At 75.1% G+C, this 49083-nt stretch carries 46 protein-coding genes, 1 rRNA gene and 1 riboswitch; of the genes, 15 read left to right on the top strand and 32 right to left on the bottom strand.

The window, feature by feature from the left end:
* Window positions 1-68: 68 nt before the first annotated feature.
* Window positions 69-1250 (bottom strand): PucR family transcriptional regulator, encoded by a 1182-nt coding sequence (locus ACYVO2_RS32220; RefSeq protein WP_461011619.1) that lies wholly within the window; start codon window positions 1248-1250, stop codon window positions 69-71.
* A 256-nt stretch (window positions 1251-1506) separates the two neighbouring features.
* On the opposite strand from ACYVO2_RS32220, the gene ACYVO2_RS32215 reads away from it, so the two are divergent.
* Entirely contained in the window at window positions 1507-4047 is a 2541-nt protein-coding gene (locus ACYVO2_RS32215; protein ID WP_461011618.1) for an ATP-dependent Clp protease ATP-binding subunit, read from the top strand.
* Window positions 4048-4143: 96 nt separating this feature from the next.
* Window positions 4144-5661 (top strand): apolipoprotein N-acyltransferase, encoded by a 1518-nt coding sequence (gene lnt / locus ACYVO2_RS32210; RefSeq protein WP_461011617.1) that lies wholly within the window; start codon window positions 4144-4146, stop codon window positions 5659-5661.
* On the opposite strand, the gene ACYVO2_RS32205 is transcribed toward lnt, so the two are convergent.
* Window positions 5633-6547 carry a Gfo/Idh/MocA family protein gene (locus ACYVO2_RS32205; protein ID WP_461011616.1) on the bottom strand — a complete coding sequence of 305 codons (915 nt, stop codon included), beginning with the start codon at window positions 6545-6547 and terminating at the stop codon, window positions 5633-5635. The genes lnt and ACYVO2_RS32205 overlap by 29 nt on opposite strands.
* 502 nt (window positions 6548-7049) lie before the next feature.
* On the opposite strand from ACYVO2_RS32205, the gene ACYVO2_RS32200 reads away from it, so the two are divergent.
* Both ACYVO2_RS32200 and ACYVO2_RS32195 read left to right on the top strand, forming a co-directional pair.
* Complete coding sequence (locus ACYVO2_RS32200) at window positions 7050-7664, top strand: TetR/AcrR family transcriptional regulator (RefSeq protein WP_461011615.1); 615 nt, start codon at window positions 7050-7052, stop codon at window positions 7662-7664.
* A 54-nt stretch (window positions 7665-7718) separates the two neighbouring features.
* Window positions 7719-8222, top strand: coding sequence for a DinB family protein (locus ACYVO2_RS32195; RefSeq protein ID WP_461011614.1), 504 nt, complete (start codon window positions 7719-7721; stop codon window positions 8220-8222).
* A gap of 81 nt (window positions 8223-8303) precedes the next feature.
* Here the strand turns inward: ACYVO2_RS32195 and ung are convergent, their stop codons facing one another.
* From ung to ACYVO2_RS32165, 6 genes are all read right to left on the bottom strand, one after another.
* A complete protein-coding gene (ung, locus tag ACYVO2_RS32190) occupies window positions 8304-8981 on the bottom strand; it encodes a uracil-DNA glycosylase (RefSeq protein ID WP_461011613.1) in 678 nt (225 codons plus the stop codon).
* A gap of 99 nt (window positions 8982-9080) precedes the next feature.
* A complete protein-coding gene (locus tag ACYVO2_RS32185; RefSeq protein WP_461011612.1) occupies window positions 9081-9851 on the bottom strand; it encodes an SDR family oxidoreductase in 771 nt (256 codons plus the stop codon).
* The gene (locus ACYVO2_RS32180; RefSeq protein ID WP_461011611.1) at window positions 9848-10615 is read right to left on the bottom strand and encodes an SDR family oxidoreductase; all 768 of its coding nucleotides are present in this window, start codon (window positions 10613-10615) and stop codon (window positions 9848-9850) included. Before ACYVO2_RS32180 ends, ACYVO2_RS32185 begins: the two co-directional genes overlap by 4 nt.
* 239 nt (window positions 10616-10854) lie before the next feature.
* Window positions 10855-11616 (bottom strand): 3-oxoacyl-ACP reductase FabG, encoded by a 762-nt coding sequence (gene fabG / locus ACYVO2_RS32175; protein ID WP_461011610.1) that lies wholly within the window; start codon window positions 11614-11616, stop codon window positions 10855-10857.
* Between the two features lie 43 nt (window positions 11617-11659).
* Complete coding sequence (locus ACYVO2_RS32170) at window positions 11660-12880, bottom strand: acyl-CoA dehydrogenase family protein (RefSeq protein ID WP_461011609.1); 1221 nt, start codon at window positions 12878-12880, stop codon at window positions 11660-11662.
* Window positions 12881-12998: 118 nt separating this feature from the next.
* Complete coding sequence (locus ACYVO2_RS32165; RefSeq protein WP_461011608.1) at window positions 12999-14051, bottom strand: phosphotransferase family protein; 1053 nt, start codon at window positions 14049-14051, stop codon at window positions 12999-13001.
* A 331-nt stretch (window positions 14052-14382) separates the two neighbouring features.
* Between ACYVO2_RS32165 and ACYVO2_RS32160 the strand changes: the two genes are divergently transcribed.
* Complete coding sequence (locus ACYVO2_RS32160; protein ID WP_461011607.1) at window positions 14383-14979, top strand: TetR/AcrR family transcriptional regulator; 597 nt, start codon at window positions 14383-14385, stop codon at window positions 14977-14979.
* 81 nt (window positions 14980-15060) lie between these two features.
* On the opposite strand, the gene ACYVO2_RS32155 is transcribed toward ACYVO2_RS32160, so the two are convergent.
* Window positions 15061-15450 carry a DUF3037 domain-containing protein gene (locus tag ACYVO2_RS32155; RefSeq protein ID WP_461011606.1) on the bottom strand — a complete coding sequence of 130 codons (390 nt, stop codon included), beginning with the start codon at window positions 15448-15450 and terminating at the stop codon, window positions 15061-15063.
* Window positions 15447-16271, bottom strand: a complete 825-nt coding sequence (locus tag ACYVO2_RS32150; RefSeq protein ID WP_461011605.1) for a HipA family kinase — start codon at window positions 16269-16271, stop codon at window positions 15447-15449. The genes ACYVO2_RS32155 and ACYVO2_RS32150 overlap by 4 nt, the downstream gene beginning before the upstream one ends.
* A gap of 196 nt (window positions 16272-16467) precedes the next feature.
* On the opposite strand from ACYVO2_RS32150, the gene ACYVO2_RS32145 reads away from it, so the two are divergent.
* Window positions 16468-16935 carry a Rieske (2Fe-2S) protein gene (locus ACYVO2_RS32145; protein WP_461011604.1) on the top strand — a complete coding sequence of 156 codons (468 nt, stop codon included), beginning with the start codon at window positions 16468-16470 and terminating at the stop codon, window positions 16933-16935.
* Here the strand turns inward: ACYVO2_RS32145 and ACYVO2_RS32140 are convergent.
* Window positions 16930-17562, bottom strand: a complete 633-nt coding sequence (locus ACYVO2_RS32140; RefSeq protein WP_461011603.1) for an isochorismatase family protein — start codon at window positions 17560-17562, stop codon at window positions 16930-16932. The two genes, ACYVO2_RS32145 and ACYVO2_RS32140, sit on opposite strands and share 6 nt — an antisense overlap.
* A gap of 49 nt (window positions 17563-17611) precedes the next feature.
* Here ACYVO2_RS32140 and ACYVO2_RS32135 point away from each other — a divergent pair, with 49 nt between their 5' ends.
* A complete protein-coding gene (locus ACYVO2_RS32135; protein WP_461011602.1) occupies window positions 17612-18073 on the top strand; it encodes a pyridoxamine 5'-phosphate oxidase family protein in 462 nt (153 codons plus the stop codon).
* Window positions 18074-18100: 27 nt separating this feature from the next.
* On the opposite strand, the gene ACYVO2_RS32130 is transcribed toward ACYVO2_RS32135, so the two are convergent.
* Entirely contained in the window at window positions 18101-19036 is a 936-nt protein-coding gene (locus tag ACYVO2_RS32130; protein ID WP_461011601.1) for a LysR family transcriptional regulator, read from the bottom strand.
* 73 nt (window positions 19037-19109) lie between these two features.
* On the opposite strand from ACYVO2_RS32130, the gene ACYVO2_RS32125 reads away from it, so the two are divergent.
* Complete coding sequence (locus ACYVO2_RS32125) at window positions 19110-20075, top strand: DMT family transporter (RefSeq protein ID WP_461011600.1); 966 nt, start codon at window positions 19110-19112, stop codon at window positions 20073-20075.
* A 64-nt stretch (window positions 20076-20139) separates the two neighbouring features.
* On the opposite strand, the gene ACYVO2_RS32120 is transcribed toward ACYVO2_RS32125, so the two are convergent.
* Complete coding sequence (locus ACYVO2_RS32120; RefSeq protein WP_461011599.1) at window positions 20140-21486, bottom strand: aminotransferase class I/II-fold pyridoxal phosphate-dependent enzyme; 1347 nt, start codon at window positions 21484-21486, stop codon at window positions 20140-20142.
* 38 nt (window positions 21487-21524) lie between these two features.
* Here ACYVO2_RS32120 and ACYVO2_RS32115 point away from each other — a divergent pair, with 38 nt between their 5' ends.
* Window positions 21525-22214 carry a pyridoxamine 5'-phosphate oxidase family protein gene (locus tag ACYVO2_RS32115; protein WP_461011598.1) on the top strand — a complete coding sequence of 230 codons (690 nt, stop codon included), beginning with the start codon at window positions 21525-21527 and terminating at the stop codon, window positions 22212-22214.
* 69 nt (window positions 22215-22283) lie between these two features.
* The gene (locus ACYVO2_RS32110; RefSeq protein ID WP_461011597.1) at window positions 22284-22928 is read left to right on the top strand and encodes an FMN-binding negative transcriptional regulator; all 645 of its coding nucleotides are present in this window, start codon (window positions 22284-22286) and stop codon (window positions 22926-22928) included.
* Window positions 22929-22988: 60 nt separating this feature from the next.
* On the opposite strand, the gene ACYVO2_RS32105 is transcribed toward ACYVO2_RS32110, so the two are convergent.
* The 4 genes from ACYVO2_RS32105 to ACYVO2_RS32090 form a co-directional block, all read right to left on the bottom strand.
* Window positions 22989-23999, bottom strand: coding sequence for an EamA family transporter (locus ACYVO2_RS32105; RefSeq protein WP_461011596.1), 1011 nt, complete (start codon window positions 23997-23999; stop codon window positions 22989-22991).
* A gap of 196 nt (window positions 24000-24195) precedes the next feature.
* Window positions 24196-24822 (bottom strand): Clp protease N-terminal domain-containing protein, encoded by a 627-nt coding sequence (locus tag ACYVO2_RS32100; protein ID WP_461011595.1) that lies wholly within the window; start codon window positions 24820-24822, stop codon window positions 24196-24198.
* A gap of 219 nt (window positions 24823-25041) precedes the next feature.
* Window positions 25042-25698: a pyridoxine/pyridoxamine 5'-phosphate oxidase gene (locus ACYVO2_RS32095; protein WP_461011594.1), complete on the bottom strand. Its 657-nt coding sequence runs from the start codon at window positions 25696-25698 to the stop codon at window positions 25042-25044.
* Between the two features lie 153 nt (window positions 25699-25851).
* Window positions 25852-26283, bottom strand: coding sequence for an SSI family serine proteinase inhibitor (locus ACYVO2_RS32090; RefSeq protein WP_461011593.1), 432 nt, complete (start codon window positions 26281-26283; stop codon window positions 25852-25854).
* A 294-nt stretch (window positions 26284-26577) separates the two neighbouring features.
* On the opposite strand from ACYVO2_RS32090, the gene ACYVO2_RS32085 reads away from it, so the two are divergent.
* Window positions 26578-27297, top strand: a complete 720-nt coding sequence (locus tag ACYVO2_RS32085) for a DUF4232 domain-containing protein (protein ID WP_461011592.1) — start codon at window positions 26578-26580, stop codon at window positions 27295-27297.
* A gap of 39 nt (window positions 27298-27336) precedes the next feature.
* Here ACYVO2_RS32085 and ACYVO2_RS32080 read toward each other — a convergent pair whose 3' ends face one another.
* The gene (locus ACYVO2_RS32080) at window positions 27337-27939 is read right to left on the bottom strand and encodes a PadR family transcriptional regulator (RefSeq protein WP_461011591.1); all 603 of its coding nucleotides are present in this window, start codon (window positions 27937-27939) and stop codon (window positions 27337-27339) included.
* 448 nt (window positions 27940-28387) lie between these two features.
* Between ACYVO2_RS32080 and ACYVO2_RS32075 the strand changes: the two genes are divergently transcribed.
* Window positions 28388-29218: a PhzF family phenazine biosynthesis protein gene (locus tag ACYVO2_RS32075; protein ID WP_461011590.1), complete on the top strand. Its 831-nt coding sequence runs from the start codon at window positions 28388-28390 to the stop codon at window positions 29216-29218.
* A gap of 48 nt (window positions 29219-29266) precedes the next feature.
* Here the strand turns inward: ACYVO2_RS32075 and ACYVO2_RS32070 are convergent, their stop codons facing one another.
* Window positions 29267-30049, bottom strand: a complete 783-nt coding sequence (locus ACYVO2_RS32070; RefSeq protein ID WP_461011589.1) for a CPBP family intramembrane glutamic endopeptidase — start codon at window positions 30047-30049, stop codon at window positions 29267-29269.
* 80 nt (window positions 30050-30129) lie between these two features.
* The gene (locus tag ACYVO2_RS32065; RefSeq protein ID WP_461011588.1) at window positions 30130-31623 is read right to left on the bottom strand and encodes a glutamate--cysteine ligase; all 1494 of its coding nucleotides are present in this window, start codon (window positions 31621-31623) and stop codon (window positions 30130-30132) included.
* Between the two features lie 591 nt (window positions 31624-32214).
* Here ACYVO2_RS32065 and ACYVO2_RS32060 point away from each other — a divergent pair.
* Window positions 32215-32784: a hypothetical protein gene (locus ACYVO2_RS32060; RefSeq protein WP_461011587.1), complete on the top strand. Its 570-nt coding sequence runs from the start codon at window positions 32215-32217 to the stop codon at window positions 32782-32784.
* Window positions 32785-33246: 462 nt separating this feature from the next.
* Entirely contained in the window at window positions 33247-33444 is a 198-nt protein-coding gene (locus ACYVO2_RS32055) for a DUF5999 family protein (protein ID WP_461011586.1), read from the top strand.
* Window positions 33445-33735: 291 nt separating this feature from the next.
* On the opposite strand, the gene gcvP is transcribed toward ACYVO2_RS32055, so the two are convergent.
* Window positions 33736-36672, bottom strand: a complete 2937-nt coding sequence (gene gcvP, locus ACYVO2_RS32050) for an aminomethyl-transferring glycine dehydrogenase (RefSeq protein WP_461011585.1) — start codon at window positions 36670-36672, stop codon at window positions 33736-33738.
* Between the two features lie 200 nt (window positions 36673-36872).
* A riboswitch (glycine riboswitch) is annotated at window positions 36873-36983 on the bottom strand.
* A gap of 135 nt (window positions 36984-37118) precedes the next feature.
* Between gcvP and ACYVO2_RS32045 the strand changes: the two genes are divergently transcribed.
* The gene (locus ACYVO2_RS32045; protein WP_461011584.1) at window positions 37119-37484 is read left to right on the top strand and encodes a PRC-barrel domain-containing protein; all 366 of its coding nucleotides are present in this window, start codon (window positions 37119-37121) and stop codon (window positions 37482-37484) included.
* Window positions 37485-37497: 13 nt separating this feature from the next.
* On the opposite strand, the gene ACYVO2_RS32040 is transcribed toward ACYVO2_RS32045, so the two are convergent.
* The 11 genes from ACYVO2_RS32040 to rrf form a co-directional block, all read right to left on the bottom strand.
* Window positions 37498-38961 carry a DNA polymerase IV gene (locus tag ACYVO2_RS32040; RefSeq protein ID WP_461011583.1) on the bottom strand — a complete coding sequence of 488 codons (1464 nt, stop codon included), beginning with the start codon at window positions 38959-38961 and terminating at the stop codon, window positions 37498-37500.
* Between the two features lie 93 nt (window positions 38962-39054).
* The gene (locus ACYVO2_RS32035; protein WP_461011582.1) at window positions 39055-39672 is read right to left on the bottom strand and encodes a MerR family transcriptional regulator; all 618 of its coding nucleotides are present in this window, start codon (window positions 39670-39672) and stop codon (window positions 39055-39057) included.
* Window positions 39673-40011: 339 nt separating this feature from the next.
* Complete coding sequence (locus tag ACYVO2_RS32030; RefSeq protein ID WP_461011581.1) at window positions 40012-40485, bottom strand: bifunctional nuclease family protein; 474 nt, start codon at window positions 40483-40485, stop codon at window positions 40012-40014.
* Window positions 40486-40565: 80 nt separating this feature from the next.
* Complete coding sequence (ftsR, locus tag ACYVO2_RS32025; protein ID WP_461011580.1) at window positions 40566-41327, bottom strand: transcriptional regulator FtsR; 762 nt, start codon at window positions 41325-41327, stop codon at window positions 40566-40568.
* A gap of 145 nt (window positions 41328-41472) precedes the next feature.
* Window positions 41473-42429, bottom strand: a complete 957-nt coding sequence (locus tag ACYVO2_RS32020) for an FHA domain-containing protein (protein WP_461011579.1) — start codon at window positions 42427-42429, stop codon at window positions 41473-41475.
* Between the two features lie 55 nt (window positions 42430-42484).
* The gene (locus tag ACYVO2_RS32015) at window positions 42485-43447 is read right to left on the bottom strand and encodes a DUF881 domain-containing protein (RefSeq protein ID WP_461011620.1); all 963 of its coding nucleotides are present in this window, start codon (window positions 43445-43447) and stop codon (window positions 42485-42487) included.
* A 722-nt stretch (window positions 43448-44169) separates the two neighbouring features.
* Complete coding sequence (locus ACYVO2_RS32010; protein ID WP_461011578.1) at window positions 44170-44502, bottom strand: small basic family protein; 333 nt, start codon at window positions 44500-44502, stop codon at window positions 44170-44172.
* Entirely contained in the window at window positions 44499-45446 is a 948-nt protein-coding gene (locus ACYVO2_RS32005; protein ID WP_461011577.1) for a DUF881 domain-containing protein, read from the bottom strand. The genes ACYVO2_RS32010 and ACYVO2_RS32005 overlap by 4 nt, the downstream gene beginning before the upstream one ends.
* 219 nt (window positions 45447-45665) lie before the next feature.
* Entirely contained in the window at window positions 45666-48161 is a 2496-nt protein-coding gene (locus ACYVO2_RS32000; RefSeq protein ID WP_461011576.1) for a sugar phosphate nucleotidyltransferase, read from the bottom strand.
* A 122-nt stretch (window positions 48162-48283) separates the two neighbouring features.
* On the bottom strand, window positions 48284-48892 hold the full coding sequence (locus tag ACYVO2_RS31995; protein ID WP_461011575.1) for a CDP-alcohol phosphatidyltransferase family protein: 609 nt from the start codon (window positions 48890-48892) through the stop codon (window positions 48284-48286).
* A 116-nt stretch (window positions 48893-49008) separates the two neighbouring features.
* A 5S ribosomal RNA gene (rrf, locus tag ACYVO2_RS31990) occupies window positions 49009-49083 on the bottom strand; the annotation flags it as partial.

Here is a 49083-nt window from a genome sequence, read left to right as displayed (position 1 = left end):
TGCCCCGGCCGCGGCGGCGCTCCGCCCCGGGCCCGGTCGCCGTGCGCGGCCGGGCCCGCCGGGCGCCCCTACCGCGCGGTGGGCGGCTCCGGTTCCCAGGCGCCCGCCAGGACCCGGGTCACCGCGGCGCCGAGGACGCGCACCCCCTGGGCGGAGCCGGGGTCGGTGCCGCTGAGGTCGCGGGCGCGCCGCAGGCGGTAGTCCAGGGTGCGCGGGTGGATGCCGAGCTCGGTGGCGGTGCGCAGCCGGTTCATGTCGTTGCGGTAGTAGGCGTCCAGGGTGGCCAGCAGGTCGGGGCCGCGCGACAGGCGCCGGGCCACGTCGCGCAGCCACGCGTCCACGTCGGGCTGCCCGGCGCAGCAGAGCTCGACGAACACGTCGGGCAGGGTGTGCAGGCGGCTGGGCACGGCTTCGAGCGGCGCGACGCGGCTGATGCGGCGGGCCAGGTGGAACGCCTCGGCGAGCGCGAACGTGCGCCCGGCGCTGATCCCGGCCGCGCAGGGCCGCCCGACCAGGGTCGCGAAGGCGTGGACGAGCGCGAGGGCGCGCTCCCGCACGCCGGGGCCGCGCGCGGTGAGCGCCCCAGCGTCGCAGGGCAGCAGGGCGACGAACTCGGCCGGATCGTGCCAGGTGACCGGCGTCCCGCCGCCGCGGGCCAGGGCGGTGAGCACCCGGTCGCGCCGCTCGGCGCCGCCGGGGAGGGGCCCGCGGTTCAGGCGGACCACCGTCACCGCGTACCACGGGCCGAGCGGAGCGCCGAGACCGCCGGCCAGCCGGGCCGCCGCGGGGTCGTCGGCGAGCAGGGCGCGGGCCAGCAACTGCACCCGGGCCGGCACCGGCAGGGGGCGCGCCTCGTCGAGGGCGCGCGGGCCCTGGGGCGCGCGCCGGGTGGCCAGTCGGGCGGGCCGCTCCGCCTCGTCGTCGGCCGCCCGGAGGGCCCCGGGCGGGGCGACGGCTCTGGGACGGCCGGCCGGGGGCGCCGCCTCCGGTTCCCCGCCCGCCGAGGCGGCGCGGAACGGGCCGTACGCCGCGGGCGGCAGGCCGAACCGGGCCGGTTCCGGCGCCTCGGGGGCGGGGGCGGGCGCCCCGCCCGGGGTGTCCTGGCCGCGCCGCGGGCCGCCGATCCCGGGCAGGGCGCGGGGCCGCGCGGGGGGCGTGCGCCGGACGCCGGCGGCCGCGGGCACGCCGAGCCGGGTGAAGGCCGAGGTGGCGGGGGTGACGGGGGTGACGGGGAGGAAGGGGCCGCCCATGGCAGGGCTCCGTTTCGGCGTCGGGATCCGGTGTCGGGTGAGGAGGCTGCCGTATCCGGGATGCGCCGGACAGGCTCCGGTTCGGCCATCTCACCCGGTGGTCTCCGTCACGCTGCGCGACCGGTCTCCACGGGCCCAGTGAAGGGGCGGCCGTCAGGTGTTGGCGCCGCCCGCGGTGGGAACCCGCGCCCGTGTCGAAAAGTGCACGATCACCACAGCATGGCCCGGTTTGGCCGGGTCAGCGGGACGGATGCCTATGACCAGCGGGTACAGGGGTCCCGAGGAGCATGGACGGGACCCGCTCGGCGATTTCCTCGCGCACTTCTTCGGTGCCTCGCCCACCGGAGCGCGCCCCGACCCCCGGTACATGGACTTCGGGCGGCTGATGAGCGGCCCGGCCCGGCAGTTGGTCTCCGCCGCCGCGTCGTACGCCGCCGAGCACGGCAGCACCGACCTGGACACCGAGCACCTGCTGCGCGCGGCGCTGACCACCGAGCCGACCCGGGCCATGGTCTCCCGCGCCGGCGCCGACCCGGACGCGCTCGCCGCGGAGATCGACCAGCAGGCCGGGGACGGCCCGCCGCGCAGCACCGTCGCCGTGACGCCCGCCGTCAAGCGGGCACTGCTGGACGCGCACGAGATCGCCCGCTCCACCGGAGCGTCGTACATCGGGCCCGAGCACGTGCTGGTGGCGCTCGCCGCGAACCGCGACTCCACGGCCGGCCAGATACTCAACGCCGCCCACTTCGAGCCCCGGCTCTCGGGCGGCAACGGCGCGGCGCACGGCGGCGAGCAGCGCCCGGCGCAGCCGCGCGAGAGCACCACCCCGAACCTGGACCGGTTCGGCCGGGACCTGACCGCGATGGCCCGGGAGGGCAGGATCGACCCGGTGATCGGCCGGGAGGAGCAGATCGAGCAGACCATCGAGGTGCTGGCCCGCCGGGGCAAGAACAACCCGGTGCTGATCGGCGAGGCCGGGGTCGGCAAGACCGCCGTGGTGGAGGGGCTGGCGCAGCGCATCGCCGACGGCGACGTGCCGGAGATCCTGCTGGGCCGCCGGGTGGTGCAGCTCGACCTGTCGGGCGTCGTCGCGGGCACCCGCTACCGCGGCGACTTCGAGGAGCGGATGAAGGGCATCATCGACGAGATCCGCGCCCACTCCGAGGAAGTGGTCATCTTCATCGACGAGCTGCACACGGTGGTCGGCGCGGGCGGTGGCTCCGAGGGCGGGCCGATGGACGCGTCCAACATGCTCAAGCCGGCCCTGGCCCGCGGCGAGCTGCACGTCATCGGCGCCAGCACCCTGGAGGAGCACCGCCGCTACATCGAGAAGGACGCGGCGCTGGCCCGCCGGTTCCAGCCGATCCTGGTGCCCGAGCCGACCCTGGCGGACGCCACCGAGATCCTGCGCGGGCTGCGCGACCGGTACGAGGCCCACCACCAGGTCCGCTACACCGACGAGGCGCTGCTCGCCGCCGTCGAGCTGTCCGACCGCTACCTCACCGAGCGGCACCTGCCGGACAAGGCGATCGACCTGATGGACCAGGCCGGCGCCCGGGTCAGGCTGCGCTCCCGCACCCGGGCCACGGACGTGCGCGCGCTGGAGCGGGAGGCCGAGCAGCTCGGCCTGGACAAGGCGCAGGCCGTGGCCGCTGAGGACTACGAGCGGGCGCAGGCGCTCCGCGACCGCATCGCGGACCTGGAGCGGCGGATCGACGAGGGCCGCCGCAAGCCGCACGCGGGCCACGGGCGGATCCCCGAGGTCACCGTGGAGGACATCGCCGACATCGTCTCCCGGCAGACCGGCATCCCCGTCAGCAGCCTCACCCAGGAGGAGCGGGAGCGGCTGCTCGGGCTGGAGGAGCACCTGCGCAAGCGGGTGATCGGCCAGGAGGAGGCGGTGACCGCCGTCGCCGAGGCGGTGCTGCGCTCCCGGGCCGGGCTGGCCAGCCCGAACCGGCCCATCGGCAGCTTCCTGTTCCTCGGGCCCACCGGGGTCGGCAAGACGGAGCTGGCCAGGGCGCTGGCCGAGGCGCTGTTCGGCAGCGAGGAGCGCATGGTGCGCCTGGACATGAGCGAGTACCAGGAGCGGCACACCGTCAGCCGTCTGGTCGGCGCTCCCCCGGGCTACGTCGGGCACGAGGAGGCCGGGCAGTTCACCGAGGCGGTGCGCCGCCACCCGTACTCGCTGCTGCTGCTGGACGAGGTGGAGAAGGCGCACCCGGACGTGTTCAACATCCTGCTCCAGGTGCTGGACGACGGTCGGCTCACCGACTCCCAGGGCCGCACGGTCAACTTCAGCAACACGGTGGTGGTGATGACCAGCAACCTGGGCTCCGAGGTGATCACCGGCCGCGGCTCCGCGGTCGGCTTCGGGCCCGGCGACGAGGAGACGGACGAGGCGGCGCGCCGCGAGCGGGTGCTGCGCCCGCTGCGGGAGCACTTCCGCCCCGAGTTCCTCAACCGCATCGACGAGATCGTGATCTTCCGCAGGCTCTCCGACGCCCAACTGCGGCAGATCACCGACATGCTGCTGGAGGAGACCAGGCGTCGGCTGCGCGCGCAGGACGTGGCGATCGACTTCACCCCGACGGCGGTGGACTGGCTGGCCCACCGCGGGTTCCAGCCGGAGTACGGCGCCCGGCCGCTGCGCCGCACCATCCAGCGCGAGGTGGACAACCGCCTGTCCCGCATGCTGCTCGGCGGCGACCTGAGCGCCCACAGCCGGGTGGAGGTGGACACGGAGGAGGGGAGGCTGGTCTTCCGGACGACCTCGCCGTCGACCGCGTCCCCGTGAGACGGCACGCCCCCGCGGCTCCCCCGCCGGCGCCCGCCCCGTGGCCCCTGCCCCGTCCCGGGGTGACACTGGCAGAAGGGACGAGGAGGCGCGGGCATGGCGGTGCGGCGGGCCCTTCCTGTGGCGGTGGTGGCGGCCGGGGCGCTGCCCGCGCCGGCGTTCCCCGAGCCGTCGCTGTGGTGGCTGGCGTACGGGGCGCTGGTGCCGTGGATGCTGCTGAACCGCCTGGCGGACGGCGGGCGGAGCGCGGCCCTGCTCGGCTGGCTCGGCGGGACCGGGTTCGTGCTGGCCGTGCACCACTGGCTGCTGCCCGACCTGCACGTGTTCACCCCGCTGGTGGCGGCGCTGCTCGGCCTGCTGTGGGCGCCGTGGGGATGGCTGGTGTGGCGGCTGCTGCGCGGGGAGCCGGGGCCGGGGCGGGCCGCCGCGGCGGTGGCGCTGCTGCCCTGCGGCTGGCTGATGGCGGAGCTGGTCCGCTCCTGGGAGTACCTGGGCGGGCCGTGGGGTCTGCTGGGGGCCAGCCAGTGGCAGGTGGGGCCGGCGCTGTCGCTGGTGTCGGTGGGCGGGGTGTGGCTGGTCGGCTGGCTGGTGGTGGCGGTGAACGCCGCGCTGGCGGTGGCGCTGGTCTCCCCGGCGGGGCGGCGCGCCGGGGCGGCGGGCCTGGTGCTGCTCGCGGTGGGCTGCGGCGCGGTGTGGGCGTGGGCGCCCCGGCCGGGCGGGCCGGGCCCGGGGCAGGACGCGGCGGTGCGGGTCGCGGTGGTGCAGCCGGGGGTGGTGCACCGGCCGGGTGAGCGGTTCGCCCGCGCGGAGGAGCTGACGCGGCAGCTCGCCGGGAAGCGGGCGGACCTGGTGGTGTGGGGCGAGAGCAGCGTGGGCTTCGACGCCTACACGCGGCCCGACCTGGTGCGGCGGCTGGCCGCGCTGTCCCGGGCGGTGGACGCGGAGCTGCTGGTGAACGTGGACGCGCGGCGCTCGCCCGGGCCCGGCGGCCCCGGCGGCGGCATCCTCAAGAGCGCGGTGCTGGTGGACGGCGAGGGCATCGCCGGGCCCCGGTACGACAAGCGGCGGCTGGTGCCGTTCGGCGAGTACGTGCCGCTGCGGCGGGCGCTGGGCTGGGTGACGGGGCTCAGCGAGGCCGCGGCGGAGGACCGCAGGCGCGGGACCGGCCCCGTGCTGCTGGCCACGGGGGCGGGCCGGGTCGGCCCGCTGGTGTGCTTCGAGTCGGCGTTCCCCGACCTGAGCCGGGAGCTGGCCGGACGGGGCGCCGACCTGGTGGTGGTGCAGTCGTCCACCTCCACCTTCCAGGGGAGCTGGGCGCCGGAGCAGCACGCCTCGCTCGCGGCGGTGCGCGCCGCCGAGACCTGGCGGCCGGTGGTGCACGCCACGCTGAGCGGGGTGAGCGCGGTGTACGACGCGCGGGGCGCCCGGGTCGGCCCCGCCCTGGGCACGGGGCAGCGCACCGCCGCGGTGTACGAGGTGCCGCTCGCCTCCGGCACCTCCCCGTACACCCGGCTGGGGCCGTGGGTGCCGTGGCTGGCGTTCGCCTCGCTCGCCGCGGCGGCCGCGGGCGCGAGCGCCGCCCGGTTCAGGCGCCGGGTCCCTCCAGGGCCGTGACCACGCGTTCGCACAGCTCGTGGGTGTGCAGGGCGTCCTCGGCGCCGAGGACCCGGCCGGAGCGCACCGCGTCGAGGAACGCGCGGGCGGCCTGCTCGATGCCGCGCTGGCGGGCCACGGGCACCCAGTCGCCGCGGCGCCGCACGGTCGGCTGGCCGCGGTGGTCCACGATCTCGGCGAGGTTGAGGACCTCCCGCTTGTTGCCCTGCCCGCTGGTCTCCAGCCGCTCCTCGGTGGAGCCGCTCATCCGGTTCATCAGGCCGAGCGCGGTGAACCCGGGCCCGGACAGGTGCAGCGCCACATGGTGCAGCAGGCCGTCCTGGACGCGGCCCCGCACATCGACGCGGTCCACGGTGCCCGGCGCCAGGAATCGCAGGGTGTCCACCACGTGGATGAAGTCGTCGAAGACCACCCGGCGGGCCGGGGCGGCCAGGCCCACGCGGTTCTTCTGCATGACGATCAGGTCGCGGGGGTGCTCCAGGGCCTGGGCGTAGCCGGGGGCGTGGCGGCGGTTGAAGCCGACCATCAGGCTCACGCCGCGGCGCTCGGCGAGGGCGACGAGGCGTTCGGCTCCGGCGAGGTGGAAGTCGAGCGGCTTGTCGACGTACACGTGCACGCCCGCCTCCAGCAGCCGGGTGACGATCGGCACGTGCTGGTCGGTGGGCGCGTGCACGAACGCGGCCTCGACGCCGCCGTCGCGCAGCAGCCCGTCCAGGGTGCGGTGGCGGGCGTGCGGCGGGATCCGGTACCGGTCGCCGACGTCGTCGAGGGTGGCGGGGGTGCGGGTGAACAGGTGCGGCTCCACCCCGGGCTCGGTGGTGAGCACCGGCAGATACGCCTTCCGGGCGATGTCGCCGAGCCCGATGACCGCCGTCCGCAACCCCATGGCCGCTCCTGTCGTTGAGTGTTCAGCGCTGATCGTGTGGTGGTTCGTGGTGCTGTGTCCGGTTGTGCCGCGGTGCTGCTGTGCCGCCGCCCCGCTGCGCCGCCGCCCGGCGGGGCGGGGTCCGGCGGGGCGGGGTCCGGCCGGGCGGGTCCGAATGGGTGGGATCCGGTTCACGGGTGCCGGGCGGGTGGGTGCCGTGGGGCGCCGCGGGGCCGTGCCGTCCCGGCCACTCCGCTCTTCCCGCACCCCTCCGCCCGTCCACCCCTCCGCCCCTCGCTCCTCTGCCCGCCGCGCCGCCCCGCCGTCCGGCCTCCGCCTCCCCCGGCCGCGCCGTCCCGCCCTTGCCCTCCGCCTCACCCCGCCCGCGCCCCCTCCGCGCCGCGCGGGCGCGGCGCGCCCGGATCGGGGGCCGGGGGCCGCAGCATACGGGGGCCGCCACGGCCCTCCCGCGGCGGCTCCACCGTTCACTACGTGTGTAGTTCAGAGTCGATAGGATCCGCCCATGCCCCACCGCAGCGCTCGCGCAGAGCTGATCGCCGACACCGCGCTGGCCCTCCTCGCCGACCGCGGCATGCGCGGGCTGACCCACCGGGCGGTGGACGAGGCCGCGGGGATGCCGCTCGGCTCCACGTCCAACCACGCCCGCACCCGCGCCGCCCTGCTGGAGGCGGCCGTCGCCAGGCTGGCCGGTCTGGAGTCCGCGCTGCTCGAGCAGCGGCGGGCGGCGGGTCCGCCCGGCAGCCGCGAGGAGCTCGCCGACGCCCTCGCGGCCACCCTGCACCGCCTGGTCACCCATGACCGGAAGTACACCACCGCCCGGTTCGAGCTGGCCCTCGAGGCCACCCGCCGCCCCGAGCTGAGCGCCGTGTACGACTCCGCGGCGCGCGGCTTCCTCGAACCGCTGGTCGCGCTGCTGGCCGCGGAGGGCTCCCCGGAGCCGGAGCGGCACGCCCGGTCGCTGCTGGCCTGGATGGAGGGGACGGTGTTCCTGTGCGTGGCGGGCGTGTCCTCCCACACGCCCCCGCCGGACCCGGCGACCCTGCGCGAGGACATCCTGGCCCTGCTGCGCGGCATGGCCGGGCCCGCCCGGCCGCCCGCCCCCGCCGGGCGGCCGTGAGCCGGCGCCGAAAAGCCCTCGCCCGCGGCGGCGCGCTCCGCGATGATGCGCCGCATGACGACGATCACCCGCACCGAGGCCCCGCTGACCGCGCCCGAGCGCGAGATGCTGGAGTCCTGGCTCGACTACCACCGCGCCACCCTCGCCATGAAGTGCGAGGGCCTCACCGACGCGCAGTTGCGCGAGCGCTCCGCTCCCCCGTCCTCCCTGTCGCTGCTCGGCCTGGTGCGGCACCTCACGGAGAACGAGCTCCACTGGTTCCGCGAGGTCCTGGCCGGCGAGGAGGTCCCGCCGCTGTACTTCTCGGACGAGTACCCCGACGGCGAGTTCGACCTGGTGGACGACGCCGACGCGGCGAAGGACCTGGCGCGGTGGCGGGAGGAATGCGCGCGCTCCCGCGAGCTGATCCGCGGCGTGCCGCTGGACGCCACGGGCGGGAAGCGGGGCAAGGCCTACTCGCTGCGCTGGATCCTCGTCCACATGATCGAGGAGTACGCCCGGCACAACGGGCACGCGGACATCATCCGCGAGCGCATCGACGGCGCGACCGGCGAATAGCCGCCGCTCCGGGCGGGGCCGCAGCGGGCCCGCCCGGGCCCGGGGGACCGCCGCGGACCGCGCCGCCCCCGCGACGGCGCGTCAGTTCAGGTTGGGCAGGCGCCAGTCGACCGGGGTGTGGCCCTGGGCGGCGAGCGCCGCGTCTATCTGCGAGAACGGCCGGCTGCCGAAGAACAGCTTCGCCGAGAGCGGGGACGGGTGGGCGCCCTGCACCACGGTGTGCCGCTCGGCGTCGATCAGCCGCAGCTTCTTCTTCGCGTAGGCCCCCCACAGCACGAACACCACCGGCTCGGCGCGGTCGGACACCGCCTTGATCACCGCGTCGGTGAACTGCTCCCAGCCCCGGTTCTTGTGCGAGTTGGCCTCGCCCTCACGGACGGTCAGCACGGCGTTGAGCAGCAGCACGCCCTGCCGGGCCCACGGCATCAGGTAGCCGTTGTCCGGCACCGGGTGGCCGAGGTCGGCCTGCATCTCCTTGAACATGTTCCGCAGCGACGGCGGGGTCCGCACGCCGGGCCGCACCGAGAAGCACAGGCCGTGCCCCTGCCCCGCGCCGTGGTACGGGTCCTGCCCGAGCAGCAGCACCTTGACCTGGTCGAACGGGGTGGCCTCCAGCGCCGCGAACACCTCCTCGCGGGGCGGGTACACGTTGTGCTGCTCGCGCTCCCGCTCCACGAACTCGGTGAGCTCCTTGAAGTAGGGCTTGGACACCTCGTCCCCGAGAACGGGCTGCCAGGACTCGGGCAGGGTGTAGGACACGGCTGGGACCTCCGGCTGGGCAGGGTGGGCTGTGCGGTGGACGCGGCGCCGCCGTCCGTCCACCGGGGAAGAACGTACCGGTCCCCACCGACAGCGCGCTCAGCCGCCCGCGTCGATCCGCTCCTGCACCCGTCCCATCGCGCGCAGCCACCCGTCGGTGTCCTGGGCCCGCCCCCGGTACTTCTCCGCGGTCTGCGGGTGCGGCAGGATCAGGAACCGGTCGTCGGCGAAGGACTCCACCACGCTGTCGGCGACCTGCTCGGGGGTGAGCGCCCCGGGCCGCAGCAGCAGGTCGCCGGCCGTGCCGCTGCCCTCCAGCATGGCCGTCGCCACCCCCTGCGGGCACAGCGCCTGCACGGTCAGGCCCCGGTGCCCGTAGGTGACCGCGAGCCACTCGGCGAAGGCCAGCGCCGCGTGCTTGGACACCGCGTACGGGGCCGCGCCGGGCATCGTCAGCAGCCCGGCGGCGGAGACCGTGGACAGCCACCTGCCGCGGCCGCGCTCCAGCCACGGGCCGGTGAGCACCCGGGCGGCGCGCACGTGCGCCATCACGTTGACCTGCCAGGCCCCCTCCCACACCGGGTCCGGGTCCTGCTCGCTGCCGGAGGTGCCGATGCCGGCGTTGGCGCAGTACAGGTCTATCCCGCCGAGCGCGGCGCGGGCCGCGGCGATCAGCTCCTCGGGGGCGGCCGCGTCGCCCGGCACGGCGGTGCCGCCGGTCTCCCCGGCGACGGCGCGGGCCGCGTCCGCGTCCAGGTCGTTGACGACCACCCGCGCGCCCTCGGCGGCGAACCGCCGGGCGAGCGCGGCCCCGATCCCGTGCCCCGCCCCGGTGACGACCACGCCGGCGCCGCTCAGTTCGAAGCTCATGACACCGCCGCGTTCAGCAGCAGCCCGCCGTCGATCACCAGGGTCTGCCCGGTGATCCACGCGGCCTGGTCCGACAGCAGGAACGCGACCGCGCCGGCCACGTCGGCGGGCTCGCCCAGCCGGCCCATCGGGTAGCGGGCGGCCACCTCCTGCTCGCGCTCCTCGTACAGGGCCGCGGCGAACCTGGTCTTCACCACGGCCGGGGCGACCGCGTTGACCCGCACCACGGGCGCCATCTCGTGAGCGAGCTGCGCCGTCAGGTTCATCATCGCGGCCTTGCTGACGCCGTACAGGCCGATGAAGGGGGACGCCCCGAGCCCGCTGATGGAGGAGACGTTGACGATGGCGCCGCCGTGGTCCTTCTGCCAGACCCGCCAGGTGTGCTGGGCGAAGCCGAGCGCGGAGACCACGTTGGTCTCGAAGACCTTCCGCGCCACGGCCAGGTCGGCGTCGGCCAGCGGCCCGAACACGGGGTTGGTGCCCGCGTTGTTGACCAGGTGGTCCAGCCGCCCGAACGTCTCCATGACGCGCTCGACGGCCTCCGCCCGGTGCGCCTCGTCGTGCGCCCTGCCCGCCACGTACATCGCCCTGCCGGGACCGCCGAGGTTCTCCACGGCCTCCTTGAGCGCGTCCTCGTTGCGGCCCGTGACGCACACCCGGTGGCCGGAGTCCACCAAGGCCCGGGCGATGCCGTGGCCGATGCCCCGGCTGGCGCCGGTGATGAGCGCGACCTTGCCCTCGGCCGCGGTGTCGCTGCCTGCCATGTCCTACTCCGAACTCGCTGGGGGAAATGCTTGGGGTCGGTGGAACGCCCTGTGCCGCCGGAACGCCTTGGGCCGGTTGACCTTCCTGGGCCGAAGGAACCCATGGGGCCGCTGGAACACGACTTCGAGGCCGATGGAGCACATGGGAGGCCGGTGGGTTCCCCCGCCCAGTGGGGACCGGGCTCCTCCCGTCGCCCCACCCGCCCCCGGGGCGGCGGGTGGGGCGACGGGAGGGCGGGTCAGTCGAGCGGCCCGCCCGCGACGTAGACGACCTGGCCGGAGACGAAGCCCGCCGCGTCGCCGCTGAGGAAGGCGATGGTGTTGGCGACGTCCTCGGGGCGGCCCACGCGCTGCACGGGGATCTGGGAGGCGGCCGCCTTCTGGAACTCCTCGAAGTCCATCTTCACGCGCGCCGCGGTGGCGGCGGTCATGTCGGTGACGATGAAGCCGGGCGCGACCGCGTTCGCGGTGATGCCGAACTTGCCGAGCTCGATGGCGAGGGTCTTGGTGAAGCCCTGCATCCCGGCCTTCGCCGCCGAGTAGTTGGCCTGCCCGCGGTTGCCCAGCGCGGAGCTGCTGGAGAGGTTGACGATCCGGCCGAACCCGGCGTCCACCATGTGCTTCTGGACCGCCCTGGTCATCAGGAAGGCGCCCTTGAGGTGCACGTCCAGCACCGTGTCCCAGTCGGACTCGCTCATCTTGAACAGCAGGTTGTCGCGCAGCACGCCCGCGTTGTTGACCAGGATCACCGGCGGGCCGAGCTCCTCGGCGACCCGGGCGACCGCCGCCTCGACCCGACCGGCGTCGGAGACGTCGGCGCCTACGGCGAGCGCCCTGCCGCTGGAGGCGGTGATCCGCTCCACGGTCTCCTTGCACGCGGCCTCGTCGAGGTCGAGGACGGCCACGGCGCGGCCGTCCTCGGCAAGCCTCAGCGCGGTCGCCGCGCCGATGCCGCGGGCGCCCCCGGTGACGATCGCCACGCGCTGCTCGGTGCTGGACATCGGTGTGCCTCCTGGTTGGTGTGCTTCGGTTCTCGGCGGCTTGTCAGCGGTACTTGCGCAGCTCGCGGCGGGCCAGGGAGCGGCGGTGCACCTCGTCGGGCCCGTCCGCGAGGCGCAGCGTGCGGGCCTGGGTCCACAGTTGGGCGAGCGGGAAGTCCTGGGAGAGCCCCGCGGCGCCGTGCGCCTGGACGGCCTTGTCGATGACCCATTCGGCCATCAGCGGGGTGACGATCTTGATGGCCTGGATCTCGGTGTGCGCGCCCCGGTTGCCCACGGTGTCCATCAGCCACGCGGTCTTCAGCACCAGCAGCCTGGCCTGCTCGATGCGCACCCGGGACTCGGCGATCCACTCGCGGATCACGCCCTGCTCCGCCAGCGGCCGCCCGAACGCGACCCGGTCCGCGACCCGGCGGCACATCAGCTCCAGGGCGCGCTCGGCCATGCCGATCAGCCGCATGCAGTGGTGGATCCGGCCGGGGCCGAGCCGGGCCTGGGCGATGGCGAAGCCGGAGCCCGGCTCGCCGATGAGGTTGGCGGCGGGCACCCGCACGTCGCGGAACTCGATCTCGGCGTGGCCGCCGTGCGGGCCGTCGTCGTAGCCCATGACGGTCAGGCCGCGGCGCACGCCCACCCCGGGGGTGTCGCGGGGCACCAGCACCATCGACTGGCGGCGGCGCGGATCGGCGTCCGGGTCGGTCATGCCCATCACGATGAACACCGCGCAGTCGTGGTCCATGGCGCCGGACGACCACCACTTGCGGCCGTTGACGAGGTAGCAGTCGCCGTCGCGCTCGATGCGGGTGGTGATGTTGGTGGCGTCGGAGGAGGCGACGTCGGGTTCGGTCATGCAGAACGCCGAGCGGATCTCCCCCTCCAGCAGGGGCGTGAGCCACCGCTCGCGCTGGGCTTCGTCGCCGAACTCGGCGAGCAGCTCCATGTTGCCGGTGTCCGGGGCGGCGCAGTTGAGCGCCTCGGGGGCGAGGGCGGGGCTGCGGCCGGTGATCTCGGCCAGCGGCGCGTACTGGAGGTTCGTCAGCCCGGCGCCGTACCTCCGGTCCGGCAGGAAGAGGTTCCACAGGCCGCGGGCGCGGGCCTGCGCCTTCAGGTCGGCGACGACCGGCGGGCGCGACCAGCCCTTGCCGAGGGAGCGCAGCCCGGCGACCTGCTCGGCGAACACCGGCTCCGCCGGGTACACGCACTCCTCCATGAAGGCCAGCAGCTTCCCGGCGAGTTCCTCGGTGCGGGGGTCGGGCGCGAAGTCCATGGCTCCTTCTTGTTGTCGGTGCGGAGTCGGTGCGGAGTCGGCGCGGGGGCGGGGCGGGGTCGGGGCGGGGTCGGGGCGGTCGTCCGGTGCGGTCGCCGCCGCGGTCCTCGGGCGCGGGTCAGGACCGGTGGGCGGCGAGGGTGGCCAGGCCGTGGGAGGCCAGCGGCGCGACCATCCGCCCGATGTGCTCGAACCCCTCCCCCACGGTCAGGCCGCGCAGGTAGCGGAAGTGGATGCCCTCGGCGATGACCGCGAGCTTGAAGCAGCCGAACGCGACGTACCAGGGCAGGGGGGTGGCGTCCAGGCCGGTGAGGCGGGCGTGCCGCTCGACGAGCTCGGCGCCGGGCGGGAACCCCGCCTCGTCGGTGACGCCGCGCGCCACGGGGTTGTCGGGGAACAGCTCCCGCATGGCGTCCCAGTAGACGAGGAACAGGCCGAGGTCGGCGAGCGGGTCGCCGAGGGTGGCCATCTCCCAGTCCAGCACGGCGGCGATCCGCCCGTCGCCGCCGACGACCGCGTTGTCCAGGCGGTAGTCGCCGTGCACGATCGCGGTGCGCTGCGTGGCCGGGACGCGCTCGCCCAGTCGCTCGCGCAGGGTGTCCAGCTCGGGGGTGTCCCGGCTGCGGGAGGCGGCGAGCTGCTTGCCCCAGCGGGCGAGCTGGCGGTGCAGATAGCCCTCGGGGCGGCCGAAGTCGGCCAGGCCCACCTCGGCGGGGTCCACCGCGTGCAGTCGCGCCAGCACGTCCATCAGGTGCGCGGACAGCTCCGCGGCCCGCTCCCGGCCGAGCCGCGCGGTCTGCCCGGCCGAGCGCAGCACCTCGCCCCGCACCAGCTCCATCACGTAGAAGGGCGCGCCGAGCACCTCGGGGCCCTCGCACAGCAGGTGGGTGCGGGGCACCGGGACGGGCGTGGGGGCGAGGGCGGTGATCACCCGGAACTCGCGGGCCATGTCGTGCGCGGTGGCCAGGACGTGGCCGAGCGGCGGGCGGCGCAGCACCCACTCGCGGGTGCCGTCGCCGACGGCGTAGGTGAGGTTGGACCGGCCGCCGGCGATCACCCGCGCGGTCAGCGGCCCGCGGGCGAAGCCGGGGTGCTCGGCGTCCAACCAGGCGCGCAGCGCCTCCGGGTCGAGGCCGGGCACGGCGTCCGGGTGCGGTCCTGGTCCCTCCATCGGTGACCTTTCTGCGGCGGGGCTGCGTCTCGTGCCGGTCGTGGTGCTCGTGCCGGTGCGGGCGCGGTGGTGCGCGCGGCGCCCTGGTGCGGGCGGGTTCCGCGTGCGCCGGCGCGTCCGCCGGACTTCGCGGCCGGAAAAGCCGACCGGCCGGTATGCCATCACCGAACTACCAGTCGGTAACGTGGTGACAGCCGAAACCGTAGAAGGCCGGTGAGCGGGTGTCAACGGTGCCGGGCGGGCGCTTTTCCCGCCTCTTCAGCGGCGACCGACCCACTGGTATGTTGCGCCGGGAACACGGTCCCCGGCGGCAGGTGAGGAGGCGGGTGCCATGGCGGTCACCCGGGTGGCGGACGGCGCGCCGGTGCCGGACCGGCTGCTCGCGGTCGCGGCCAGGCTGTTCGCGGCGCGCGGGTTCGAGCGCACCTCGGTGCAGGAGATCGTGGAGGCGGCCGGGGTCACCAAGGGGGCGATGTACCACTACTTCGACTCCAAGGACGACCTGCTGCACGAGATCTACCGCAGGCTGCTGAACGCGCAGACCAGGTCGCTGGAGCGGATCGCGGACGGCCCCGGGGCGGCGGTGGAGCGGCTGCGCGAGGCGGCGGCCGACGTGGTGGTGAGCACCCTGGCGCACCTGGACGACGCCGTGGTGCTGCTGCACTCGCTGCACCTGCTCGCGCCGCACACCAGGGCCCGGGTGCGGGCCGAGCGGCGGCACTACCACGAGCGCTTCCGCGCGCTGGTGGAGGAGGGCCAGCGGGAGGGCACGGTGCGGCCCGAGGTGTCCGCGGACCTGGCCACGCACCACTTCTTCGGGGCGGTGCACCACCTGGGCACGTGGTACAGGTCGGACGGCCCGCTGCGGCCGCGGGAAATCGGGGAGAATCTCGCGGACATGTTCCTGACCGGAATCCAGCGGCGGTAAGGCCGGGAATTCCCACCGGGCCCGACGGTGAATACGGACGGGGCGCGGCGTGGCCCCCGGTCGCGGATCCGCCCCGCCGGTTCAGCGCACCAGCAGGTCCAGCAGCCGCTCGGTCTCGGCCCGCGGGTCCGCGGTCAGCCCGGTGTGGACCGGTCCCGGCTGGACGACGGTGCTGCGCGGCGCCGTCAGCCAGCGGAACCGCTGTCCGGCGCTGTCCGCGGCGGCCTGGCCGGCCCCGTCGCACACGCCCTCGACGGCGCGCAGCGCGGCCCGCACCCCGGCGACGTCCACGGCCGGGTCGAGGCAGCGCAGCCGCTCCTCGTCCAGGTGGGTGCGGGCGGCGACGAAGCTCTTGGCCCGGCAGTACACCAGCACTCCGGCGTTGATCAGCTCTCCGCGCTCCACCCGCGGCACGACCCGCAGCAGCGCGTACTCGAACACATGGCGGTCCACCCCGGTGCCCTCCGTCAACGGACCCGTCCCTTCAGCCAGGCCGGAGCGTTGCTCACGGTCGGCTCCTTCTTCCTGACCAGGCCCTCGGGGACGCCGGGCCGCCAGCGCTCGGCGGCCCGGACCCGCGCCAGCAGCCGCCCGGTGTAGGCGTCGCGCACCGCGTCGGGGGCGTCGAAGCCGGGCTCGCCGGCCAGCCACTCGTCGGGCACGAGGGCGACGACCTCGCGCAGCAGCTCCTCGGTGACCCGCGGGGCGAGGGCGGCCTCGGCCGCCTCCACGTCCGGGGAGAAGGTGGCCAGGGCGTGGTCGGAGGCGTCGTACGGCTTGTCCGCGGACCCGGCGGCGGTGGGCCAGTTGTGGTGCCAGATCAGCGTGGCGCCGTGGTCGATCAGCCACAGGTCGCCGTGCCAGACCAGCAGGTTCGGGTTGCGCCAGGAGCGGTCCACGTTGCCGACCAGGCCGTCGAACCAGATCACGCGCCCGGCCTCGGCCGGGTCCACCTCGAAGGCCAGCGGGTCGAAGCCGAGGGAGCCGGGCAGGTAGTCCATGCCCAGGTTGAGCCCGCCGCTGGCCTTGAGCAGGTCCTGCACCTCCTCGTCGGGCTCGCCCAGGCCGATCACCGGGTCGATGCGCATCCGCACCAGGTCGGGCACGCGCAGGCCCAGGCGTCTGGCCAGCTCGCCGGCGATCACCTCGGCCACCAGCGTCTTGCGGCCCTGTCCCGCGCCCACGAACTTCGTCACGTACGTGCCCAGGTCGTCGGCCTCGACGATGCCGGGCAGCGACCCGCCCTCGCGCAGGGGCGTGACATAGCGGATCGCCGTCACCTCGGTCAGCATCGGGCCAGCTTATCGGGGGTGCGGCGGGCGGGGCCGCGCCGGGCGCATCCCGGCACTTTTCGGTCACATGGCTCGTTGGGGACGATGTCGGGACCGGCGGCGAAGCCGGCGAGGAATCGCGTTGAACACGCGGGGACGGCCGCGCGTATCCATCGGCGCAAGGCACGTTCCGCTGGAAGGGCTCGGGAGAGACGGCATGGCGCAGACAGCACGGACCACCACGCGGCGCACGATGATCGCCGCCGCGGGAGCGGCAGGGCTCACCGCGGCGCTGGCCGCGTGCGGGGACGACTCCGGCAACGCGTCGGACCCCGGCGCGCCGTCCTCCGACCAGCAGTCGACGGGCGCGCAGTCCACGCCGGAGGAGTCGTCCGGCGGCGGCCGGGACTTCGGCCCGGCGTCGGCCGTCCCGGTGGGCGGCGGCAAGATCTTCGACGACCAGGTCGTGGTCACCCAGCCGGCGCAGGGCCAGTACAAGGCGTTCTCGGCGATCTGCACCCACCAGGGCTGCCCGGTGTCCACGGTGGAGAACGGCACGATCAACTGCCCGTGCCACGGCAGCAAGTTCCGCATCGACGACGGCGGTGTCTCGGCGGGTCCGGCCACCAAGCCGCTCGAGGCGCTGAAGGTCAGGGTCGAGGGCGGGTCGCTGAAGGTGTCATGACGCCGCCGCCCGGCTCCACCGGGCGGTGATCTCCGCCGCGGGGGCGATGGTCGCGACCAGGGACAGGGTGTGCGCGACCACCGCCTCCGCGTAGGCGGCGGGCACCCCGGCGACCGCGTCGGGCGGCACCACCGCCTCGAAGCCGAGGTTCACCGCGTCGAACACGGCGTTGGGGATCGCGACGTTCGCCGAGACACCGGTGATCACCAGCGTGCGGCAGCCCAGGTTGCGCAGCACGGCGGGCAGGTTCGTGCCGGCGAGCGGGGTCAGGCCGTGCAGCCGCCGCTCGACGAAGTCGCCGTCCGCCACGGGGATCTCGGACACGACCTCGGCCATCGGCGACCCCGCCGACTGGCGCACGGGCAGGCGGGCGGCGGCGCGGAACAGGCGCGCGTTGCGGTTCGCGCCCCGCCCGTCGGGGCGGCGCTCGGCGACGGCGTGCACCACGGGGACGTCCGCGGCGTGGGCGGCGCGCACCAGGGCGGCGATCCGCTCCAGCGCGCCGCCGTCGCGCACGGCCCTGGCCAGTTCGGGAAAGGCGCCGTCGCGGCCGATCACGCCGCGCTGGCACTCCACGGTGAGCAGCGCCGCGGCGCGCGGGTGCAGCGGGTCGGAGGGTTCCGCCATGCCCGCACCGTAGCTGACGATCCGTCAGTTAACCAGCTATGCTGGGGCGATGACCGGGACCACGCAGCGGCGCGGCCGCAGGATCATGATGACCGGGCAGGAGCGGGACGCCTTCCTCGCACGGGCGCGCACCTGCCGGGTGGCCACCGTCTCGCCGGACGGCACTCCGCACGTCAGCCCGCTGTGGTTCCTGTGGGACGGCGCGGCGCTGTGGCTGTACTCGCTGACCCGCAGCAGGCGGTGGGCCGACATCCGGCGGGACCCGCGGATCGGTGTGGTGGTGGACGACGGCCACGACTACGGGGAGCTGCGCGGGGTCGAGCTGGGCGGCCGGGCCGAGCCGGTGGGCGAGGCGCCGCGCACCGGCGCGCCGCACCGGGAGCTGGCCGCTGTCGAGCCGCCGTTCGCGCGCAAGTACTTCGGCGTGGACGCCCTGCCGCACGACGGCCGCCACGCGTGGCTGCGGCTGGCGCCCGAGCGGATCGTGTCCTGGGACTTCCGCAAGTCCTGACCGCCGGGGCGGTCCGCGGCGGCGCCCTCAGAACACCGGGGCGCCGACCGGCGGCACCCCGTCCGCCAGGGTCGCGCCCGCCGCCCGCAGCGCCTGCACCGCGGCCCTGATCGCCGGGCGGCGCCCCGCGTCGGCGCGCCACACCGCGTAGACGTGGCGGGTCAGCCTGGTGCGCACCGGCACCGCGACCACGCCCTCGGGCAGCGGGCCGCGGCCCAGCCGGGGCGTGACGGCGACGCCGAGCCCGGCCGCGACCAGCGCCAACTGGGTGGCGTGCTCGCTCGCGGTGTGCGTCACCTGCGGCTCGACGCCCTCCGCGCGCAGCGTGAGCGTCAGCCAGTCCCGGCAGAACGCGCCCGTGGGCCAGCAGATCCAGGAGGCGTCGCCGAGCTGCCCCAGCTCCACCTCGCGCTCCCCGGCCAGCGGGTGGTCGGCGGGCACGGCCACGTCCACCACGTCGTCGAGCAGCGGCGTCTTGGCCAGCCCCGGCGGCAGGGCGAGCGGGGAGTTGAACCAGTCGAGGACCACCCCGAGGTCGATGTCGCCGCGGCCCACCCGGGGCAGGGTGTCGTGCGGCTCCATCTCGTACAGGCGCACCCGCAGCCTGGGGTGCGACCGGCGCAGCGAGGTGACGGCCCGCGGCCCGAGCCCGCGCGCCGCGGTGGCGAACGCGCCGACGGCCAGGTCCCCCACCACCGCGCCCCGGTGCGCCTCCAGCTCCGACTGCGCCTCCTCCACCTGGGACAGGATGCGCTCGGCGTGCTTGACCAGGAGCAGCCCCGCGTCGGTGAGCCGGACGCCGCGGCCGTTGCGGGCCAGGAGCCGCTGCCCGGTCTCCCGCTCCAGCTTGCCCATCTGCTGGGAGATGGCGGAGGTGGTGACGTGCAGCACCTCGGCGGCCCCGCTCACGGAGCCGTAGGTGGCGATGGCGTGCAGGACCCTCAGGCGCTCCAGGTTCATCATGTTAGAGATGCTACGCCTTCACTCGTAGATAAATTCATTTGTTCTACACGCTGCACATCGTCACGCTTGGGCCATGAGCGCACCGTCAGCCCCGTCCGCCTCCGCCGCCGACAAGGGCACCTCCGGCACCTCCACTCCCGCCCGCCGCCGGGGCCCGGACTGGACGGACTGGCGGCTGAAATTCGCCGCCCTCGGCCTGATCTGGGGGTGCAGCTTCCTGTTCATCAAGGTCGGCACGCACGCCTTCGCCCCGCTCCAGGTCAGCCTGGGCCGGATGGCCTTCGGCGCGGCGGTGCTCGCCGCCGCCGTCGCCGTGAAGCGGGACCGACTGCCGCGCGGGGCGCGCGTGTGGGGGCACCTCGCGGTCGCCTCACTGCTGTGCAACGCGCTGCCGTTCACCCTGTTCGCCTACGCCGAGCTGCACATCTCCTCCACCCTCGCCGGGATCTGCAACGCCACCACCCCGCTGTGGAGCCTGCTGATCACGCTGGTGGCGCTGCGGGAGGAGCGGCCCACCCGGCGGAGCACCGCGGGCATGGCGCTGGGCTTCGGCGGGGTGCTGGTGGTGCTCGGCGCCTGGCAGGGCTTCGCCGGGACGCACGGCGGCGGCACGGCGATGGCGCTGGTGGCGGCGGCGAGCTACGCGGCCGGGTGGGCGTACGTGCGGCGCTTCCTGACCGGCACCGGGCACTCCAGCCTGTCCCTGGCCTGCGCCCAGTTGCTGCTCGGCACGGCCCAGACGGCCCTGGTCACACCGGTGTTCACCGGCGCGCCCGAGGAGTTCCCGCTGGACTCCTCGCTCAGCGTGCTGGTGCTCGGCGCGGTGGGCACCGGGCTGGCCTTCCTGCTCCAGCACAGCGTGGTCCGCGACGCGGGCGCCACCATCGGCACGACGGTCACCTACCTCATCCCGGTGGTGGCCACCGCGGCCGGGGTGCTGGTGCTGGACGAGAGCCTGGCGTGGAACGTCCCGGTGGGCGCCCTGGTCATCCTCGCGGGGGCGGCCCTGACCCAGCGGCGGCCCCGGACGGAGCGGTAGCGCGGGGTCCGGGCCCCGCGGCCGAGCGGGCCGCCCCCGCGGCGGAGGGACGGCGCCCGCCCGCTCAGCCCAGCCGCCGCGGGGCGGGCGGGCGCACCGCAGCGGCGATGGCCTCGGCGAGCCCGGCGGCCTCCTCCGGCCGCAGCGACGCCACCGACACCCGCACCCCGGGCGGCGAGGACAGCCGGAACCTGGCGCCCGGGGCCACCGCCCACCCGGAGCGGAGCAGCCGGGCGACCGCGCCGGTCTCGTCGGGCACCGGCACCCACACGTTCAGCCCGCTGCGCCCGTGCGCGGCCACGCCCCGCCCGGCGAGCTCCCGCAGCAGGGCGTCGCGGCGGGCGGCGTACGCGGCGGCGACCCGCTCCGGGTCCACGGCGCCCGCCCGCCACAGCGCGGCGACCGTGCGCTGGAGCAGGTGGCTGACCCAGCCCGGGCCGAGCCGGTGCCTGCCCAGCACCCGGTCCACCGTCACCGCGTCGCCGGTGAGCACGGCCAGCCGCAGGTCGGGGCCGTACGCCTTGGCGACCGAGCGCACCAGCGCCCACGGCCCGGGGCGGTCCGGAGCGGCGAGCGGGCGCAGGGGCTGCGCCACGATGCCGTTGCCGTGGTCGTCCTCGATCAGCAGCACGCCGGGGTGGGCGTCCAGCACGGCGCGCAGCTCCCGGGCGCGGTCGGCGCTCACCACGGCGCCCGTGGGGTTCTGGGCGCGGTCGGTCACCACCAGGGCGCGCGCCCCGGCGGCCAGCGCGCGGGCGACCTCCTCCGGCAGCGGTCCTTCGTCGTCCACCGCCACGGGCAGGGGGCGCAGGCCCAGCGCGGGCACCAGGTCGAGCAGGCTGCTCCAGCCCGGGTCCTCCACCGCCACGGCGTCCCCCGGCCGCAGATGGGCGTGGAAGACCCGTTCGATGGCGTCCAGGGACCCCGAGGCCAGGGCGACCGGCCCCGCGGGCACCCCGTCGGCGTCCAGCGCGGCGCGCGCCAGTTGTTCGAGCCCGGGGTCCACGGGCGGCGCTCCGTACAGGACGGGCGCGGCGCGGCACCGGGCGGCGGCCTCGGCGAGCGCGGCGTCCAGCGGCGGCAGCAGCGCGGGGTCCGGGTTGCCCGCGGCCAGGTCCCGCACCCCGGCCGGGATCTCCACGCGGGCCTGGTCGCGCGGGGTGGTGGCGGGGCGCGGGCGCACCCGGGTGCCGCGGCGGCCCGCGGTCTCCACCACCCCGCGGTCGCGCAGCAGCCGGTAGGCGGCGGCGACGGTGTTGGGGTTGACGCCGAGGTCGGCCGCGAGGCTGCGCAGCGGCGGCAGCGACTGCCCGGGCTGGAGCGCGCCCGCGCCGATCGCCCGTTCGACGTCGGCCGCGATCTCGGCTGCGCCCCGGCCAACAATCCGATATTCTCCTAGCACAAACACCATTATGCACTAGTGCATATAGTCAGCACTGAGGAGCCGTCATGTCGGCCGAGAACCCCGCCGCCTACGCGCCCACCCCGCGCACCGTCCCGAGCCGCGCCCGGCAGCGGGCGTCGTACGACCGGGCGCTGGTGCACGCGATCCTGGACGAGGCGTTCGTCTGCCACCTGGGGTTCGTCGCCGACGACGGCTCCCCCGTGGTGCTGCCCACGCTGTACGGCCGGGTGGAGGACCGGCTGTACCTGCACGGCTCGACGGGCAGCCGCCCGCTGCGCGCCGCCGGCGCGGGCCACGACGGAGACACGGGCGGCGGACTGCCGGTGTGCGTCACGGTCACCCTCGTCGACGGCCTGGTGCTGGCCCGCTCCGCCTTCCACCACTCGGTGAACTACCGCTCCGTCGTCATCCACGGCACCGCCCGCCAGGTCACCGACCCCGGCGAGCGCGCCACCGCCCTGGACGCGCTGGTCGACCACGCCCTGCCCGGCCGCGCCGACGACTGCCGCCGGGGCAACGCCAAGGAGCTGGCCGCCACCGCCGTGGTCCGCCTCGACCTGCGCGAGGTCTCCGCCAAGGTCCGCACCGGCGGCCCCAACGACGAGCCGGAGGACACGGCCCTGCCGTACTGGACCGGCGTGCTGCCCGTCACCACCGCCTTCGGCAGCCCCGTCCCCGCGGACGACCTGGACCCGTCCGTGCCGCTGCCCGACTACCTGGCGCCGCGCGGCTGACCCGGCGCCGCGCCTCCGCACCTCCGCGCACCCGCCGCGCCCGGCACCGCACCGAGCAAGGAGCACCCCGTGCTGATCCACCCCTGGGACGCCGCCCTCGACGAGCACGAGTGGCAGGACTGGCTCGCCACCCGCGACTTCGGCGAGCTGGCCGCCAACGGCCTGCCCGGCCAGGGCCCCCTGGTGCAGCCCCTGCACTTCGCCTACGACCACGAACGCCGCGAGGCCGTCACCCACCTGGCCCGCCCCAACCCGCTGTGGGCCGCCCTGGACGCCGACCCGCACGTGACCCTCAGCGTGGCGGGCGATCACGCCTACGTGCCCTCGTACTGGGCCGTCCCCGAGGGCGCCCCGCCCGAGCACGGCGTCCCCACCAGCTACTACGCCGCGGTGCAGCTCTCCTGTGTGGCGCATGTGGTGGACGACCCGGCCGGGAAGGCCGACCTGCTGCGCCGCCAGCTCGCCCACCTGCAACCCGAGGGCGGCCACGCCCCGGTCGAGGCCGGGCGGGCCCCGTACGGGCGGCTGCTGCCGGGCATCCGGGGCCTGCGCCTGGCGGTCACCGAGGTCCGGGCCAAGTTCAAGTACGGGGGCAACAAGCCCGAGCCGGTGCGGCAGGCCGTCGCCGCCCGCCTGTCCGCCCGCGGCCGCGGCCACGACGCCGAGGCGGCCGCCCACCAGTTGCGCCGCCTGCCCCCGCCCGCCGACGGCTGACCGGCGAGCCGCGCCCGCTCCGGCCGCCCGCCACGCCGGGGACCGGGCGGCCGGAGCGGCTCACCGCCCCTGGCCGGCCCCGGGCAGCCCGGTTGCCGTGCCCGCCTCCGCGGCGGACGCGCCGGGCCCGGGGCCGGTCCCGCCGCCCCGCGCCGTCCTGCTGGTCTGCGCGACGAAGGCGCCGAGCAGCACCAGCAGCCCGCCCGCCAACTGCGGCGCCGCCAGGTGCTCGCGCAGCAGCACCCACGCCAGCACGGTCGCCACCACGGCCTCCAGGCAGGAGACCACGCCCGCCACCTGCGGCGAGAGCCTGCGCACGGACACCACCCCGGTCAGGTAGGCCAGCACCGTGGCCACCAGCACGATCCAGCCCAGCAGCAGCACCCCGGGGATGTCCCGCTCCCCCATGGCCACCCGGCCGGTGAGCACGTCCCACTCCGCGTTCCACGGCCGGGCGACGACGGTGAGCACACCCGTGCCGATCAGCATGCCGAAGGCGCTCACCGCCAACGGATCGGCCGGGTCCTCGCTGGAGCTGCCGTGGTCGGCCAGGATGAAGTAGCTGGCCTGGCAGCAGGCGGCGCCGAGCCCGAGCAGCACCCCGACCGTGTCGAACGCCAGCCCCGACCACGCCTCGATCACGCAGGCCAGCCCGGTGACGGCGAGCGCCACGCCCATCGCGGCGGCCCGGGAGACCGGTTTGCGCTGCACCAGGCGCACCCAGCCCAGCACCAGCGCGGGCCCCAGGTACTCCAGCAGCAGCGCCACGCTGACCGGCACCCGCTCGATCGCCCCGAAGTAGCACGCCTGGACCCCGGCGACCGGCAGCAGCCCGAACCCGACCAGCAGCGCCGGGCGCCTGCGCAGCAGCCCGCGGTGCCGCCACACCAGCGGCAGCATGATGATCGCGGCGCCGCCGACGCGCATCCAGACCACATGCAGCGGGTCGAGCCCCGCCTCGATCAGCGGCTTGGCGGCCACGCCCGAGCCGCCGAACGCGCACGCCGATATCAGCGCCAGCGTCAGCCCCGTACTGCGGGCGGCGGCTCCGGCCTCCTCAGACTTGTGCATCCGGTCATGTTCGCATCCCCCGCCGACAACGGCAGCGCGGGCCGGGCCCCGTCACGGGCGGGACGGGAGCCCGGCCCGCCAGGGGGCGGGAGGGGACGGGCGGCGCGGGACGGGGGCGGGCGGCGAGGCTCGGGGCCGGTGAGGGCCAGGGGTGCGGGCGGGTGGGGGCGCGCCGGGGGCCGCGGCGGCGCGGCGGTCAGCGGGGCAGGGCGGCGGTCATCGCGACCACGTCCACGCCGGCGAACCGCAGGACGTCCACCGCGCGGTTGTCCTCGTCGGCGGCGACCGCGGCGAGCAGGTCCACCCCCTCGACCAGCTCCCGGCCTCCGCCGTGCGCACGGGCGACGGCGCGCCGCAGGGCGGTGGCGGCGGCGGGGCTCCAGCCGGGACCACCCCGGCCCCCGGCCCCGGCGGCGCGCTCCCCCGGAGCGCGGCCGGGGGCGCCGCCGTCGCCCGGCGAGGCGGCGGCCGCGCTCTCGGCGGCGGGCGGCTCCCCCTGCCCGGGCACCCGCTCCGCCAGGGGCGCGGCGATCACCGGCAGCCCGCCGGAGTCCTCGACCGACGCCTGCCACTGGAGGCCGAATCCGATGCTGCGCTGGACGAGGTAGCCCAGCAGGCGGGCGAGTTGCGCGGGCTGGAACTGCTCGCGCACCCGGGGGTCGCACTCCAGCAGCGAGTGCAGCAGATGCGCGGTGTCCACCTGCCGGTCGGCGTCGCGCGCGGCGCGTCGGCGCGCACCGGCCACCGCGGACCGCAGCTCTGCGGTGAGTGCGGACTCCAGTCCGACTCCCGGGGGTTCGGCGGGGCGGGTGTTGCTCTGCACGGTTCCCACCTCATCAGGCCGCAACGGAAAGGGCATCCTCGCCCCGGGGCATATGCCACTCCACCTATGGAAGGGCGTGGACGCAAGGATTGTCATCCTCAAGGACGACACTTCTCGGCCACGACCCGTCCGGGTGCTCAGCGGTTGCCCCAAGGGCCCCGCGGGAAACCCGGCAGTCCTACGGCGGGCCCGGAGCGGCGGCTCCGCGCCGCCCCGCGCTCACGGCCACAGCAGCCGTTTCGCCCAGCCGTCGCCCCGGCGGTCGTAGACCAGCCGCAGATGGTGCCGGTCCGCGGCGCCCTGCCAGAACTCCACCTCCTCGGCCCGCAGCGTGTAGACGGTGTAGTCGGGGGCGACCGCCTCCGGGTGGCGGGCGAGCAGGGCCCGCGCCTCCCGTTCCGCGGCCTCGAACTCCGCCGGGTCCGCCATCGGCGCGCTCTGCCGCCCGGTGAGCGCCGCCACCCGCGCCGCCTCGGTGCGGGAGTGGAACTCGTGGGCGTTGACCTCGGGTGACGCCGCCTCCACCCGGCCGCACACCCGCACCTGGCGGCCCTGCTCCCGCCAGTACACCGACAGCGCCGCCCAGGGGTTGCGGGCCAGTTCCACGCCCTTGCGGCTGACCGCGCTGGAGGCGAACACCCAACCGGCGCCGGGAATGTCCAGATCCCGCAGCATCAGCACCCGCGCGGAGGGGCGGCCCCGCTCGTCGGCCGTGCTCAACGTGATCACGTGCGGCTCCGCCACACCCTCGCGCACGGCCTGCTCCAGCCACCGCGCGAACAGCTCGCCCGGCCGCCGCGGCGCCCGCGCCACGTCGAACTCCGGGAAGGGGCCCGCCATCACCGGCTGCCCGCGCAGCAGCTCCGCCACGTCCATCGTCGCCACCTCCGGGACCGATCGTGACACAGCCCGCCGGGCGGGCGGCCGCGCACCCGCGCGGCGCCGGACGGGCCCCGACGCCGCGGGGCCACCGCCCGCCCCGCGCGCCCGTGCGGACGGACGCCGTCGGCGGGCGGCCGGGCACACCGGTCAGTCCTCGTCGAACGCGAAGACCTGGCCGGTGTCGGACTCCATCAGGCAGCGGTTGGGGAACGTCTCGCGGTACTCCACCAGCCGGCCGCGCCACCGGCCCATCACCTCCACGACCACCGGCGAGTAGATCTTGGCGCACATCCGCTCGGCCGCCGCGGGCAGCGCGTGCATGTCCCCGCCCGCCTCCCGCAGGGCGTGGCAGGCCGCCCTGGCACGGGGGTGGGTGCCGCCGTCCGGCCCGCACACGAGCACCGCCCAGCTCCGGTCCGCGCCGTCGGGGTCCTCGCCGTTCACCACGCTCATCCACAGCCTCGCCTTGGGAGTGTGCCCGTGGGTCGCCGCCCCGGGCGTCGACCGGTCCTCGACCGGCTCAGCCGCGGAGGGCAGCGCGGCCCCCGTGGCGAGCAGACCCACCACCGTGGCCGCCACGGCCAAACGAGGCGCTCGGCTGCTGAAGTGACGCATGGTGTCTCGCTCCGATCCGGGCGGGCTTTCGCCGCCCCCTTAAGCGCTATCGGCAGCGCGAGGGTCGGAGTCCTGGACCATCACCCGATCCAGTGACAAAACTCCGGTCCGCCCGGTGACGCAACGTCAAGAGAAGGCAAAAACCGGCGAGAAAGGCACAGAAAAGCGCTCCCGGAGGAAACCGGAAGGCGGGGCTCCGAGTCCAAGCGGGTAGCAGCACCCGAGGGACCACCGGAACTCCCGGAAGGAGCACCCGAGATGGGACGCCGCCTGCGCACGCCCTCCACCGCACTCGCCGCCGCGGCCGCAGCCGCCCTGCTGGCCTCCTGCGGCTCGTCCGGCCAGGGGCACTCCGCCGCCGACGAGCCCCCGGCCGCGGCACCGCCCTCCTCCTCCGCGGCGCAGCCGCCGGCCTCCCCGGAGCCGCGGAGGCCATCGCCCGAAGGGCGGGCCGCGGACCGCCGGGACGGGAAGGAGCGGGCCGGAAAGCAGGCCGCGCCCCGGGCCGGGTCCGCCGACGCGGCGACGAGCGCGCGCACCGCGGCCCGCCCCCCGTGGTGCGGCACCGACCGCCTCACCCTGAGCCTGCGCCCGCTGCCCCCGGCCGCGGGCAACCGCTACGCCGCCGCGGTCCTCACCAACGGCTCCGCCACCGCCTGCCGCCTCCAGGGCTACGTCGGCCTGCGACTGCTCGACGGCACCGGCGCCCCGCTGCCCACCGACGCCGTGCGGGACCGCTCCCGCCCGTCCCGGCCGCTGACCCTCGCCCCCGGGGCCAGCGCGTGGGCGCGGCTGCACTGGAGCGTCGTCCCCGGCGAGGGCGACCCGCAGACGGGCCCGTGCGCCCCGCCGGCCCGGCGGCTCCAGGTGACCCCGCCGGACTCCCACACCCAGGAGCAGGCGGCCTGGACCCAGGGCGCGGTGTGCGGGGGCGGCCGCATCGAGGTGCTGCCGCTCGCCCCGGGCACCGGTGGCTGACGGGTCCGCCGCGCCGCCGCGGCGCGGCCGGCCGGGTCGTCAGTCCTCGTCGGCGAGGATCAGATAGAGCTTCTTGCGGGCCTCGTTGACCACGGCCAGCGCCTTGGCCCGCTGCTCCTCGCTGCCCGTCGCCATCACCTGGCCGAACGCCGAGAACAGCCCGCTGGCGGCCTGCTTCACCTCGCGCAGCGACTCCCACTCGCCGCGGCCCGCCTGCTCCCAGGGGGCGTCCGGCCCGCCGTCGGCCTCGGCGCGGCCCGCGTCGGTGAGGCTGTACATGCGCCTGCCGCCGGACTCCTCGCTGCCGATCAGGCCCTCGTCCTCCAGCAACTGGAGGGTGGGGTACACCGACCCGGGGCTGGGCTGCCAGGCCCCGCCGCTGCGCTCGCCGATCTCCTGGATCATCTCGTAGCCGTGCATCGGCCGCTCCTTCAGCAGGACCAGGATCGAGGCCCGCACGTCACCGCGCCGGGCCCGGCCGCGGTGGCCGCGTCCGCGCGGCCCGCCCCAGCCCCCGCCGGGGGGCCCGAACGGCCCGAACGCCGCCCGCCGCTCCCAGCGCCCTTCCCCTCCGCGCCGTTCCGGGCCGCCCCCGACCCAGGGGCCGTGTCCATGTCCGTGTCCGAATCCGTGGGGACGCATCTCGCGTCCTCCTTTCGCCACTCGCTCATCTATCACGATGCTTCGACGATATATCGGAAACTCGTTACCGACAAGCGTCCGCCCTGCGGATGGAGCGAATCGGCGGGCGGGCGCCGCCGGGAGACGGCGGCGGTGCGGGCGGACGCTCGCGGCATCGCCGAGCGGAGACGGCGCGGTGCGGTGTGCTGTGGTGTGGTGCGGGGACGGTGCAGGGCGCGCCGGGCCGTGTCCGGCGCCGGTACGGCCGTGCGCGGCGGCGCGCCCCGGCGCGAGCGCACGGCGGCGCACCCCGGCGGAGACGGCGCCCGACCCCGCCCGCGAACTCCGCCGTCCCGCCCGCGGCCGCGCCGGGCGCCGGCCGCCCGCGGCGACCCGGACGGCACCTCGCGGACCGCGCCCGGCCGGATACCGCGTGATCGCCCGCCCCGGTCACGCCTAGGGTGGCGGCATGCGCATCAGAATCGTCGACGCCTTCACCGACCGCCCCTTCGCCGGGAACCCGGCGGGGGTGGTGCTCCTCGACTCCGCCCGCGCGTTCCCCGACGCGAGCTGGATGCAGCGGGTCGCGGCCGAGGTGAACCTCTCCGAGACGGCGTTCGCCCACCCCTCGCCGGACGGCGCGGAGGAAAGCTGGCAACTGCGCTGGTTCACGCCCGCCACCGAGGTCGGGATGTGCGGCCACGCCACGCTGGCCACCGCGCACGTGCTGTTCTCCACGGGCGCCGCGGCGGAGGTGGCGCGCTTCTCCACGCTCAGCGGCACCCTCGTGGTGCGCCCGGCCGAGGGCGGGGCGCTGACCATGGACTTCCCCGCCTCACCGCCGGGCGCGACCGAGCCCCCGGCGGGCCTGGCGAAGGCGCTGGGCGCCGAGCCGGTCTCCGTCCACGGCACCGGTGCCCTCGGCGACCTGCTGGTGGAGCTGGCCGACGAGGAGACGGTGCGCTCCCTGGCCCCGGACCTGCCCGCCGTGGCCGCCCTGGACGGCGGCGCGGGGTGGCGCGGGGTGATCGTCACCGCGGCCGCCGCCCCCGGCCGGGACCACGACTTCGTCTCCCGCTTCTTCGGCCCGGCCGTCGGCGTCCCCGAGGACCCGGTGACGGGCAGCGCCCACACCGCGCTCGCCCCGTTCTGGTCCGCGCGGCTGGGCCGCGCCGAGCTGACCGGCCTTCAGGTCTCGGCCCGCCCCGGCCGGGTGCGCACCGCGGTGCGCGGCGACCGGGTGGAGCTGACCGGCCGGGCCGTCACCGTGATCGACGGGGAGCTGCTCGCCGCCGGGTGACGCGCCGGGGCGGGCCCGCCACCGGGCCCGCCCCGCTCGCCGCCCGCCTCACGCCGTCGGCAGCCAGCTCACCTTCCCGGCCAGCAGCGCGTACCCGACGAACGCCACGATGTCGATCAGCGCGTGCGCCACCACCAGCGGCCCCACCCGCCCCCACCTGCGGTACAGCAGGCAGAACAGCACGCCCATGGCCATGTTCCCGACCAGCCCGCCGATGCCCTGGTACAGGTGGTACGAGCCGCGCAGCACCGAGCTGAACGCCACGGCGGCCGGCCAGGTCCAGCCGAGCTGGCCCAGCCTGCGCAGCACGTAGCCGATGACGATGACCTCCTCGAGCACCGAGTTCTGCACCGCCGACAGCACCAGCACGGGGATCTTCCACCACACGTCGGGCAGCGACTCGGGCACCACCGTCAGGTTGAACCCGGCGGCCCGCGCCCCGAGGTAGAACGCGAGCCCGGTGCCCCCGACGCCCGCCGCGACGGCGGCGCCCCAGGCCAGGTCGAAGCGGGGCCTGCGCAGGTCGAAGCCGATCGCCCGCAGCGCCGCGCCCTCCCGGGTGAGCAGGTGCGCGACCAGTGCCACCGGCACCAGCGAGGAGGCGATGGAGAACAACTGCCAGGCGAGGTCGAGCCACGGCCGCCCCGGCGCGCGCGAGCCCACCAGGGTGGCGGCCTGGTCGGAGAGGCCGCCCGGCTCGGTCAGCGACCCGGTGAAGTCGATGAGCGCGGCGAGGCCGCTCGCGCCCAGTGACAGGGCCAGCACCAGGGCCAGCTCGTGGCGCGCGGTGCGCCGCGAAAGGCCGGTCTGCTCCGGCGAAGTGATCGTCACGCCTCTCCCAACGCGGCACGTGTCCCACGAGTGCCGACCGGGCCCGGCCGGCCGGGGGCGCCGCCCCGTCGGGGTTCCGCTCACTCCACCGGCCAGGTGTGCACCGGCTCCCCGGTCCGCATCAGGGCACAGTACCTGCGGGTCATCGCGGCCAGCGCCTCGGCCCTGCCCAGGTTCCCGCGCTCGCGCAGCAGGTGGAAGGTGCGCGCCTGCCACTCGGCGCCGTTGGTGCCGCGCGCGCAGCGCTGCTCGATCACGCCGAGGTAGCGGTCGCGGTCCACCGGCTCCACGCCCCACGCGTCCAGGCCCGCGGCCGCGAGCGGCAGCAGCTCCTCGCGCACCAGGCGGGCCACCGGCACCTCCGTCAGGCCGCCGCCGCGGGACCTGGGCCAGCGGAGCACGGCGCCGATGCCGTCGCGGGAGGCGACGTGGAAGTTGTCTGCGGCGACCTCGAACGGCAGCCGGGTCCAGATCGGCCGGGACTCCTCGGCGAGCGAGCGCACCAGGCCGTAGTAGAAGGCGGTGTTCGCCAGCACGTCGGTCACGGTCGGCCCCGCGGGCAGCACCCGGTTCTCCACGCGCAGGTGCGGCACGCCGCCCGACACGTCGTACACCGGGCGGTTCCAGCGGTAGATGGTGCCGTTGTGCAGCACCAGCTCCCGCAGCGCGGGCACGCCGCCGCCGTCGAGCACCCGCTCGGGGTCCTCGTCGTCGCAGATCGGCAGCAGCGAGGGGAAGAAGCGGACGTTCTCCTCGAACAGGTCGAGGACGGAGTCGATCCAGCGCTCGCCGAACCAGGCCAGCGGGCGCACGCCCTGCGCCTTCAGCTCCTGCGGCCGGGTGTCGGTGGCCTGCTCGAACAGCGGCGGCCTGGTCTCGCGCCACAGCTCGCGCCCGAACAGGAACGGCGAGTTGGCACCGACGGCCACCTGGGCGGCGGCCATGGCCTGGGCCGCGTTCCACACCTGCGCGAACCGGCCGGGGGTGACCTGGAGGTGCAGTTGGAGGGAGGTGCAGGCCGCCTCGGGGGCGATCGACGCCGAGGTCACGGCGAGGCGCTCCACGCCCTCGATGTGCAGGGAGAGGTCCTCGCCGCGCGCGGCGAGGATCTGGTCGTTGAGCAGTCGGTAGCGGTCGGCGCGGGAGAGGGTGGACTTGACCAGGTCCTCGGAGCCGAGGGTGGGCAGGATGCCCACGAGCACGATCCGCGCCCCGGCCTCCTGCGCCTTGCGGTCGGCGTAGGCCAGGCAGGTGCGCAGCTCCTCCGCGAGCTCGTCCAGCACCCGGCCGCCGAGGCGGTGCGGGGTGACGTTCACCTCGAGGTTGAACTGCGCCAGCTCTGTCTGGAAGTCGCGGCTGGCTATCCGCTCCAGCACCTCGTCGTTGACCATCCGCGGCAGCCCCGCGGCGTCCACCAGGTTCAGTTCGAGCTCGAGACCCATCAGGTTCCGCGGCCGGTCGAACCTCTTCTCCCGCAGCAGCCGTTCCAGCGCGGACAGGCACAGGCGCAGCTTGCGCCGGTACCGCTGCCGATCGGAGAGGTCGAACGCGCTGACCCCGACCTTCTCTCCCACCGAGGCTCCCCTTTCCGTGGACCCCGCTCCAGACCCTGCTGCCCTGGATGCGCCCAGCGACAAATACTGCCCAGCGACCATGATCCATAAGGCCGGGTCGCCCGCCGTCACCTGGGCGGCGCCTGCCCGGCGCCGTACGGCATATTCCTCTGGCAGTAACGGCCCGGACATGGAACACGGGCATGGGAAAGGGGGTTATCCCTGGCACACATGCCAGAGGACTCGTCTACCCGGAACCAGCCATCCGCAATCGGAGGGAATCCGCAGCCAGGAGCAGCCACCATCTCCGCCACCAGGGCTTTGACCTCTACTGATCACGGCCGGTAATCCCCTTGCAGGTCATCCGGGGGATTAGTAGAGGAAACATTGCGGGAACAAATGTCGTATAAACTCCACCCTCAAGGCAGACATCCCGCGACCCACCCTATGGCGCGCGCACGCCATGGCCCAGGGAAGGGGTCCGCATGCCATCCCCGCACCACCGCGCATCCGCGACCCCCACCCCGCAAGCCCGGTGTGCTCTGCCGACCTGCCGACAGCGCCGTCCGCACCCTTTCGTACGCCCACTCCACCAGTGAGAGGCGATCCGTCATGCCGCTGTACACCCCGCCGGCTCCCGCCCCCGCCCTCCGGGCGGTACTGGCAGCCCTCAACTCCCCCGCCGCCACCCGCACCGCCCCGGCCCTGCACGCCACCCCAGGTCCGGTGACCACCTCGCACCCGCACCCCGTCCACGTCCTCGAGCACTGCACCGACGGCCACCGCGCGCTCGCCGCCGCCCGCCGTACGGGGTGGCGTTTCCTGATCAACGCGGGCGACACGCCCGTCGCGGTCGCGGAGACGCTCCAGACCCCCGACGGCTGGGCCTTCTCCCACTTCGGCCAGGGCCCGTTCCTGGTCTCCACCTACCGCGCGCTCGGCCAGGCGCAGTCCCTCAAGGGCCGCCACCAGCCCCGCATGCTCTCCGTCCCCGGCCTGTACATGCTGGCGCTGTGGCTGCACGACGACTCCGCCGAGGACCACGCGGAGGATCTGCTCGTCCCGCTGGCCCCGGCACCCCCCGGCATCGCGGCGCACCGCGTGCACCGCGCGGCGGATCTGCTGCCCGCGCTGGCCCCGCGCCTCCCCTCCGGCGCGTCCCTGCTGGCCAGCTCCGCCTGAACCCCGGACTCCGCGGCGCCCCCGGGGCGCCGGCGCACCGGGCCCGCTCCGCGTCCGCGCGGGGCGGGCCCGGCCGCGTTTGCACCCGCGCGCGGATGGCTGATATGGATCACCGCCGAGCGGGCAACCGCTAGCGTGGGTGCGGCGTCTGACGAAGCAGGGGCGGTCCCGGCCGCCCCCGGGCGCAGCAAGATCCGCGACACGAGGACCGGCGGCGCCGGTGACCGTGTCGCAGCCACACCCGCATCCGGAAAGCACCCGGGAAAAGCGACCGGAGAGAAAAAAGCGAACAACAGCTCGGAGGAAATCCGTGCGCGGACGAGCCGCCGGGGCAACACTGAGATCCGGCAGGCGCCGTCCGGCGCTCCGACCGTCGTACGTCACTTCCGAACGGGGGAAGCGGCCATGCACACTCCCTCAAGCCGCGCCATGACCACAACGCAGCGAAAGACCATGTCCACCATGTGCCAGCACCAGCCACCCTGCCCCACCGCGGACTCCCCTGACCGTGAGGCCGCGCACACCGTCGCGCGCCACCCGGAGCAGGGCTGGAGCCTGCTCTGCAACGGCGTCCTGCTCTTCGAGGACACCGGGGAGCTGCTGCCCGACGGGCAGATCATCGCTCCGCACCGGCCGCTGGCCAAGCTCGTCGCCGCCTGAACCGGCACCGCCCGGACGTGCGGCGCACGTCCCCGCGGCCCGGCACCACAGCGCCACACCTCCTCGGAAGCCGCCCGGCAGGGCCACCCGGCCCGGAGCCGGACGGCTTCGCCGGCGCCGCGCGCCCGCACCCGGCGGGCGCCCCTCCGCGGCGCGGCGTGCACCGTCACGCGAAGCGGCCGTCGTGGGCAACGGCGGTCATTCGAAAAACGGGGCCGGCACGGCGTCACCGCCGCACCGGCCCCACTCCGCCCTCCCCCGGGGCCGCGCCGCGCGCCGCCCCGGCGGATTTCAGCCGTCGTACTCCTCCAGCGGCGGGCACGAGCACATCAGGTTGCGGTCACCGAACGCCTGGTCGATGCGGCGCACCGGCGGCCAGTACTTGTCCGCCGCGGACACCGTGCCCGGGAACGCCGCCTCCTGCCGCGAGTAGGGCCGCGCCCACTCCCCGGCCAGCACCGCGGCGGTGTGGGGCGCGCCGCGCAGCGGTGAGTCCTCCACGGGGAACTCGCCCGCCGCCACCCGGTCGATCTCCCCGCGGATGGCGATCATGGCCTCGCAGAACCGGTCGAGTTCGGCCAGGTCCTCGCTCTCGGTGGGCTCGATCATCAGGGTTCCGGCCACCGGGAACGACATCGTCGGCGCGTGGAACCCGTGGTCGATGAGCCGCTTGGCCACGTCGTCCACGGTCACGCCGGTCGCCTTGGTCAGCGGGCGCAGGTCCACGATGCACTCGTGCGCCACCAGGCCGCCGGGGCCGGTGTAGAGCACGGGGTAGTAGGGCGCGAGCCGCTTGGCGACGTAGTTCGCGCTGAGCACCGCCACCTGGGTGGCCCGCTTCAGCCCCTCAGCGCCCATCAGCCGCAGATACGCCCAGGAGATCGGCAGGATGCCCGCCGAGCCCCACGGCGCGGCGGAGATCGGCCCTACGCCCGTCTCCGGACCCGCGGCGGGCTGGAGCGGGTGGTTCGGCAGGTACGGCGCCAGATGGGCGCGCACCGCGACCGGGCCGACGCCGGGGCCGCCGCCGCCGTGCGGGATGCAGAAGGTCTTGTGCAGGTTCAGGTGCGACACGTCCGCCCCGAACTTCCCCGGACGGGCCAGCCCCACCAGGGCGTTGAGGTTGGCGCCGTCCACGTACACCTGCCCGCCGGCCTCGTGCACGGCCGCGCACACGTCGGCGATGTGCTCCTCGAACACGCCGTGCGTGGAGGGGTAGGTGACCATCAGCACGGCCAGGGTGTCCCGGTGCGCGTCGATCTTGGCGTGCAGGTCGGCCAGGTCCACGTCCCCGTCGTCGCTGGTCTTCACCACCACGACCTTCAGGCCCGCCATGGCGGCGCTGGCCGCGTTGGTGCCGTGGGCGGAGGACGGGATCAGGCAGACGGTGCGCTGCGCCTCACCGTTCGCCCGGTGGTAGGCGCGCACGGCGAGCAGCCCGGCGAACTCGCCCTGCGACCCGGCGTTGGGCTGGAGGCTGACCCGGTCGTAGCCGGTGACCTCCGCCAGCCGGTCCTCCAGCTCGCGGATCAGCGTCAGATAACCCTCGGCCTGCTCGGCGGGGGCGAACGGGTGCAGCGCGCCGAACTCCGGCCAGGTGATCGGCTCCATCTCGGCGGTGGCGTTCAGCTTCATCGTGCACGAGCCGAGCGGGATCATGCCGCGGTCGAGCGCGTAGTCGCGGTCGGCGAGGCGGCGCAGGTAGCGGAGCATCGCCGTCTCGGAGCGGTGGCGGTGGAACACCGGGTGGGTGAGCACCTCGCCCTGGCGCAGCAGGCCGTCCGGCAGGGCGTCGGCGGTCGCCTCGTCCAGCGCGTCCACGTCCGGCGCCCCGGCGTCGCCGGCCGTGCCGAAGGCGCGCCACACGGCGGCGAGCTGGGCGCGGCCGGTGGTCTCGTCGCAGGCGATGCCGACCAGGTCGGCGTCCACCTGCCGCAGGTTGACCCCGGCGGCCCGGGCCGCGGCCACGACGTCCGCGGCCCGGCCGGGCACCCGCGCGGTCACCGTGTCGAAGAACGCCTCGTGCACCACCTCCACGCCGCCCGCGCGCAGGCCGGCGGCGAGGACGGCGGCGTAGCGGTGGACGCGCCGGGCGATGGCGCGCAGCCCGTCGGGCCCGTGGTACACCGCGTACATCCCGGCCATGACGGCGAGCAGCACCTGGGCGGTGCAGATGTTGCTGGTGGCCTTCTCCCGGCGGATGTGCTGCTCGCGGGTCTGGAGCGCGAGCCGGTAGGCGCGGTCGCCGTCGGCGTCCACGGACACGCCGACCAGGCGCCCCGGCAGACTGCGGGCGAACGCCTCCTTCACCGCCATGTAGCCCGCGTGCGGCCCGCCGAAGCCCATGGGCACGCCGAAGCGCTGGCTGGAGCCGACCGCGATGTCCGCGCCGAGCTCGCCGGGGGACTTCAGCAGGGTCAGCGCCAGCAGGTCGGCGGCCACCGTGACGACGGCGCCGAGCTCGTGCGCCCGCTCGACGACGGGCGCCGGGTCCCGCACGGCGCCCGAGGCGCCCGGGTACTGGAGCAGCACGCCGAACAGGCCGCGCTCGGCGAGCCCGTCGGGCAGGCCGTCCGACAGGTCGGCGACGAGCACCTCGATGCCCTGCGGTTCGGCGCGGGTGCGCACCACGGCGATGGTCTGCGGCAGGCAGTCGGCGTCCACCAGGAACAGGCCCTGGCTGTCCGCGGAGGGCGCCTTGACCCGGCACACGCGGCGGGCCAGCGCCATGGCCTCGGCGGCCGCGGTGCCCTCGTCCAGCAGGGACGCCCCGGCGGTGGGCAGGCCGGTCAGGTCGGCCACCATCGTCTGGAAGTTCAGCAGCGCCTCGAGCCGGCCCTGCGATATCTCCGGCTGGTAGGGGGTGTAGGCGGTGTACCAGGCCGGGTTCTCCAGCACGTTGCGCAGGATGACCGGCGGGGTGAAGGTGCCGTGGTAGCCCAGGCCGATCATGGAGTGCAGGACCTGGTTGCGGTCGGCGAGCTCACGCAGCTCGGCCAGGACCTCGGCCTCGGTGCGGGCCTGCGGCAGGGCGAGCGACTCGGCGGACCGGATGGCGGCGGGCACCGCGGCGGCGGTCAGCTCGTCCAGCGAGCCGTAGCCGACGTGGGCCAGCATCTTGGCGCGGTCGGCGTCGTCGGGCCCGATGTGGCGCCGTTCGAAGGGCGTGCCGCGCTCGAGGTCGGCGAGGGACCGCCTGTCGGGTCCGCTGCTCGGGGTGGCAGTCATCTGCGGAGGCCTCCTGGTCGTGCGACCTGTGAGGGGCAACACAACGGCGTGTGCCCGGCGGCCTCCCCCTCTGTCAGCGCGACGCGGGCGTCACGACCTGAGAGCTTCACCGGGCTCCCCGCGGGGGACCCGGCTTGCACCGTCGGTGAGGGAGGGGTCCGGTGCACGCGCCCGTCGCCCGCCCTGCTTTCCAGAGTGACCTCGACCGCGCGGTACGGATGCCTGAGAGATTCCGGGGAGGATTTGCTCCTTCGGCGCCTTGCCCCAGGGACGGGTGCCCCAGGAGCGAAGGACTCTCCCGCGCGACGTCAACAGCCACTTCAACCCTATCAGCGCCGTACTCGAGGGATCCCTTCGGCCGCCTCGACTCGACACCGGACGTTTTGTGCCTTTTGGTGGGATTACCGCGGGGCCGTCCGCGCCCCGCGAACCGCTGGAGGACCACCGTGCAGACCGACATCGATCCGCGTGACCTGATCGGCCGCAAGGCGTTCGACCGCAACGGCGCCAAGATCGGCACCGTTGACGAGGTGTACCTGGACGACGCCACGGGCGAGCCCGAGTGGGCGGCCGTGCGCACCGGCCTGTTCGGCCGGGACGCCTTCGTCCCCCTGGAGCCCAGCGTCGTCGTCGGCGGAAACCTGCGCGTCCCCTACGACAAGGCGCTGATCCGGTGCGCCCCCGACTTCGGCGTGGGCCGCCACCTCTCGCCCGAGCAGGAGCTCCAGCTCTACCGCCACTACCACCTGGACGTCGACGCGGAGCCGTCCGAGTGCGCCCGCGAGGGCGAACTGGCCGGGGACGTCGAGTGACCGCCCCCGCACGTCACTGACCCTCCGCGTCCCCCTCCTCCTCCCCCGCTCCCTCCCCGCCTCCGCCCCGCAGCGGCAGCGGCTCGCCCGGCGCCAGTTGCGGGTCGTCCACCGGGAAGGTCCGCACCCGTCCCGGCGCCGACCACGGCGTCTCGAACCGGACGGTCACCCGGCCCACGCCGCTGCCCTGCACCCACCCCGGCCCGAGCTCCGCGTGCCGCACGTCCTGCCCCGGCAGCCACCGTCGCTCCGGCGCCCCGCGCACCGCCGCGAGGGGTCCGGCCGGGGCGGACGCCACCGCCGCCACCGCGCCGGACGGCCCGGCCCCGCCCTCCGCCTCCCCGGGGGCCCCGGGCCCGGCCGACGCCGCGGCCTCCCCCGCCACCTGCGCGAACAGGTCCTCCTGGGTGAAGTCCGCCAGACCGCTCACCCCCACGCCGAGCAGCCGCACCCCGCCGGTGGTGTCCACCGAGTCCACCAGGCGCCTGGCCACCTCGAGCACCACCGCCGGGTCGTCCGTCGGGGCGCGCAGCGTCTCGGACCTGGTGAGGGTGGAGAAGTCGAAGCGCCGCACCTTGACCACCACGGTCCGCCCCGACCGGCCGGAGTCCCGCAGCCTGCGCACGCACCGCTCGGCGAGGCGGTCGATCTCGTGCCGCACCCGGTCGCGGTCGGCCAGGTCCTCGTCGAAGGTGTCCTCCACGGACACCGACTTCGCCTCCCGCTCGGCGACCACCGGACGGTCGTCGTGCCCCACCGCCATCGAGTACAGGCCGGCCCCGTGCGCCCTGCCGAGCAGCCGCACCAGCTCCGCCTCGCCCGCCGCCGCCACATCGGCGACGGTGGCCATGCCGGCGCGGCGCAGGTGCTCGTCCGTGGCGGGGCCCACCCCGGGCAGCACCCGCACCGGCAGCGGGTCGAGCAGCGCCCGCTCGGTGCCCGGCTCGATCACCAGCAGCCCGTCCGGCTTCGCCCGCTCGGAGGCGATCTTGGCCAGCATCTTCGTCCCGGCCAGGCCCACCGACGCCGTCAGGCCCGTCGCCGCGGCGATGTCGCCGCGCAGGTCCTCCGCGAGTGCCCGCGCCACCGCGGAGACCGCCCGCCGGTCGGGCTGCCGCAGCAGCGCCCCGTGCGGGCCCTCCTCCAGGTCCAGGTACGCCTCGTCCAGGCTGAGCGGCTCCACCAGCGGGGACAGCTCCCGCAGCAGCCCCATCACCGTGTCGCTCACCTGCCGGTAGACGGAGAAGCGGGGCACCAGGAACGCCGCGTGCGGGCACAGCCGCCGCGCGTGGGCCATGGCCATCGCCGAGTGCACCCCGGAGCGCCGCGCCTCGTAGGAGGCCGTGGCCACCACACCGCGCGGCCCCAGGCCGCCGACGATGACGGGCTTGCCGCGCAGGCTGGGCTTGGCCGCCTGCTCCACGGACGCGTAGAAAGCGTCCATGTCCAGGTGCAGGATCGTCGGCGCGGACCTCACACCCCGATGGTCGCGCACGGCACTGACATCCGCCGGATCGAGGCCGGAGCGAGGAAACGGTGCCCGCGGCGGGCGGCGCCGCCCCGTGGTGCCTCAGCCCGCGCGGTTCCTGCGCCGGGCCAGCTCGTCCTCGGGGTTGTGGCCGACCAGCGTCTCGCCGGTGTCCACCCGCTCCCCGTGCAGTTGGGTGAGCGCGGCCTCGACCTCGCGCCACACCACGCCCACGGCGATGCCGAACACGCCCTGACCGCCCTGGAGGAGGTCCACCACCTCGTCGGGCGAGGCGCACTCGTACACGGTGGCGCCGTCGCACATCAGCGTCATGCGCCGCAGGTCGGCGAGATCGCGGGAGCGCAGGTGGCGCACCGCGGTGCGGATGTTCTGGAGGGACACGCCGGTGTCCAGCAGCCGCTTGACGATCTTCAGCACGGCGACGTCGCGCAGGCTGTACAGGCGCTGGGTGCCGGAGCCGTGCGCCGGGCGCACGCTCGGCTCGACCAGGCCGGTGCGCGCCCAGTAGTCGAGCTGCCGGTACGTGATGCCGGCGGCCGCGCACGCCGTGGGGCCGCGGTAGCCGATCACCTCCGCGTCCGGCGCGGCCCCCGCCGCGGCCGCCCCCTCCTCCGCCCGGAACCGGGGAGAGCGATGGGCCACAGCGCCGCGAGGGAGGAATCCGTCCCCCGGGGCCGTACCGCCGCCGGTGCTTCTCACGCCGACCTCCGTAAGTTCGCAATCCCGGACGCACCGCGCGGAAAATCCGGCCCGATGCCCGGCAACGCCGTCAAGCGAGAGCCTTCCGGGACCTTCCTTCACGACGGTAGGCAGTCACTGGGGGTGCGTCAACGATCGCCACACTCGGCACGCCGAGTGATATCAACCCCGCGAGTGGTTTGACGTGACCCGGGGCGGGGTAAGCCTAGCCGAATGGCCGCGCGGAGGCCGCCACGCGGTCCTGCGCGGTCCACCCGCGCCACCGGGGCAGGGGTGAGGACGGGCGGGTCCCGCCCGCGCCGGCGGCGCCCCGGAGGCGGGCGCGGCCGGCTCGCGGCATCACTGGTTGCTGGTGCCGAAGTCCTCGGGTGAGATCTGGTCGAGGAACTCGCGGAACTTCTCCACCTCGTCCTCCTGCTCGTCCGGGATGGCGATCCCGGCGTCGTCCAGCACACCGTCACTGCCGTAGATGGGCGTGTTGGTGCGCAGGGCGAGCGCTATGGCGTCGGACGGCCTGGCACTCACCTCCACACCGCTGGCGAAGACCAGCTCCGCGTAGAACACGCCCTCGCGCAGGTCGGTGATCCTGACCTCGGTGAGCTGCTGGCCGACGGCCTCCAGCACGTCCTTGAAAAGGTCGTGCGTCAACGGGCGCGCAGGCGTCATGCCCTGCTGCGCGAAGGCGATGGCTGTGGCTTCCCCGGGTCCGATCCAAATGGGCAGGTACCGATCGCCTCCCACTTCCCGCAGGAGCACGATCGGCTGGTTGGAGGGCATCTCGACCCGGACGCCCACGACGTCGAGCTCGTTCACACAGCAACCCTAGGCCGTGCCCGCCCGGTTTGGGTAGTCGGGCAGGGCCGCGCACCCCGGTCCCCGGCCGGGTGGGCAGGTCAGAGCATGCGCACCCGCAGTCCCGACTGGACCAGCGCGGCGTGCAGCCGCACCGCCAAGGTGGCCAGCTCGCGGGCGGTGGCCTCGGCGTGGGCGCGCGTCTGCGGGTTGCGGTGCCGCCGCAGCGGGGCGACCATCTGCTCCACCAGGCCGACCTCACGGTCGGCCGCCGCCTTAACCGCGCGCAGGTGGCGGGGCTCGAAGCCGTACCGGCCCAACTCGGCGAGGATCTTCACCACGGTGACCATGTCGCCGCCGTAGGAGCCGTCGGACGCGGACTCCACCAGCCCGTAACTCTCCCAGTCGGCCAGCTCCTGCTCGGTGACGCCGGTGGCGGCGAGCAGCTCGGCGCGGCCGAGCCGGGGCCCGTGGAAAGGGCTGTCGCCGCCCGCGTCGAACAGCTCCGCGGCCTCGTCGCCCGGGGCGGCCGTGCGGCGCTCGGCGGGGGCCGGCAGCGGCACCGGCTCCCCGCGGTCCAGCGCGTCCAGGTGCTCGCGGATCACCTTCAGCGGCAGGTAGTGGTCGCGCTGCATCCGCAGCACGTAGGCCAGCCGGTCCACGTCCCGCGGGCTGAACTTGCGGTAGCCCGACGGGGTGCGCTGCGGCTCGACCAGCCCTTCCGCCTCCAGGAACCTGATCTTGGAGATGGTGACCTCGGGGAACTCGTCCCGGAGCTGGTTGAGCACCGCGCCGATGCTCAGCAGTTGGGGGCCCGCGGTGGCGGCGCCGTGCGCGGTGCCGCCCGCCGGTGTACGAAGCATGGCTTCTCGATCCTCTCCGGCCGGGTGTTCCTCTCCGCCTCGTCCGCGAGCGCCCCGTGTCGGCCCCGCCCCCGCGGCCGCGCCCCGCCCGCCGCACGAGGGGCGGGCGGGGCGGCGTCGCGCCGGGGCGGGGTGGCCTGTCCGGTCAGACCCCCCAGTGGCTGGCGTGGAAGACCAGGCGGTACTTGCCGATCTGGACCTCGTCGCCGTTGTGCAGGGCCACCGAGTCGATGCGCTCCCGGTTGACGTACGTGCCGTTCAGGCTGCCCACGTCGGTGACGGTGAACCCCTCGGGGGTGCGCCGGAACTCCACGTGGCGGCGGGAGACCGTGACGTCGTCCAGGAAGATGTCGCTCTCCGGGTGGCGGCCCGCCGTGGTCACCTCGCTGTCGAGCAGGAACCGGCTGCCGGAGTTCGGCCCCCGGCGCACGATCAGCAGCGCCGAACCCGCGGGCAGCGCGTCCACCGCCGCCTGCGCCTCGGGGGACAGCGGAGGCAGTACCTGGCCCTCGCTGTCATAGGCCTCGAGGCCGGAGATCGAGATCGTGGACGTGGTCTCCGAGGGCCGCTCCGCTCCGGGGCCCGCCGCGCGCATGGGTGCGCCGCAGTTGGAGCAGAAGCGCCCCGCCTGCGGGTTGCGGTGCCCGCACCTGGTGCACACCGGCATGGACTCGGCCTCCTGCCGCTGACCCGCCTGGGTCGCGTACGGATCGGAGGCGAACCCTCCACCCGTGGTTGATGGTTCTCCGAAACCTATGCGGCCGGCACCGGCAGGGTCAACAGAACCCACGCCGCCGCCACCCGAATGGCCTCCCGGCCCCTCGCGGAACAGGGGACGGCCCTGGGCGTCCGCCGTGTCCTCGGGGGCGCCCCGCATGCCGGGAACGCCGGGACCCTGGCCCTGCTGCCCCTGGTCCTGGACCCGGTGGCGCGCCGTACGCCCCTCGGCGGACTGGCGCGAACGACCGAACAACTTCGCAAACAACTTCACGGGCGATTCCCCTTGAACGACCCAGACCCGCCCGTGGGGCAGGACGAACCCTCGTGGCCGGTGCTCCGGCCGCTCACCAACGCCCGCCCCTCCGGGACGGGAACCATCCACCTACCGGGCGTCACACCACTCGACGCCTCTTCGCCCAGTTTCACCCGATCGCGCCTCATTTCGGTGCCGAGCGAGCGTAGTCAGGCTGCTTCGCCTGTCGCAAGGCGTTCACAACGATCTTCTCATCGCGCACGACCGTGACCGTGGCCTGCTCCTTCTCCATGCTCTGGACCACTCCGCCGGGGATGTTGAGCGCCGGTTCCAGGTCCTGCGGGTTGCCGATCACCTTGAAGCGGTACGGCTGCGCGACCTTCTTACCGTCGATCTTCACTACCGGCCCCTCACCCTCCTGGGAGAGGTCGTCGGAGAAGAAGGTGTCGGCGACGACCCGTACGTCATTGATCTGGATCGCCTCCGCCCCCGCGGCCCTCAACTCCTGCAACGTGTCAAGCAGCATATCGGCACGAACGTGACCGCCGGGATCACGGATCGTCAATGTGATCCCGGGTCCCTCCGCGGGGACGGTTCCCGCCAGTACACCGAGCTGAGCGGCCTTCTTCTCCGTCTGTTTACGCGCCTCCTCGGCCTGGTCGGAGCTGTTCTCCAACTCCGCGCGCTGGTCCTCCAGCTCCCTCTTCTCCTCCTCCAGCCGCTCCTTCCTGCTGTCGAGCTCGTCGAGGATGCGCACCAGGTCCTCCTGGCGCGCCCCGCGCAGCCTGCTGTCGTCGCTGTTGGACCGCACCTGGATGGCCAGGCCGAGCCCGAGGGCGAACAGCAGCACCGCCACCGTGAGCTGGGCCCGGCTGATCCGCGGCGGCCACAGCGCGGCACGCAGGCGCTGCCTGCCGGAGGGCTCCGGCTCCTTCGCGGCCGTCCCCGCCCCGGCACGGCCCGGCGCCGGGTCCGGTTCGGCACCGGACCCGGCGGGCGGGCGGGCCGCCGCGGGACGGGGCGCCCCGCCGGTCCCGGCACCCGGGGCGCCGGGACTCGGGGCGCCGGGACCGGGGCGACCGGGGCCGGGGCGACCGGGGCCATCGGGGGCGGACGGCCTGCCGGGGGCGGGCGCGGCACCGGGCAGGGGGCGGGCCGCACCGGTGGGCGCGCCCGGCCTGCCCGGAGGCACCGGTGGGCGACCCGCGGGCCCCGCCGCGGAGGCCGGGGCGGGCCCGTGCCCGGGGCGCGGGCCGGCGGGCCTGCGGGGGGCGCCACCCGGGGCGGGCCTAGCCCCGGACGGCGGGACGGCACCGGGGCGCGGGCCACCGGGGGCGGGCGCCACACCACCGGCGGGCCTGCCCGGGGCGGAGTGCCCGCCCGGGGGGACCGGCCTGCCCGCGGGGTTCGGCCCGCCCGGGGCGGACGACCTGCCCGGGGCGGCGCCGGGGCGCGGGGCGGGACGGCGCGCGCCGGGGGTGTCCGGGGCGGGCGGGGTGCTCCGGGCCGGCGGGCTCCCCGAGGCCGGCCGGGCTGGCGGGGCGCTCCGGGCGGTGCCGCGCTCAGCGGCGTCCGGTGCCGAGGGCTTCGGTGCCGCGGCCTCGGACGTCGCCGCCTCGGACCCCGCGGCCCCGGGCGCCGGGGCGTCGGCCGCCGGGGTCCTCGGTGCCGCGGGGCCGGGTTCCCCGCGCTCGCCCGCCGCGGGTCGCGGCGTGTCCGGCGCCGAGGTCCCGGGTCCTGCCCCGGGCGCGGCCGGCTTTCCGGTCGGGCCGCGCTTCGGAGTCGTACCGCCGGTCGTCCGCTCCGCCGGACGGTCCTCGCCGCCGGGGACGGTGCCGCCGTCGTTGGTGTCGTCGTTCGCCATCGGCCTCACGCCCGGAACACGTGGCGCCTGATGGCGGCCGCGTTGGAGAAGATGCGGATGCCGAGCACGACCACCACGCCCGTGGACAACTGCGACCCGACGCCGAGCTTGTCGCCGAGGTAGACGATCAGCGCGGCCACGGTGACGTTGGACAGGAACGAGACGATGAACACCTTGTCGTCGAAGATGCCGTCGAGCATCGCCCGCACGCCGCCGAACACCGCGTCGAGCGCGGCCACCACGGCGATGGGCAGATAGGGCTCGACGCCGTCCGGCACCACCGGTCGGACGACGAGTCCCACCACGACTCCCACGACGAGCCCGAGTACGGCGATCACGATGTGCCCTTCCCTGTCCCGGTGTCCCCGGCGCCCGCGGACCCGCCCGCCGCCGGGGGCGCGACGTACCGCACGGTGAGGCTGGGTGCCGCGGGCAGCTCCACCCTGTCCTCGACGGCGATGCTCGCGCGGATGCCGAAGTTCTCCTTGAGCTGCCGCAGGTACCTGCCGTCCACGCTGTCCTGGAAGGCGGAGCTCAGCCGCGGCCCGTCGCCGACGGCCAGCACCGTGTAGGGGGGCGGCAGCGGCTTGTTGTCCACGAGTATGGCCTCGCCCGCGGCCCGGATCGCGGACAGCGACGTCAGGCGCTGCCCGTTGATGGCGATCGCCTCCGCGCCGGACTCCCACAGGCCGTTGACGACCCGCTGGAGGTCCCGGTCGCGCAGCCGTCCGCTGTCGGAGAAGCTGGAGCCCCGGGGCCCGTCCCCGTCGCCCTGCCGGGCGGTCTTCGCGTCGTTGACGACCAGTTTCAGGCCGGGGCCCGCCACCGGGGACGCGCCGGCCAGCAGCGACATCAGCTCGGCCTCGTCGCCGCCGCCGTCCGCCTCCAGGGCCTTGCTGCGCTCGGCGTCGACCTTCTCGCGCAGCGACTCCACCTCGCGCTGCGTGGCGTCGGCGTCGTCCCCGGCCTTCTCGATGCGCTCGATCAGGCCCTCGCGCTCCTTCGCCAGCGTCGGCGCCGCCTCCCGGGCCTGGACGGCGCCGAGCGTCACCACGAGCGCGGCCAGGAGCAGGCCGCCGGCCAGGCCCAACTTGGCGCGGGTGGTGCGCGGCATCCGCGAGGTGCCCAACTCGCCTCTGCGGGCGGCCGCTTCGGCGTACCCGTCGTCGAGGCTGTGGTCCATGACGTTGGTCAGCAGCGACATCGACGCGTCCGGGCGCGCTGGGCGCCCGGGGCGCACGCGTGTGCTCCGGGTGGGGTGCTGCTGCGGCATGCCGCACATCGTTGCACGTGAGCCGCCGTTCCCTCGAACGGCCCCGGTGGGACGCACCGTTCGACTGCCGGATCGTGACGAACGACACGGCGTACGCTCCGGGCACCGTCCGGCACCGGAGCGTACGCCTGGGGTTCACCCGCGCGGCACCCGGGTCCGCGGGACGCCGCGCGCCCCGGTGAGCACGGGGCGCGCGGGGGCGAACGGGGGGCGTATGGGGGGTGCGGGTCAGCGGCCCGCGCTGTCGACCACCGCCGCCCACTCGTCCAGCAGGGCCTGCGCCGAGTCGTCGTCGGGGCCCTCCGCCCACAGGTGCGTGACGGCCTCGGCCGGGTCGGGCAGCACCATCACCCAGCGGCCGTCGGCCTCCACCACGCGCACGCCGTCGGTGGTGTCCACGGACCGGTCCCCCGCGGCCTCCACCACGCGCCGCATGACCAGGCCCTTGACCGCCCACGGCGTGGCCAGGTCGCGGCGGTGCACATGGGCCCGCGGGATGCGGGCGTCGATCTGGCTGAGGGTGAGCTGGGTGCGGGCGACCAGGCCGACCAGGCGCACGAAGGCGGCCGTGCCGTCGAAGACGCCGCTGAACTCGGGGATGACGAAGCCGCCGCGGCCGTCGCCGCCGAAGACGGTGCCCTCCTCCTCGACCGCGTGGGTCAGGTCGTCCGGCGAGGTCGTGGTCCAGCGCACCTGCGTGCCGTGGTACGCGGCGACCTGCTCGGCGATCCGGGTGGTGGTCACCGGCAGCGCCACCCTGCCGCTGCGCCGTTCGGCCGCCACGAGGTCGAGCAGGACCAGCAGCGCTCGGTCGTCCTCGACGATCCGGCCGCGCTCGTCGACGAGCGACATCCGCTCGCCCACCGGGTCGAACCGCACCCCGAACGCGGCCCGCGCCGACGAGACCATCTCGCCGAGGTGGGTCAGCGCCGCCCGGCGCTCCTCGGCGGTCTCGGTGGGCTTGGCCTCGTTCAGGCCGGGGTTGATCGTCAGACTCTCCACGTCGAGCCGGCCGAGGAGGCTGGGCAGGACCAGGCCGGCGCTGCCGTTGGCGGCGTCGATGACGACCTTCAGCCCGGACTCCTTGACCCCGGAGGTGTCCACGGCGCGCAGCACCGCGCCCGCGTAGGAGTCGAAGACGCTGGCCGGGAAGCGCAGATCGCCTATCTCGCCGGGGAACGCCCTGCGGTACTCCTGGCGGGCGTAGACGCGGTCGAGCTTGCGCTGCCCGCCCTGGGAGAGGTCGGCGCCGCGCTCGTCGAAGAACATGATGTCCACCGAGTCGGGGACGCCCGGCGTGGTGCGGATCATGATGCCGCCGGCGCTGCCGCGCGCGGTCTGCTGCCGCGCCACCGGCATCGGCACGTTCTCCAGGTCGCGCACGTCGATCGCGCTGGCCTGGAGGGCGGAGATCATGGCGCGCTTCAGCGCCCGGGCGCCCCTGGAGTGGTCACGGGCGGTGGTGACCGTGGCGCCCTTCTTCAGGGTGGTCGCGTAGGCGCCGGCCAGCCGCACCGCGAGCTCCGGGGTGATCTCCACGTTGAGGATGCCGGAGACGCCGCGCGCGCCGAACAGCCGCTCCTGGCCGCGGGACTCCCAGATCACCGAGGTGTTGACGAACGCACCGGCCTCGATGGTCTTGAACGGGTACACCCGCACGCCGGAGGAGAGGATCGATTCCTCACCGATCAGGCACTCGTCGCCGATGACGGTGCCGTCCTCGATCCGCGCCGCCCGCATCACGTCGGTGTTCTTGCCGATCACGCAGCCGCGCAGGTTGCTCTGCTGGCCCACGTAGACGTTGTTGTGGACGACCGCCTTGTGCAGGAACGCGCCGGACTTCACCACCACGTTGCTGCCCAGCACCGTGTGCTCGCGGATCTCCGCGCCGGCCTCGACCTTGGCGTAGTCCCCGACGTACAGCGGGCCGCGCAGCACCGCGTCGGGGTGGACCTCGGCGCCCTCGGCGATCCACACGCCGGGGGAGATCTCGAAGCCGTCGATCTCGACGTCCACCCGCCCCTCGAGGACGTCGGCCTGCGCCTTCACATAGCTCTCGTGGGTGCCCACGTCCTCCCAGTAGCCCTCGGCGACGTAGCCGTAGATCGGCTTGCCGTCCTTCAGCAGCCGCGGGAAGACGTCACCGGACCAGTCCACGGGCTCGTCGGCGGCGACGTAGTCGAAGATCTCGGGCTCCATCACATAGATGCCCGTGTTGACCGTGTCCGAGAAGACCTGGCCCCACGTCGGCTTCTCGAGGAACCGCTCCACCCTCCCGTCCTCGTCCACGATCGTGATGCCGAACTCCAGGGGGTTGGGCACCCGGGTCAGGCAGACGGTGACCAGGGCTCCCTTCTCCTTGTGGAAGGAGATCAACTCGGTCAGGTCGAAATCGGTCAGCGCGTCGCCGGAAATGACGAGAAAGGAGTCGTCCCGCAACGCCGCTTCCGCGTTCTTGACGCTGCCCGCGGTACCGAGGGGCTTTTCCTCGTTGGCATAGGTGAGACTCATGCCGAGTTCCTCACCGTCGCCGAAGTAGTTGCGCACGAGTGAAGCGAGGAACTGCACGGTGACCACGGTCTCGGTCAGTCCGTGCCGCTTCAGAAGCCGCAGCACGTGCTCCATGATCGGTCGGTTGGCGACCGGCAGGAGCGGCTTGGGCATGCTCGAGGTCATGGGGCGAAGGCGGGTGCCTTCACCCCCGGCCATCACGACGGCCTTCATGTCGGAAGCGTCCTCCTTGGCGAGACGGCTGTCTGGCCAACGTCACCCGCCGGGAAGCCCGTGAACCAGCGCACGGGCATCCGGCCGCCGCACCTGTGCAGGAGTTGCCGCCGGAAGCGGGCTTAGTCGGCCGTGGGGTCCGCTCTGATCAGGCGGCGGACCTGCACCACGTAAAGGATCCCTGCCCACCAGTACAGCGTTGTACCCCAACCGGCGAACGCCCATCCGAAAATCGCAGCCAGTGACGCCAATGATCCGGATCCGTCACTGAGGAGGAGCAACGGGAAGGCATACATCAGGTTGAACGTGGCCGCCTTGCCGAGGAAGTTCACCTGGGGCGGCCCATACCCGTGCCGGGCGAGAATCGGGATCATCACCGCGAGCAGCAGATCCCGAGCGAGCAGGAGCACCGTCAGCCACAGTGGCAGAATGCCCCGCCAGGTCAGCCCGACGAGCGTGGTGAGCACGTAGAGGCGGTCGGCGGCGGGGTCGAGCACCCTGCCGAGGCTGCTGATCTGGTTCCAGCGACGGGCGAGCTTCCCGTCGAGGTAGTCGCTGACACCGCTGAACGCGAGGACGAGCAGCGCCCAGCCGTCGCTCTTCGGTCCGCCGAACTCGGGCCGGAGGATCAGCCACAGGAACAACGGCACACCGAGCAGGCGGGCCATGCTCAGCATGTTGGGGATGGTGAGGACACGGTCTGTCTGCACCCGTGTCTCCTGGACCTCCACCCGGGGTGCCTCCTGTACCACGTGCCGACGGTGCACCCTGACCCTACCGGATGGCCAAAAACAGCGAGGGCCTGGGTCCCTGTCCGAAGACAAGGCCCCAGGCCCTCACAAAAAGAGTCCGGCGGTGTCCTACTCTCCCACGAAGTCCCCTCCGCAGTACCATCGGCGCAGTAGAGCTTAGCTTCCGGGTT

Source organism: Streptomyces capparidis, assembly GCF_054782095.1.
This window is presented reverse-complemented; position numbering and strand designations above follow the sequence as displayed.

Coding starts and splice junctions, on each gene's coding strand:
- ACYVO2_RS32220 (WP_461011619.1), bottom strand. CDS start 1,250: ATGGGCGGCCCCTTCCTCCCCGTCACCCCCGTCACCCCCGCCACCTCG.
- ACYVO2_RS32215 (WP_461011618.1), top strand. CDS start 1,507: ATGACCAGCGGGTACAGGGGTCCCGAGGAGCATGGACGGGACCCGCTC.
- lnt (WP_461011617.1), top strand. CDS start 4,144: ATGGCGGTGCGGCGGGCCCTTCCTGTGGCGGTGGTGGCGGCCGGGGCG.
- ACYVO2_RS32205 (WP_461011616.1), bottom strand. CDS start 6,547: ATGGGGTTGCGGACGGCGGTCATCGGGCTCGGCGACATCGCCCGGAAG.
- ACYVO2_RS32200 (WP_461011615.1), top strand. CDS start 7,050: ATGCCCCACCGCAGCGCTCGCGCAGAGCTGATCGCCGACACCGCGCTG.
- ACYVO2_RS32195 (WP_461011614.1), top strand. CDS start 7,719: ATGACGACGATCACCCGCACCGAGGCCCCGCTGACCGCGCCCGAGCGC.
- ACYVO2_RS32185 (WP_461011612.1), bottom strand. CDS start 9,851: ATGAGCTTCGAACTGAGCGGCGCCGGCGTGGTCGTCACCGGGGCGGGG.
- ACYVO2_RS32180 (WP_461011611.1), bottom strand. CDS start 10,615: ATGGCAGGCAGCGACACCGCGGCCGAGGGCAAGGTCGCGCTCATCACC.
- fabG (WP_461011610.1), bottom strand. CDS start 11,616: ATGTCCAGCACCGAGCAGCGCGTGGCGATCGTCACCGGGGGCGCCCGC.
- ACYVO2_RS32170 (WP_461011609.1), bottom strand. CDS start 12,880: ATGGACTTCGCGCCCGACCCCCGCACCGAGGAACTCGCCGGGAAGCTG.
- ACYVO2_RS32165 (WP_461011608.1), bottom strand. CDS start 14,051: ATGGAGGGACCAGGACCGCACCCGGACGCCGTGCCCGGCCTCGACCCG.
- ACYVO2_RS32160 (WP_461011607.1), top strand. CDS start 14,383: ATGGCGGTCACCCGGGTGGCGGACGGCGCGCCGGTGCCGGACCGGCTG.
- ACYVO2_RS32150 (WP_461011605.1), bottom strand. CDS start 16,271: ATGCTGACCGAGGTGACGGCGATCCGCTATGTCACGCCCCTGCGCGAG.
- ACYVO2_RS32145 (WP_461011604.1), top strand. CDS start 16,468: ATGGCGCAGACAGCACGGACCACCACGCGGCGCACGATGATCGCCGCC.
- ACYVO2_RS32140 (WP_461011603.1), bottom strand. CDS start 17,562: ATGGCGGAACCCTCCGACCCGCTGCACCCGCGCGCCGCGGCGCTGCTC.
- ACYVO2_RS32135 (WP_461011602.1), top strand. CDS start 17,612: ATGACCGGGACCACGCAGCGGCGCGGCCGCAGGATCATGATGACCGGG.
- ACYVO2_RS32130 (WP_461011601.1), bottom strand. CDS start 19,036: ATGATGAACCTGGAGCGCCTGAGGGTCCTGCACGCCATCGCCACCTAC.
- ACYVO2_RS32125 (WP_461011600.1), top strand. CDS start 19,110: ATGAGCGCACCGTCAGCCCCGTCCGCCTCCGCCGCCGACAAGGGCACC.
- ACYVO2_RS32120 (WP_461011599.1), bottom strand. CDS start 21,486: ATGGTGTTTGTGCTAGGAGAATATCGGATTGTTGGCCGGGGCGCAGCC.
- ACYVO2_RS32115 (WP_461011598.1), top strand. CDS start 21,525: ATGTCGGCCGAGAACCCCGCCGCCTACGCGCCCACCCCGCGCACCGTC.
- ACYVO2_RS32105 (WP_461011596.1), bottom strand. CDS start 23,999: ATGCACAAGTCTGAGGAGGCCGGAGCCGCCGCCCGCAGTACGGGGCTG.
- ACYVO2_RS32095 (WP_461011594.1), bottom strand. CDS start 25,698: ATGGACGTGGCGGAGCTGCTGCGCGGGCAGCCGGTGATGGCGGGCCCC.
- ACYVO2_RS32085 (WP_461011592.1), top strand. CDS start 26,578: ATGGGACGCCGCCTGCGCACGCCCTCCACCGCACTCGCCGCCGCGGCC.
- ACYVO2_RS32080 (WP_461011591.1), bottom strand. CDS start 27,939: ATGCGTCCCCACGGATTCGGACACGGACATGGACACGGCCCCTGGGTC.
- ACYVO2_RS32075 (WP_461011590.1), top strand. CDS start 28,388: ATGCGCATCAGAATCGTCGACGCCTTCACCGACCGCCCCTTCGCCGGG.
- ACYVO2_RS32060 (WP_461011587.1), top strand. CDS start 32,215: ATGCCGCTGTACACCCCGCCGGCTCCCGCCCCCGCCCTCCGGGCGGTA.
- ACYVO2_RS32055 (WP_461011586.1), top strand. CDS start 33,247: ATGTGCCAGCACCAGCCACCCTGCCCCACCGCGGACTCCCCTGACCGT.
- gcvP (WP_461011585.1), bottom strand. CDS start 36,672: ATGACTGCCACCCCGAGCAGCGGACCCGACAGGCGGTCCCTCGCCGAC.
- ftsR (WP_461011580.1), bottom strand. CDS start 41,327: ATGCTTCGTACACCGGCGGGCGGCACCGCGCACGGCGCCGCCACCGCG.
- ACYVO2_RS32005 (WP_461011577.1), bottom strand. CDS start 45,446: ATGTGCGGCATGCCGCAGCAGCACCCCACCCGGAGCACACGCGTGCGC.
- ACYVO2_RS32000 (WP_461011576.1), bottom strand. CDS start 48,161: ATGAAGGCCGTCGTGATGGCCGGGGGTGAAGGCACCCGCCTTCGCCCC.